This is a genomic window from Yoonia tamlensis (assembly GCF_900115105.1).
GTDB classification, from domain to species: domain Bacteria; phylum Pseudomonadota; class Alphaproteobacteria; order Rhodobacterales; family Rhodobacteraceae; genus Yoonia; species Yoonia tamlensis.
Genome location: NZ_FOYP01000002.1, coordinates 458,414 through 515,292 on the forward strand (window position 1 = coordinate 458,414; position 56,879 = coordinate 515,292).

Annotated in this window: 54 protein-coding genes (2 of these 54 running past the window's edge); 19 read left to right on the top strand and 35 right to left on the bottom strand. The window is 57.1% G+C overall.

Annotation, left to right across the window (positions count from 1 at the left end):
• The 3 genes from leuS to BM320_RS14110 form a co-directional block, all read right to left on the bottom strand.
• On the bottom strand, nt 1-1,238 hold the start of the coding sequence (gene leuS / locus BM320_RS14100) for a leucine--tRNA ligase (protein WP_090201326.1). The gene continues 1,291 nt to the left of window position 1, outside the view; the window shows 1,238 of its 2,529 coding nt (coding positions 1-1,238); it begins with the start codon at nt 1,236-1,238; its stop codon lies beyond the left edge, outside the window.
• A gap of 78 nt (nt 1,239-1,316) precedes the next feature.
• Nucleotides 1,317-1,712: a DUF3576 domain-containing protein gene (locus tag BM320_RS14105; RefSeq protein WP_090201328.1), complete on the bottom strand. Its 396-nt coding sequence runs from the start codon at nt 1,710-1,712 to the stop codon at nt 1,317-1,319.
• A gap of 163 nt (nt 1,713-1,875) precedes the next feature.
• Nucleotides 1,876-2,958 (bottom strand): porin, encoded by a 1,083-nt coding sequence (locus BM320_RS14110; protein WP_090201330.1) that lies wholly within the window; start codon nt 2,956-2,958, stop codon nt 1,876-1,878.
• 228 nt (nt 2,959-3,186) lie between these two features.
• Between BM320_RS14110 and BM320_RS14115 the strand changes: the two genes are divergently transcribed.
• The 4 genes from BM320_RS14115 (at nt 3,187) to BM320_RS14130 (ending at nt 5,644) form a co-directional block, all read left to right on the top strand.
• The gene (locus tag BM320_RS14115; RefSeq protein ID WP_090201332.1) at nt 3,187-3,840 is read left to right on the top strand and encodes a YggS family pyridoxal phosphate-dependent enzyme; all 654 of its coding nucleotides are present in this window, start codon (nt 3,187-3,189) and stop codon (nt 3,838-3,840) included.
• On the top strand, nt 3,840-4,484 hold the full coding sequence (locus BM320_RS14120; protein ID WP_090201334.1) for an RluA family pseudouridine synthase: 645 nt from the start codon (nt 3,840-3,842) through the stop codon (nt 4,482-4,484). The genes BM320_RS14115 and BM320_RS14120 overlap by 1 nt, the downstream gene beginning before the upstream one ends.
• Nucleotides 4,485-4,556: 72 nt before the next feature.
• A complete protein-coding gene (locus BM320_RS14125) occupies nt 4,557-5,204 on the top strand; it encodes a peroxiredoxin (protein WP_090201336.1) in 648 nt (215 codons plus the stop codon).
• A 158-nt stretch (nt 5,205-5,362) separates the two neighbouring features.
• Complete coding sequence (locus tag BM320_RS14130) at nt 5,363-5,644, top strand: SH3 domain-containing protein (protein WP_090201579.1); 282 nt, start codon at nt 5,363-5,365, stop codon at nt 5,642-5,644.
• A gap of 30 nt (nt 5,645-5,674) precedes the next feature.
• On the opposite strand, the gene BM320_RS14135 is transcribed toward BM320_RS14130, so the two are convergent.
• From BM320_RS14135 to BM320_RS14185, 11 genes are all read right to left on the bottom strand, one after another.
• Entirely contained in the window at nt 5,675-6,181 is a 507-nt protein-coding gene (locus BM320_RS14135; RefSeq protein WP_090201339.1) for a hypothetical protein, read from the bottom strand.
• Nucleotides 6,182-6,374: 193 nt separating this feature from the next.
• Nucleotides 6,375-8,501 carry a polyribonucleotide nucleotidyltransferase gene (gene pnp / locus BM320_RS14140; RefSeq protein WP_090201580.1) on the bottom strand — a complete coding sequence of 709 codons (2,127 nt, stop codon included), beginning with the start codon at nt 8,499-8,501 and terminating at the stop codon, nt 6,375-6,377.
• Between the two features lie 356 nt (nt 8,502-8,857).
• On the bottom strand, nt 8,858-9,127 hold the full coding sequence (gene rpsO / locus BM320_RS14145; protein ID WP_090201341.1) for a 30S ribosomal protein S15: 270 nt from the start codon (nt 9,125-9,127) through the stop codon (nt 8,858-8,860).
• A gap of 134 nt (nt 9,128-9,261) precedes the next feature.
• Nucleotides 9,262-10,110: a calcium-binding protein gene (locus tag BM320_RS16570; RefSeq protein ID WP_278246435.1), complete on the bottom strand. Its 849-nt coding sequence runs from the start codon at nt 10,108-10,110 to the stop codon at nt 9,262-9,264.
• 96 nt (nt 10,111-10,206) lie between these two features.
• Entirely contained in the window at nt 10,207-10,716 is a 510-nt protein-coding gene (locus tag BM320_RS14155) for a DUF1643 domain-containing protein (RefSeq protein ID WP_090201345.1), read from the bottom strand.
• Between the two features lie 33 nt (nt 10,717-10,749).
• Nucleotides 10,750-11,655, bottom strand: a complete 906-nt coding sequence (truB, locus tag BM320_RS14160; RefSeq protein ID WP_090201347.1) for a tRNA pseudouridine(55) synthase TruB — start codon at nt 11,653-11,655, stop codon at nt 10,750-10,752.
• A gap of 52 nt (nt 11,656-11,707) precedes the next feature.
• On the bottom strand, nt 11,708-12,103 hold the full coding sequence (locus tag BM320_RS14165) for a VOC family protein (protein ID WP_090201349.1): 396 nt from the start codon (nt 12,101-12,103) through the stop codon (nt 11,708-11,710).
• Between the two features lie 129 nt (nt 12,104-12,232).
• A complete protein-coding gene (locus tag BM320_RS14170) occupies nt 12,233-13,240 on the bottom strand; it encodes a type IV pili methyl-accepting chemotaxis transducer N-terminal domain-containing protein (RefSeq protein ID WP_165615065.1) in 1,008 nt (335 codons plus the stop codon).
• Nucleotides 13,237-14,784: a phosphate ABC transporter substrate-binding/OmpA family protein gene (locus BM320_RS14175; protein ID WP_165615066.1), complete on the bottom strand. Its 1,548-nt coding sequence runs from the start codon at nt 14,782-14,784 to the stop codon at nt 13,237-13,239. Before BM320_RS14175 ends, BM320_RS14170 begins: the two co-directional genes overlap by 4 nt.
• Nucleotides 14,785-15,153: 369 nt before the next feature.
• A complete protein-coding gene (gene recQ / locus BM320_RS14180) occupies nt 15,154-17,199 on the bottom strand; it encodes a DNA helicase RecQ (protein ID WP_090201354.1) in 2,046 nt (681 codons plus the stop codon).
• 146 nt (nt 17,200-17,345) lie between these two features.
• On the bottom strand, nt 17,346-17,678 hold the full coding sequence (locus BM320_RS14185) for a hypothetical protein (RefSeq protein WP_090201355.1): 333 nt from the start codon (nt 17,676-17,678) through the stop codon (nt 17,346-17,348).
• A 406-nt stretch (nt 17,679-18,084) separates the two neighbouring features.
• On the opposite strand from BM320_RS14185, the gene BM320_RS14190 reads away from it, so the two are divergent.
• The 3 genes from BM320_RS14190 to BM320_RS14200 are packed head-to-tail and all read left to right on the top strand — an operon-like array spanning nt 18,085 to nt 20,382.
• Nucleotides 18,085-18,729: a histidine phosphatase family protein gene (locus tag BM320_RS14190; protein ID WP_090201356.1), complete on the top strand. Its 645-nt coding sequence runs from the start codon at nt 18,085-18,087 to the stop codon at nt 18,727-18,729.
• Between the two features lie 10 nt (nt 18,730-18,739).
• Entirely contained in the window at nt 18,740-19,342 is a 603-nt protein-coding gene (locus BM320_RS14195; protein WP_090201357.1) for a glutathione S-transferase family protein, read from the top strand.
• A complete protein-coding gene (locus tag BM320_RS14200) occupies nt 19,342-20,382 on the top strand; it encodes a saccharopine dehydrogenase (protein WP_207496946.1) in 1,041 nt (346 codons plus the stop codon). The genes BM320_RS14195 and BM320_RS14200 overlap by 1 nt, the downstream gene beginning before the upstream one ends.
• A 13-nt stretch (nt 20,383-20,395) precedes the next feature.
• Here BM320_RS14200 and BM320_RS14205 read toward each other — a convergent pair whose 3' ends face one another.
• From BM320_RS14205 to BM320_RS14245, 9 genes are all read right to left on the bottom strand, one after another.
• Nucleotides 20,396-20,713 (bottom strand): DUF3775 domain-containing protein, encoded by a 318-nt coding sequence (locus tag BM320_RS14205; RefSeq protein ID WP_090201360.1) that lies wholly within the window; start codon nt 20,711-20,713, stop codon nt 20,396-20,398.
• Nucleotides 20,714-20,775: 62 nt separating this feature from the next.
• Nucleotides 20,776-21,930, bottom strand: coding sequence for a DNA recombination protein RmuC (locus BM320_RS14210; protein WP_090201361.1), 1,155 nt, complete (start codon nt 21,928-21,930; stop codon nt 20,776-20,778).
• Complete coding sequence (mutL, locus tag BM320_RS14215) at nt 21,927-23,738, bottom strand: DNA mismatch repair endonuclease MutL (protein WP_207496931.1); 1,812 nt, start codon at nt 23,736-23,738, stop codon at nt 21,927-21,929. Before mutL ends, BM320_RS14210 begins: the two co-directional genes overlap by 4 nt.
• A gap of 49 nt (nt 23,739-23,787) precedes the next feature.
• Nucleotides 23,788-25,101: a M16 family metallopeptidase gene (locus BM320_RS14220; RefSeq protein ID WP_090201364.1), complete on the bottom strand. Its 1,314-nt coding sequence runs from the start codon at nt 25,099-25,101 to the stop codon at nt 23,788-23,790.
• A complete protein-coding gene (locus BM320_RS14225) occupies nt 25,101-26,426 on the bottom strand; it encodes a M16 family metallopeptidase (RefSeq protein ID WP_090201367.1) in 1,326 nt (441 codons plus the stop codon). Before BM320_RS14225 ends, BM320_RS14220 begins: the two co-directional genes overlap by 1 nt.
• An 85-nt stretch (nt 26,427-26,511) precedes the next feature.
• Complete coding sequence (locus BM320_RS14230; protein ID WP_242651065.1) at nt 26,512-27,021, bottom strand: DUF3035 domain-containing protein; 510 nt, start codon at nt 27,019-27,021, stop codon at nt 26,512-26,514.
• A gap of 52 nt (nt 27,022-27,073) precedes the next feature.
• Nucleotides 27,074-27,562 (bottom strand): signal peptidase II, encoded by a 489-nt coding sequence (gene lspA, locus BM320_RS14235; RefSeq protein ID WP_090201368.1) that lies wholly within the window; start codon nt 27,560-27,562, stop codon nt 27,074-27,076.
• A 10-nt stretch (nt 27,563-27,572) separates the two neighbouring features.
• Nucleotides 27,573-29,162 carry a bifunctional phosphoribosylaminoimidazolecarboxamide formyltransferase/IMP cyclohydrolase gene (gene purH, locus BM320_RS14240; RefSeq protein WP_090201370.1) on the bottom strand — a complete coding sequence of 530 codons (1,590 nt, stop codon included), beginning with the start codon at nt 29,160-29,162 and terminating at the stop codon, nt 27,573-27,575.
• Nucleotides 29,159-30,895, bottom strand: coding sequence for a heparinase II/III family protein (locus BM320_RS14245; RefSeq protein ID WP_311135504.1), 1,737 nt, complete (start codon nt 30,893-30,895; stop codon nt 29,159-29,161). Before BM320_RS14245 ends, purH begins: the two co-directional genes overlap by 4 nt.
• 285 nt (nt 30,896-31,180) lie before the next feature.
• Between BM320_RS14245 and BM320_RS14250 the strand changes: the two genes are divergently transcribed.
• A complete protein-coding gene (locus tag BM320_RS14250; protein WP_090201371.1) occupies nt 31,181-32,626 on the top strand; it encodes an autotransporter outer membrane beta-barrel domain-containing protein in 1,446 nt (481 codons plus the stop codon).
• Between the two features lie 82 nt (nt 32,627-32,708).
• Here the strand turns inward: BM320_RS14250 and BM320_RS14255 are convergent, their stop codons facing one another.
• Both BM320_RS14255 and BM320_RS14260 read right to left on the bottom strand, forming a co-directional pair.
• Nucleotides 32,709-33,269, bottom strand: coding sequence for an NADPH-dependent FMN reductase (locus BM320_RS14255; protein ID WP_090201372.1), 561 nt, complete (start codon nt 33,267-33,269; stop codon nt 32,709-32,711).
• Nucleotides 33,266-34,534: an RsmB/NOP family class I SAM-dependent RNA methyltransferase gene (locus BM320_RS14260; protein WP_090201374.1), complete on the bottom strand. Its 1,269-nt coding sequence runs from the start codon at nt 34,532-34,534 to the stop codon at nt 33,266-33,268. Before BM320_RS14260 ends, BM320_RS14255 begins: the two co-directional genes overlap by 4 nt.
• Nucleotides 34,535-34,602: 68 nt before the next feature.
• Here BM320_RS14260 and BM320_RS14265 point away from each other — a divergent pair, with 68 nt between their 5' ends.
• Complete coding sequence (locus BM320_RS14265) at nt 34,603-34,779, top strand: DUF1674 domain-containing protein (RefSeq protein WP_090201376.1); 177 nt, start codon at nt 34,603-34,605, stop codon at nt 34,777-34,779.
• A gap of 162 nt (nt 34,780-34,941) precedes the next feature.
• On the top strand, nt 34,942-36,060 hold the full coding sequence (locus tag BM320_RS14270; RefSeq protein ID WP_090201378.1) for a polysaccharide biosynthesis/export family protein: 1,119 nt from the start codon (nt 34,942-34,944) through the stop codon (nt 36,058-36,060).
• A gap of 4 nt (nt 36,061-36,064) precedes the next feature.
• Here BM320_RS14270 and BM320_RS14275 read toward each other — a convergent pair whose 3' ends face one another.
• Entirely contained in the window at nt 36,065-38,296 is a 2,232-nt protein-coding gene (locus BM320_RS14275) for a calcium-binding protein (RefSeq protein ID WP_090201379.1), read from the bottom strand.
• A 202-nt stretch (nt 38,297-38,498) separates the two neighbouring features.
• Here BM320_RS14275 and BM320_RS14280 point away from each other — a divergent pair, with 202 nt between their 5' ends.
• Complete coding sequence (locus BM320_RS14280; protein ID WP_090201381.1) at nt 38,499-39,866, top strand: phosphomannomutase; 1,368 nt, start codon at nt 38,499-38,501, stop codon at nt 39,864-39,866.
• 159 nt (nt 39,867-40,025) lie between these two features.
• On the opposite strand, the gene galE is transcribed toward BM320_RS14280, so the two are convergent.
• The 5 genes from galE to gmd form a co-directional block, all read right to left on the bottom strand.
• Entirely contained in the window at nt 40,026-41,039 is a 1,014-nt protein-coding gene (gene galE / locus BM320_RS14285) for a UDP-glucose 4-epimerase GalE (RefSeq protein ID WP_090201383.1), read from the bottom strand.
• Nucleotides 41,039-42,562, bottom strand: coding sequence for a M10 family metallopeptidase C-terminal domain-containing protein (locus BM320_RS16575; RefSeq protein ID WP_165615067.1), 1,524 nt, complete (start codon nt 42,560-42,562; stop codon nt 41,039-41,041). The genes galE and BM320_RS16575 overlap by 1 nt, the downstream gene beginning before the upstream one ends.
• A 113-nt stretch (nt 42,563-42,675) precedes the next feature.
• Nucleotides 42,676-44,088 carry a mannose-1-phosphate guanylyltransferase/mannose-6-phosphate isomerase gene (locus BM320_RS14295; RefSeq protein WP_090201387.1) on the bottom strand — a complete coding sequence of 471 codons (1,413 nt, stop codon included), beginning with the start codon at nt 44,086-44,088 and terminating at the stop codon, nt 42,676-42,678.
• A gap of 8 nt (nt 44,089-44,096) precedes the next feature.
• A complete protein-coding gene (locus BM320_RS14300; RefSeq protein ID WP_090201388.1) occupies nt 44,097-45,062 on the bottom strand; it encodes a GDP-L-fucose synthase family protein in 966 nt (321 codons plus the stop codon).
• A gap of 2 nt (nt 45,063-45,064) precedes the next feature.
• Complete coding sequence (gmd, locus tag BM320_RS14305) at nt 45,065-46,183, bottom strand: GDP-mannose 4,6-dehydratase (protein WP_090201583.1); 1,119 nt, start codon at nt 46,181-46,183, stop codon at nt 45,065-45,067.
• Between the two features lie 159 nt (nt 46,184-46,342).
• Here gmd and BM320_RS14310 point away from each other — a divergent pair, with 159 nt between their 5' ends.
• The 7 genes from BM320_RS14310 (at nt 46,343) to BM320_RS14340 (ending at nt 52,765) form a co-directional block, all read left to right on the top strand.
• The gene (locus BM320_RS14310; RefSeq protein ID WP_090201391.1) at nt 46,343-47,107 is read left to right on the top strand and encodes a DUF2793 domain-containing protein; all 765 of its coding nucleotides are present in this window, start codon (nt 46,343-46,345) and stop codon (nt 47,105-47,107) included.
• Nucleotides 47,108-47,396: 289 nt separating this feature from the next.
• A complete protein-coding gene (locus tag BM320_RS14315) occupies nt 47,397-47,963 on the top strand; it encodes a F0F1 ATP synthase subunit delta (RefSeq protein ID WP_090201393.1) in 567 nt (188 codons plus the stop codon).
• A complete protein-coding gene (gene atpA / locus BM320_RS14320; RefSeq protein ID WP_090201395.1) occupies nt 47,964-49,499 on the top strand; it encodes a F0F1 ATP synthase subunit alpha in 1,536 nt (511 codons plus the stop codon). It begins immediately after the preceding gene.
• A gap of 24 nt (nt 49,500-49,523) precedes the next feature.
• Nucleotides 49,524-50,396 carry a F0F1 ATP synthase subunit gamma gene (locus BM320_RS14325; protein WP_090201397.1) on the top strand — a complete coding sequence of 291 codons (873 nt, stop codon included), beginning with the start codon at nt 49,524-49,526 and terminating at the stop codon, nt 50,394-50,396.
• 18 nt (nt 50,397-50,414) lie between these two features.
• Nucleotides 50,415-51,839: a F0F1 ATP synthase subunit beta gene (gene atpD, locus BM320_RS14330; RefSeq protein WP_090201399.1), complete on the top strand. Its 1,425-nt coding sequence runs from the start codon at nt 50,415-50,417 to the stop codon at nt 51,837-51,839.
• 20 nt (nt 51,840-51,859) lie between these two features.
• On the top strand, nt 51,860-52,297 hold the full coding sequence (locus BM320_RS14335; protein WP_090201402.1) for a F0F1 ATP synthase subunit epsilon: 438 nt from the start codon (nt 51,860-51,862) through the stop codon (nt 52,295-52,297).
• 168 nt (nt 52,298-52,465) lie between these two features.
• A complete protein-coding gene (locus tag BM320_RS14340; RefSeq protein WP_375342076.1) occupies nt 52,466-52,765 on the top strand; it encodes an H-type lectin domain-containing protein in 300 nt (99 codons plus the stop codon).
• Nucleotides 52,766-52,801: 36 nt separating this feature from the next.
• On the opposite strand, the gene BM320_RS14345 is transcribed toward BM320_RS14340, so the two are convergent.
• On the bottom strand, nt 52,802-53,821 hold the full coding sequence (locus tag BM320_RS14345) for a ribose-phosphate pyrophosphokinase (RefSeq protein ID WP_090201403.1): 1,020 nt from the start codon (nt 53,819-53,821) through the stop codon (nt 52,802-52,804).
• 117 nt (nt 53,822-53,938) lie between these two features.
• Here BM320_RS14345 and BM320_RS14350 point away from each other — a divergent pair, with 117 nt between their 5' ends.
• The gene (locus tag BM320_RS14350) at nt 53,939-54,529 is read left to right on the top strand and encodes a 2-hydroxychromene-2-carboxylate isomerase (RefSeq protein ID WP_090201405.1); all 591 of its coding nucleotides are present in this window, start codon (nt 53,939-53,941) and stop codon (nt 54,527-54,529) included.
• A 1-nt stretch (nt 54,530) separates the two neighbouring features.
• Here the strand turns inward: BM320_RS14350 and BM320_RS14355 are convergent, their stop codons facing one another.
• The 3 genes in view from BM320_RS14355 to BM320_RS14365 are tightly spaced (each overlapping or abutting the next) and all read right to left on the bottom strand, a layout consistent with a single transcriptional unit that may run on beyond the window.
• Nucleotides 54,531-55,577 (bottom strand): threonine aldolase family protein, encoded by a 1,047-nt coding sequence (locus BM320_RS14355; RefSeq protein WP_090201407.1) that lies wholly within the window; start codon nt 55,575-55,577, stop codon nt 54,531-54,533.
• Nucleotides 55,578-56,048 (bottom strand): YcgN family cysteine cluster protein, encoded by a 471-nt coding sequence (locus tag BM320_RS14360; RefSeq protein WP_090201409.1) that lies wholly within the window; start codon nt 56,046-56,048, stop codon nt 55,578-55,580. It lies immediately after the preceding gene.
• Nucleotides 56,038-56,879 carry the 3' portion of a bifunctional riboflavin kinase/FAD synthetase gene (locus BM320_RS14365; protein WP_090201410.1) on the bottom strand. It continues 100 nt past the right edge of the window, so the window shows 842 of its 942 coding nt (coding positions 101-942); its start codon lies off the right edge, out of view; its stop codon occupies nt 56,038-56,040. Before BM320_RS14365 ends, BM320_RS14360 begins: the two co-directional genes overlap by 11 nt.

Below are 56,879 nucleotides of genomic sequence, written 5' to 3' on the forward strand. Positions count from 1 at the left end.
CCTTGGCCAATCCCGTTCGCCTCGCAATGGGCAATCGCGGCGTCGACGGCGGCGTCGCCTGTCTGGACGGTGTCGCCAGCGAAACCTTTGACATAGGTGACTGTTTCTGATTTCGCGGGCGTGTAGGCCTCTGTCAGTGCTGTGTCTGCATCCGCATCGGGCAGGAATGTTGCGGTGATCGGCAGCCCGTATTTACTTGCAAAGTCAAAGTCGCGTTGATCATGCGCGGGGCAGCCGAAAATCGCGCCGGTCCCGTAATCCATCAGAACGAAATTCGCGATATAGACAGGCAGTTCGGACCCATCAAGTGGATGTTTCACGGTCAATCCGGTGTCATAGCCCAGCTTTTCAGCCTTTTCGATGGCTTCGGCGGTGGTGCCGCCTTTGCGGCATTCGGTGCAGAAGGCTGCGACCTTATCGTCCTTGGCTTCCAGTTCTTTGGCCAACGGGTGGTCCGGTGAAATGCCGACAAATGACGCGCCCAGCAATGTGTCGGGGCGGGTGGTATATACTTCGATTTCGCCGCCGTCGGTGCGCTCAAACGCGAACTGTAGCCCGCGCGATTTGCCGATCCAGTTGGCTTGCATCAATTTGACCTTGGCCGGCCAGTCATCAAGGCTATCAATGGCGGTGAGCAGTTCTTCGGAATGGTCGCTGATCTTGAAAAACCATTGCACCAACTCGCGGCGCTCGACCTCGGCGCCCGAACGCCAGCCTTTGCCGTCGATGACCTGTTCGTTCGCCAGAACGGTCATGTCGACCGGATCCCAGTTCACCACGGCCTTTTTGCGATAGATCAGCCCTTTGGACAGGAAATCAATGAACAGGGCCTGTTGCTGGCCATAATATTCAGGGTCGCAGGTCGCAAATTCGCGGGTCCAGTCGATGGACAGGCCCAGCGGTTTCATCTGCGCTTTCATGTCGGCGATATTGTTGTAGGTCCAATCCTTGGGATGGCCGCCCGATGCCATCGCGGCGTTTTCCGCAGGCATCCCGAATGCGTCCCAGCCCATCGGGTGCAGCACGTTGTGGCCTGTGGCCAGTTTATAGCGCGCGATCACATCGCCCATCGTATAGTTGCGCACATGGCCCATGTGGATGCGGCCCGACGGGTAGGGGAACATCTCTAGCACGTAATACTTTGGCTTGTCGTCGCTGCGCACAGCCAGAAATGTCTGGGCGTCGGCCCATGCGGATTGCCATTTCGCTTCGATATCGGCGGGCGTGTAGGAAGTCATGGGATCGGGTCTTTCAAGAATGAAAACGCCGGGCGAAACGGCCCGGCGGATTTGATAATCGGGCGATATGCCGCGGCGCTAAAGCGCGCCGTCAGCAATACGAAGCTGCCGGGCGCGCGAGAGAATCGCATCTTCGACGGCTGTTTGGGTTTCAATGGAAACGGGGCCATTCCGTGTTTGCAGCACAAGCTGCAATGAGCGCGCATCAAGTGCGGGATCAATCACGCGGATCGTCGCGCGGTAGGCGGTGCCGCCGCCCGGCGGTGTGCCAAAGCCGGTTGAAATCACGCCGGTAAACGGGTCAGCCGATTCGACAGGCAGGAAATCAAGCACATCAAGCGCGGCCGCCCAGATATAGCGGTTCACCGCAACGTTTTCGGCGCCTCGTGGCGTTGGGGTGGCCACAGCACCGCCGCAAGATGCCAGCGTTCCGATCAATAGGGCCGTCAGACCCGCGCGCATAATTGTAATCATCGACGTCAAACCATTTCCCCTTTGCCGGGATACTTTGTCATTGACGAAATATGTAGCGAAGCACGGGGCGGGTCACAAGCAATTATGCGCAAAACCGCAGGCTTCAAAAGCAAAGAGCGGCCCCAAAGGACCGCTCTCGCTTAACCTAGATGGTTCGTTTCACTTAGAATGTGAAAGAAACTTCTACAGTTGTACCTTCTTGGTAGTCGCCTGAGCCGATTTCGTCAGCTTGGTCGCCATCTTCGTCAGCAGCGTAAGTAACGAGCAAGGAAGCGCCGTTACCGAGGTCGTATGTACCGCCGACGTGGTAGTCAAAGTCGTCGCCTTCGTTTTGGTTTTCAACACCACCGAACAGAGCGATACCGTTGCCCAGGTCGTAGCCAGCGTTGATCGCCCACTTTGATGTGCCTTGGTCGTCTTGGTAGTCAACAGAACCAGAGATCGCGCCTTCAGCGTAAGCAACGTTGACGCCGTAGTTTGGCTCGTCGCCGCCTGTGCCTTCTTCAGCAACATAGTAAGCAGTCGCTGTTACTGGGCCGAATGGGTAAGCAACTTTAACACCTGTAGATGTCGCGCTGTCTGTTTCGTTAGAAGCATATGCAACAGTTACAGTTGCACCACCGAATGTGCCGCCAGCAGAGATACCGAACACTTCGTCAGCGTTGAAGTCGCCGTTGCCGTCAGCGTATGCTGTTTCTTCTTGGTAAGCAGCTGCAAATGTGAATGCGCCGAATGAACCGGAAACACCAACAGCAAGTTGCTCAACAGTGTCATTAGCATCGTCGATCAGGTAAGAGATAGAAGCGTCTACATCACCGAATGAAACGTCGCCGCGCAGTGCAGCAGAGTCATGGTCAGTTGTGAAAGCGTCAGCTTCCATGTCGCCAGCAGAAGCCCAGTGCTTTGTCGCAACGCCAGTGTCACCGAAGTACAGGCCAGCTGTGTCAGATGTCAAAGACAGAACGAAATCAGAAGAAGCGAGGTCTTGACCGAAGTCGTCAGCGGATGTTGAGTTGTCGCCATCGATGGTGATTTCGAAGTATGCGCCAGCTGTCAGACCGTTGTCGAGTTCCTGAGTCGCAGTAACTTGAAGGTTACCTTCCCAATAGAAGCCGTATTCGTTGTCGCTAGTAGAAGCAACTGTATCGTTGTAGCCCAATGTGCCGGACAGAGCGTGTGTCACTTCAGCAGAAGCCGCGCCAGCAAGGACGACGAGTGCTGTAGTTGTAAGAAGGGTGCTTTTCATGGATTTATTCCCTCGTGTGTTTTGCATTCCCAAGAATGCCAGTTTCCCTAGCATTGAGGTGTAAGTGCGCCGATTGGCTGTGACACTCAAGTAATTTTGGACCCTATTTTGCGAGTTGGCGCAAAATGATGCATCAAGGACACACAGTGTTTTGTCCGGTGACATCACCTGCATTCCCCTTTATTTCGGCCCGAAACGTGACGTGACCCTTATTTACAGGAGCCTTACATGCCCCTTGCCGATATTCAGGACAAAATCCGCGCATCTTGTGATCGCGCGGGCCGCCAATATGCAGATGTGACCCTGATTGCAGTGTCAAAGGTGCAGCCGGATGCGCGGGTAGCCGCCGTTCTGGACGAAGGGCAGCGAATCTTTGGCGAAAACAAGGTGCAAGAGGCCGCCGGCAAGTGGCCCGCGTTCCGGTTGCAATATGATGACATCAAACTGCACATGATCGGCCCGTTGCAAACCAACAAGGCGCGTCAGGCGATGGAACTGGCCCAAGCAATCCATACGGTTGACCGCCCGAAACTTGCCACGACCATAGCGCGTCTGGCGCAAGAAACGGGTGCCTGTCCCGACCTGTTTATTCAGGTGAACACCGGAGAAGAGCCGCAAAAAGCGGGTGTCTTGCCTGCCGAAGCTGACGCATTTGTGGCGCAGGTGCGCGCGCTTGACCTGCCGCTGCGCGGATTGATGTGTATTCCGCCCGTGGATGAAGAACCCGCGCTGCATTTTGCGCTGCTGGCCAAAATCGCCGCGCGCAACGGGCTTGCGGGTCTATCCATGGGGATGAGCAGCGATTTTGAACGCGCGATTGCATTGGGCGCGACCCACATTCGCGTGGGTTCGGCCATTTTCGGCGACCGCGTGCCAGCGTGATGACAGACTATAACCCACCGCAAGACCCGCTTGTCATTCTGCACGACGATCACGAGGTCGTTCTGGTCGATAAGCCCAGCGGGCTGCTATCTGTGCCAGGCAAGGGTGAACATCTGGCCGATTGTCTGATGGCGCGGGTCAAGGCGGTGTTCCCGCAAGCGCTGCTTATCCACCGGCTGGATCGGGACACATCGGGCGTGATGATCTTTGCACTGACGCCGCATGCGCAGCGGCATCTCGGGCTTCAGTTCGAAAAACGCCAGACCAAGAAAACCTATGTCGCGCGGGTCTGGGGCGAAATGGCGGAAAAGACGGGCACCGTTGATCTGCCGCTGATTGTGGATTGGCCAAACCGCCCGAAACAGATGGTTGACCATGAAAACGGCAAGCAAGCAGTAACCGACTGGCGCGTGCTGCGCGCTGGTAACGGCGAAACGCGCGTGCGCTTGATGCCAAAAACCGGACGGTCACACCAATTGCGCGTGCATATGCTGGCGCTCGGGCATCCGATATTGGGCGATCCGTTTTATGCCGAAGGTCCGGCAGGCGATTTCCCGCGCCTGATGTTGCATTCCGAAACCCTGCAATTCCGGCATCCTGATGGCGGGCAGGGCATGCGGATCACCGCGAAGTGTCCATTTTAGTCGCACCCCATAGCGCATTTGCAATTGCAGGCCTATATACAGGGCAACGCAGTTCAAAACAGGAGCGAACACATGGGCCTACGTATTAATGACACCATCCCTGATCTGACAGTTGAAACGGATCACGGCACCATTTCCCTGCACGACTTTGTTGGTGATAGCTGGGCCGTGCTGTTTTCGCACCCCAAGGACTTTACCCCCGTCTGCACCACCGAATTTGGCGCTGTTGCGCAATTGGCGGACGAATGGGCAAAACGCGGCACCAAAGTGCTGGGCATCAGCATCGACGGTGTTGAGGACCACAAGAAATGGAAAGGCGATATCGAAGCCGTCGCAGGTACCAAGGCAGGTTTCCCGATTGTCGCGGATGAAGGTCTGGAAATGGCCAAAGCTTTCGACATGCTGCCAGCCGAAGCCTATATGCCCGATGGCCGCACCCCAGCCGATAGCGCGACTGTGCGCTCTGTTTTCATCATCGGGCCGGATAAAAAGCTGAAACTGTCGATGACCTATCCGATGACCGTGGGCCGCAACTTTGCCGAAGTCCTGCGCGCGCTCGACGGGTTGCAAACTTCCGTGGGCCAAGGCGTGGCCACACCCGCAAACTGGAACGTTGGCGATGACGTGATCATCCCGACATCGGTCAGCGATGCGGACGCCAAAGCAAAATACGGTGAATTCACAACCGTGCTGCCATACCTGCGTATGACCAAGCTGTAAGTGACCTATCAAATCAATTGAAATGCCCGCCAATCCGGCGGGCATTTTGCGTTGTGGCGGGCGAATTTCCGCGTGTCTTGGGTTTGAGGCTGACCAAGATGAGCCTAGGATTTGATCGCAGCGCAGGCTATTGGTTGGAAAACAAAAGAGGTAAGCAGATGTTCCGCAGTGCAATTTCAATGACTTTTGCTTTGGTGTTTGTCGCAAGCTGCGGCTTGTCCGGTGGGCGCACGGTGGTGCAGGGCACAGGAGATGAGCTGCTGAAACTGCGCGCGGGGCCGGGGCTTGGGTTTAACATCATCGTCGGCCTGCCGGACGGCACCCCATTGAACCTGCATGAATGCGTGACCGAAGTCGGACAACGCTGGTGCCGGGTCTCACTATCGGACGCGCCGCAAACTACGGGCTATGTGTCAGCGGATTATCTGTCGCGGAGTTGAAACAGCCTTAAGCTCTGTCCCGCGCTGATGTCAGGTAGCTGACCGTGGTCGCATTTCGCGTCCGGTCGGGTCAGTATCCAAAACAGATTCATGCAGACCGCCAATAACTTCATCGGTCGGCGCGAATTCGTCGTTGGTTACAACAAGTGCCCACCCCAATGCGCCAACGCGTTCTTCGTCCTCTGGTGTCAGAGAAGGATCGTCGAGCAAATAGCAAAGACCTGTGATCATTTCAGCTTGCGCATTGCGGACCACGTCGACGATATCCGAACGCGCGACACCCAATTCCAACATCCGCCCAATCGCGTGACCTTTTCCCGAAAAAGGGGCGTCTGGATGACGGCGCGCTGCCTCTACCTCACGGTCGATCCAGCTATCATCCTGCTCATCGACAGTTTGGGCCCAAGCCTGCTTAAGAAATAGATACCTATGAAGCTGGGGGATTCCCTCGCTGACCTGTGAGACGGCCAATTGCTCGGGCGCGCGCGCGCCGAGTGCGCTAAAGATCTCGGTCAGCGCTTCTTGACTATTATCCATGAACAGAATCCCCAAGAGTTTATCAAATTGTTATGGATCAAGAGCTGCGCAATCAATAGCCAAAGCGTTCTTGTGCGCGCATAGCGCTGTGCCTGTCCGTTGGTGGTCTGATCTCCCTTGGGCATGCTCCCCCAAAACCACAAAAGGCCCCGGTGTTTCCACCGGGGCCTTTGTTATTTCAAAGCAGCGAAGATTACTCTTCTGCGGGTGCTTCTTCTTTGCCAGTCTCTTGGTTCACCATTTTCATGGCCAAGCGTACTTTGCCGCGGTCGTCAAAGCCGAGCAGCTTGACCCAGACTTCTTGACCTTCTTTGAGAACGTCAGACGGGTGGTTCAAGCGGCGGTTTTCGATTTGGGACACGTGGACAAGACCGTCGCGTTTGCCAAAGAAGTTCACGAACGCGCCAAAATCGACAAGTTTCACAACTTTGCCTTTGTAGATCACGCCTTCTTCTGGCTCTGCCACGATGGAATGGATCATGTCGTAGGCGCGTTTGATCGCTTCGGCGTCGTTAGATGCCAGTTTGATCACACCGTCGTCGTTGATGTCGACTTTTGCGCCGGATGTTTCAACGATCTCACGGATAACCTTACCGCCGGAACCGATGACTTCACGGATCTTGTCGGTCGGGATCTGCATTGTCTCGATCTTTGGCGCGTGCACAGAGAATTCCTGCGCGCCGGTCAGGGCTTTGCCCATCTCACCAAGGATATGCAAACGGCCGGCTTTCGCCTGATCCAATGCTTTGGACATGATTTCAGGTGTAATACCCGCAATCTTGATGTCCATTTGCAGCGATGTGATGCCGTTTTCGGTACCCGCAACTTTAAAGTCCATATCGCCAAGGTGGTCTTCGTCACCCAAGATGTCGGACAGAATGGCGTATTCGCCGTTTTCTTCCATGACCAGACCCATGGCAACGCCAGCGACTGGTGCCTTGAGCGGAACGCCCGCGTCCATCATGGACAAGGAGCCACCACAAACGGATGCCATTGAAGACGAGCCGTTGGATTCAGTGATCTCGGACACCAGACGGATGGTGTATGGGAAATCGGTTGCCGCAGGCAGAACCGCCTGAAGCGCACGCCATGCCAGTTTGCCGTGACCGATTTCACGACGACCCGGGCCAGACACACGACCAACTTCACCAACGGAATACGGCGGGAAGTTATAGTGCAGCATGAAGTTAGATTTATACATGCCAGTCAGCGAGTCGATCATTTGCTCGTCGTCGCCGGTGCCCAATGTGGTCACAACCAGACCTTGAGTTTCGCCGCGCGTAAACAGGGCAGAACCGTGGGTCCGTGGCAGGATACCGGTTTCAGAAACGATCGGACGGATCGTGTCGAGAGCACGGCCATCGATCCGCTTGCCGTTTTTCACAACGTCGCCGCGCAGAACGTTTGATTCCAGTTTCTTGAGCGCAGCGCCCAAGTTGCCGTCTTCTTTTTGCTCGTCGGTCAGCGCGTCAACGATGGATGCTTTGGCAGCAGCAACAGCGGCGGTGCGCTCTTGCTTGTCGGTGATCGCGTAGGCGGCGCGCATTGCGTCCTCACCAGCCGCTTTCACAGCAGCAGACAGATCGGAATAATCTTCTGGCTGGAATTCGAACGGTTCTTTTGCGCAATCTTCGGCCAGATCAATGATCAGGTCGATCACGGGCTGGATTTGTTCGTGGGCAAAGTTCACCGCGCCCAGCATCTCAGCTTCTGACAGTTCGTATGCTTCGGATTCAACCATCATCACGGCGTCTTTGGTGCCGGCAACAACAAGGTCCAAACGCTGCTCTGGGTTCATACGCAGGTTGTGCATGTCGTCGATTTCAGGGTTCAGGATGTATTCACCATCCACAAAACCAACGCGACAAGCACCAATCGGGCCACGGAATGGCGCGCCGGAAATTGTCAGCGCAGCAGAGGCAGCGATCATTGCAACCATGTCAGGGTCGTTGACCATGTCATGTGACAACACTGTGCACATCACCAGCACTTCGTTCTTGAAGCCAGGGACAAACAGGGGGCGAATTGGGCGGTCGATCAGGCGGGATGTCAGCGTCTCTTTTTCGGTTGGACGCGCTTCGCGCTTGAAAAAGCCGCCTGGCACTTTACCGGCGGCGTAGTATTTTTCTTGGTAGTGAACGGTCAGCGGAAAGAAATCCTGACCCGGTTTTTGGGCGCGTGCGAATGTCACGTTTGCCATAACGCTGGTTTCACCCAACGTGGCAATGACAGAGCCGTCAGCCTGACGGGCAACTTTACCCGTTTCGAGTGTGAGCGTATCCTGCCCCCACTGCATCGATTTTTTTACTTCGTTAAACATCATGTTTTCCTAGTCGGGCCGCAGCCCATTTTGCGTAGGGGGCGTATTCCCCCTCATTCCGGTATCTTCTTTGTCAGGCGCTGGAATGCGGGCGCCGGTCTCTCAAGATTGTGGGGCCATAGCGGAAATTTGTTGTTTTGGGAAGGGGGGCGATGATCTGCATTTACCACAGGATCAGGCGTAGCTGCCCTATCCCACGCAACACAAGAATCGCAAAACTGCGGGCGCATTAACAAGAATGGACTGAATTTGTGGTTTGAGCCCTAGTCGGAGTTCCGCAAGTACCAGGTTTGAAATCAAAAACGCCCACCAAATGGCGGGCGTTTGAAAGCTTTGTCTGAACGATCCTGGCCGGATTAGCGGCGCAGGCCCAGACGTTCGATCAGCGCTTGGTAGCGGGCTTCGTCTTTGCCTTTGGTGTAGTCCAAAAGCTTGCGACGCAGCGCAACCATTTTCAGCAGACCACGGCGACCGTGGTTGTCTTTTTTGTGGGTCTTGAAGTGTTCTGTCAGTGTCGCGATGCGTGATGACAGGATAGCAATCTGTACTTCGGGCGAACCTGTGTCGCCTTCTTTGATTGCGAATTCTTTCATGATCCGTGCTTTGTCTTCTGCAGTAATCGACATCGGGGTCTCCTTATATAAAAGGGTGAATGGCGCGATCCGGGATGTCGTCCAGAAAGGCCCGTGGAGGTATCCGCCAAGCGATTCCTTGCGCGGATGGCTGCGTTTAAGAGGATTCCGACAAAAAGAAAAGCAATTTATAGCGCGACAAGCGTCACGGCAGTAAGATCAAGGCTTGTGACATTTACCAGCGTCGCGACCGCAACACCGTCTGCCAGAACGATCAGCCCACCATCTGACAAAACGGTGCTGAGCGCTGGCGGCGCGCCGGAATAGCTGATTTCAAGCTGGTCTTCGCCTGCGCTAAAGTCTTCGATAATGACGTCCCGATCAACATGCAGCACGAACCGGTCAGCGCCGGTGCCGCCATTCAAAATGTCGCCCGTGCCGCCCGACAACACGTCATCACCGGCCCCGCCATTCAGAAAGTCGCGGGATTGATCGTCTGTATCGCTCAGAATGTCATTGCCTGCGCCGCCGTGCAGCGTGTCCGCGCCGTCGCCGCCGACCAACAGGTCATCACCAAGCGACCCAAGCAGCATGTCATCGCCAGCGCCCCCATAAAGCACGTCATTGCCGCCGCCGCCATTCAGGCTGTCATTCCCGGCCTGACCAAGCATGACATCATCGCCGATATGCCCGAATATATTGTCGTCCCCGTCGCCGCCATCCAGATAATCATCGCCAGCGCCACCGTGCAGTTCATCATTGCCCGCATTGCCAAAGATGGTGTCGTTTCCATCCTGTCCGTCAAGATGGTCATCACCGCTGCCGCCGCTGATGTTGTCGTCAGTTTCACCGGAAACCACGATCATATTTTCGTCCATCTGGTCGATCAAATCGTTGATGGGGATAATTTCTTCTTCTTCCGCTTGCGGGTCATCTTCGGGGGCGCTGTTGCCGGCGTCCGCCGCTTCATCGTCATCATAGTCGATCAGCATGATTGCCGACATCGTGACGCCCAAAAGTCCCAAAATAGCTAGCATAACCTACCCGCATTGACCCGAGTCGGATTGACCCAAATTGCAGTGGCCACTTTAACATGAACAAAGGAAGAACGTGCGGGAATTCTGTAGAAATGGTTAACGCGTCCAGGGTTCGGGGCGTTGCGCATAGCGGATATAAAGCGGATGCTTGGGGTGGCCGTGTTTGGTCAGGCCGAGGTGGAAAACCGGTTTGCCCGTCTGCCAAAGCAGGTCGGCCGTTTGAGGCCCGCGGTTCAGATAGGCGCCATGCGTGCCCCAAGCCGCAATGATCTGATCCGCCCAAACGGCAGCGTCGCGCAAGATACGGTCGTTGTCTGGACCAACCGGTTCGGCTGCCTTGCGCATCTGTTGCGGGTCGGTGTCGCGCCAGGCAAAGATATTGACGACCCGAAACGCTCCAAACCCCAATGTGCGGGCGCGGCGTTCGCAGCGTTCGACGGTCGGGTCGTTGTGGATCTCGGTCGCTTTTGACGGGTTGAGCATCACGAACAGCACGCGTTTTCCCGCAGCGTCCCAGCAGCGCGTCAGTGCATAGCGGTAGCTGTCACAATCCGAATAGACCGCGGATGATTGCGCCTGCGGGGTGTTATGTGTGCGTGTGATCATCCGGCATTTGTGTAAGGTGGATCTTGATCCACCCTACGCCACAAAAACGCGGCTTGGCTGGATTTCGCCGCCGCGGTAGGTGCCGACAGCGATGGCTTTCCCCTCGAAGGATGCCCAGACCTCTTCGCCATATTCAACGCCCGAAGCGATCACAGAGGCGGGGTTTCCATTGCGCAATTTGGCCACGCTTTCGGCAAGGCAGCGCACCTCTGGCAGGTCTTCAAGCCCGACCTCGAGCGGCTGCAAAAAGGCGTCCAGTTCCGGTGTTCTGGCCAGCGCATCTACCTGATCAAGCGTGATCCCGTCCGAGGCTTGAAACGGGCCCGACCAAATCCGGCGCAGCGATTTCACATGCGCCTTGCAGCCCAGCGCATCCCCCAGATCACGCGCAATCGCGCGCACGTAGCCGCCTTTGCCACAGGTCATTTCCAGCACAACATGATCCGCGTCGGGGCGATCAACCAGCAACAGCTCTTCGACCCACAAAGGGCGCGCGGCAAGCGCCATTTCTTCGCCGTCACGGGCCTTTTTATAGGCGCGTTCACCATCGACCTTAACGGCAGAAAACTGTGGCGGGACTTGCATGATATCCCCGATAAATGCGCCAAGCGCCGCTTTGATCGTCTCGTCATCCGGGCGGTCATCGCTAGAGGCGATCACTTCGCCTTCGGCATCATCGGTGTTTGTCGCCTGACCAAGCCGCACGATGAATGTATAGGCCTTTAGCGCGTCGGTGATATAGGGCACGGTTTTTGTGGCCTCGCCCAATGCAACGGCCAGAACCCCTGTCGCCTCGGGGTCAAGCGTGCCCGCGTGGCCCGCCTTTTTGGCGTCAAGCGCCCAGCGGACCTTGTTCACCACCGCGGTCGAGGTCAGCCCAGCCGGTTTATCCACGACCAACCAGCCTGAAATATCGCGTCCCTTGCGTTTGCGCGCCATCGTCAATTCCTTTGTCAGATTGCGCGCTAGCTAGTGCGCGCAGGCACGCGGGTCAAGCACCGGGCCAGACCAATTCAATGCGGATGCCGCCAGGTTCGTGCAGCATCATATGCTTGCGCGGCCCCGCACCCATGGGTTCGGGCATAAAGGCGATGCGCACCCCCGGTGTCGCGCTCAATTTTTGCGCGATGGCCATCAGCGCGGCCTCGGACGGGACTGTCAGCGCAAGATGATGCAACCCGATATTGGCGCGCCGGTCGAAGGCTGCGGCGCCAGCGTCGGTTTGCCAAAGCGTCAGCCGGACCGTGCCATCGGTCACCGTTGTGCGCGGATAGGTTTCATCGCGGCCAATTTCATCAAAGCCAAGCGCATCGGTAAAAAACGCGGTGGTCTGCGCCAGATCGCGGACCGCAAGGCCAAGGTGGTTCAATCCGGTGGTTTCTGCCATGTGCGTTTTCCTATGCCTGCCTGCCCCTTTCTAGAGGGCGATGCGGCCAAGTTGCAACCGTTTGCCCGCGCATAAAAAAGGGCCGCGCGGCGTAAAAGCTGCGCGGCCCTTTGGCATCTTGTTATGCGATCAGATGCCGGCTTTGCTGGCTGTGACATAGGCGGGGATCAAGGCTGCGAATTTGGCGTTGATTGCCGCAAACTGGCGATCGATATCAAGCGCAAGCGCCACATCATTTGATCCCGCAACCTGATCAAGGCGGGTCTTGAGAACGGCCCAGTCGGCCGCAATATCTTCAAGCGCTGCGCGGACTTCGGCGGTTGGGGGGGCGGAAACACCCAGCCCCGCAAAACCGTTGATCAAAGCCCCCATAGAAGCATCAAACCGGTCAACCGATTTCACATAGCGCGACGTGCTGCCCATGACGGTGTTGCCGGTGATCAGACCGCAGGCCTCTTTGCTGATTTGATTGGCAAGCGCAGGCTGACGGGTCAGGATATCAAGCGTGAACGCATCGCTTTGCAACAGCGCAGGCGGGATTGCATATTCTGCGATAATTTCACGCAGCAGATACTTTGAGGTATGCATCATATTGAGATTGTGACGCGAGACATAGTCGGTCCCGTCTGTCGGGCCTTCACCGTTCAGGCGGCCAAGTGCGGCTTCTTTGAACCGATCCCACTGCGAAGTGACGCTATAGATGGTGGATACCAGCTTGCGGGTCTCTTCGGCTGTGTCGATCCCGTATGCGGCATCACCTTCGGTCAGCGCGACAAGGTAGCTGTCATAATCCGCAATGCCTTGGGTGATCTGACCGGCATAGACAGCCGTTTCGATCCCCGCGTCGTGAAAGCATGATGCAACAGCAATGCGCTGTGCCGTTTCACGCATCAACCCGCCAACATGGACACGTTCCGCGCCCGCCATATAGACCGCATCAGCGGCGGCAGTCGTTTGCGCCAGCGCAGGGCTTGCAAGGCCGATAAGCCCCGCAAAAATTGCCGCCACGATCTGTTTGGGGGACGTTGTTCGTGACTTTCCTGGCATGGCAACCTCGTGATCTGGCAGCGGAGAAGGGCGTGCATTGCGGCGCGCATGTGAATTCAGTGCGTTTGCAGCTTTGTAAAATCCGCTCATTGTGTGCTGATCCATGTTTCTACACGACGGTTGATTTGTCGACCCGCATCTGTCGTGTTGCACGCAGCCGGAGAGATTTCGCCAAAGCCGGTTGCCGCAAAGCTTACATGCCCAAGACGATCCCCCGCAACAGCCTCAAGCGCGGCGCGCACCTGTTCTGCACGGCCTTGTGCAAGCACCAGATTGGGGCCAAAGGCGCCAACGGAATCTGCAAACCCGACAAAGGTGATCTTTGTGCCTTGCGGCTGGTCGGCAAGGTAGTTTGCCAAACGGTCAAGATCTGCACGCCCGCGTGGATCAAGGATCGCAGATCCGGTCCGGAAACGGAATGTGGATGACAGGCGGTCGCTGTTTGCCATAAGCCCAAGCATATCATTGGCGACCCGCTGTTCACCTGCATCGGTGCCGGATTCAAGAACCAGACGTGCCCGCGGTGTCGCAAGGCCCATTGCAACGCGTTCCACGCCAAGGTTGATAAACCCAGACTGGCTGATCACAGGGTTCGCGGCATCCGTATTGGCATAGGCAATGAAATCGCGCGCCAGCGGATCGGCAAGATCGCCGCGGTTATAAAGGAAAAGGCGGCGGAACAGAGTATATTCCTCGGTTTTTACCGAGAACGCGTCCGGCGTTGTCCCGATTCCGCATTCGCTGATCAAGGTCAGCGGCTTTTGCCCGCGTTTGAAGGCAAAACCGACATAGGCGATTGCGTTGGTGTTGGTGCTCACGAAATTGGAGGCTTCGATGTTATCTGTCGCGGTAAACGCGCTTGGGCCGTTTGCTGGCGCATTCCCTTCAAAGATGCCTGCGTTAAAGACTGTCGCTGTGTCTGCATCGCTTGTGACGACGGCGATTTCCATGTTGGGTCCGCCGACTTGGGCCCAGTTGGTGACTTCGCCACGGTAAATCCGCGCGACATCAGCGACCGAAAGCTGTGACACCGGATTGGCGGGGTTCACGACAAGAACAAGCCCGTCGAGCGCCAGAATATGTTCTTGAGCAGGCGCGGTCATATCGCCCGCACCCGCGGCCGCAAGAATGGCCGCCTCATCCGTGGAGATTTCGCGCGCCGACAACGCGATCTGCGCGCTATTGTCCATCAGGCTTGCAAAAGCTTGCGTGGCGCTGCTTGAGCTGACCAGATATGTGCCAAGATTGTCGCCAAAACCTTGCTGGCCAACCAGCGTCGCGGCGAATTCGCCCGCGTTCGCTGTTGTGGTTACTGTTGCTTCAGCGTCTTGCACTGTCGCGTAGCCGCCCATGAGCAAAGGCATCAGGCCCTCGGCGATTGTGTCTGACCCCGTCAGGATAGTGTCTGCTTCAACCGTTTTGGTCGTAGGGCAGCTTGCGCCCTCACAGCGGACACGGTTTGTCGCGACGCGCAAATCGCCCAGCGGGGTTTGCAGCAGGTAATAATCATCAACAACGGCAATCAGGTCGCCTTGCAAGTTGATCGTGCCATCCGTGGATCGCAATGTGACGATATCCGCAAAAGCGCCCGTGCAGGCGACGGTGGTTCCCGCAAGAACAAGGGTTCTCAGCAAAGAACGCTGAATTGTGCAACTGATGTATTTCACCGAAGACTCCATAACTCTGTGAACGCACTACCCTACAGCGTGCGCGTGTATTAAGGCGCCAAAGCCGCGAGGCTCGGACCGCGATTAGTGAAGTTTTCGTAAACGATTGTGTTTGCATTATGGCATAGTGTCCCCACATTCGCATGATTGTCGCGCGGATAACTGTGGCGCCGCTATCCGACCGCCAGCACCAGCGAAATTCAAATGACCAAAAATGCCTTAAGATTAAGGGAATATTAACTGGCTTGGCTTCGTAAACGATTTCATTGGACGGTCGTCAAAATATTTTTAAGAATGTTACGCGAATTCCGCGCATTTTAGAAATTTATTACCAAATCACGAGGCGTGGGCGTTAGCGATAACGTCCAAAAAGGCAGGACCGAATCGCTCGACGTGGCGCGCACCTATGATCCGTTCAAGCTGTTGCGCATCGGTGCTGCGCATTTTCGCAACCTTAGCGAGAGTTGCCGCTGTGCAGCTCATGGGTTTGTCCAGCCCGTCCGGACCCCGCGCAAGCCCCGCCTGAACCTCTAGCAGCCGGTCGTAGATGGCACCTTCGCTTTGCCCGGCAAGCTTGCGTCTTGCCGGATGCACAGGCTCGGCTGCGCCTGCAATCACCTCAAGAAAGGCGCGACCGTAGCTTTCCAGCTTCTTTGCGCCAACGCCGCCGATATGCGCCATATCATCAAGCGTCATTGGCCGCTTTTCTGCCATTTCGATCAATGTGCGGTCGTTAAAGATAATATAGGCCGGCGCGCCCGCCTGTTCCGCCAGAAACCGCCGTTTCGCCTTGAGCGCAGAAAGCAGCGGCGCATCTTCTTCGCTGACCAGCATTTTGACCTTGGGGCCGCTGCCGCGTGCCGCGCGAATGGAATCGCGGCGCAGTTCTATTGTTGCTTCGCCGCGCAAAATGGGGCGCGCGGCCTCTGTCATGCGCAGCGCGCCATGGCGCTCGCGGTCTGGGCGCAGCAGGTCATGCCCCATCATCTGCCGAAAAATCGCCTGCCATTGCCGTTTGTCATATTCCTTGCCAACGCCGAATGTCGGCAGGCTGTCATGGCCGCGTTGCTGCACCTTATCGGTCAGATCGCCGCGCAGGATGTCGATCAGATGGCCCGCGCCAAACCATTCTTCTGTTCTAAGGGCTGCGGATAGGGCCATGCGCACAGCGGTGGTGCCGTCAAAAATCTCGGCGGGCTTGTCGCAAAGATCGCAATTGCCGCAGGGTTCAGGGCTTTCGCCAAAATATTCGAGCAGATTCTTCCGCCGGCAATGCAGCGCCTCGGCCAGTCCCAGCAATGCATTGAGCCGCCCGTGATCTGCCGCGCGCCGGTCAGCGGGCGCAAGCCCTTCGTCAATCTGCTGGCGGCGATAGCGGATATCGTCAGGGCCAAACAGCGTCAGTGTCTCGGCAGGCGCGCCATCGCGCCCTGCACGCCCGATTTCCTGATAATAGCCTTCGATGGATTTGGGCAGATCGGCGTGGGCGACCCAGCGGATATCGGGTTTGTCGATCCCCATGCCAAAGGCGACGGTGGCACAAACGATCAACCCGTCCTCTTGCTGAAAACGGCGTTCGACAATCCGGCGGTCCTCGGCCTCCATGCCGCCATGATAATGGCAGGTCTGATGTCCGGCCTCGTTCAGGGCGCGTGCCAGCGTTTCGGTTTTGGCGCGTGTGCCACAATAGACGATACCGGATTGCCCCTTGCGCGCGGCGGCAAAGTTCAGGATTTGTGCCCGCGGCCCGTCTTTGGCGGCAAAGGCAAGATGGATATTGGGCCGGTCAAACCCGCGCAGGAATGTGGCGGGCTGTACCCCGTCAAAGAGCTTTTGCACGATTTCAACTTGGGTTTCGGCGTCAGCCGTGGCGGTAAACGCCGCAAGCGGCACATCAAGCGTGCGGCGCAGGTCGCCGATCCGCAAATAATCGGGCCGGAAATCATGGCCCCATTGGCTGACGCAATGTGCTTCGTCCACTGCGATCAGGCTGACACCCGCGCGGCGCAGCATGTTGATCGTGCCACCCGATGCCAGCCGTTCCGGTGCCATATAAAGCAGTTTGAGCGTGCCCGCCTCGAGCGCTGCAAAAACCTCGTCAGTCTCATCTTGGGTATTGCCAGAGGTCAGCGCACCCGCGCTCACGCCCGCCTCGCGCAACCCGCGGACCTGATCGCGCATCAGGGCAATCAGCGGCGAAATCACCACCGTGACCCCGTCACGCACAAGTGCAGGCAATTGAAAACACAGCGATTTTCCGCCACCCGTGGGCATGATCGCCAATGTATTTTGCCCAGAGACAACAGCCGCAACGATATCTTTTTGGCCGGGCCGAAACGCATCAAAGCCAAAAACATCAGCAAGCAGCTTGTCTGCGGGCATAAACGGGCACCTGTGTTTTGTTATTTGCGTTCGGGGCACAGTCCCACACTCGGAATCGGGCAGCAAGTGGGAGGAAACGAAAAAGGCCGTCTTCCATATGAAAGACGACCTTTTGGTGCAGGGAGGATAAATTGATCGTGCCGCGTTTAGCGGACGATGTTGTAATCATGTTCGGCGACGATTTGACCGTTCACTTTCAGCACAGCGACCACATCTTGTTGCAGAACGGAATTCACATCCACTGTGACGTTGCCGTTGGCGCCCGCAAGAACGTCTTTGGAGCCGATCAAGGAACCTTTATCGCTGCCAACTTTTGAATAGATTTCAACGGTTCCGTTGGCGTCTGCATGCACCAGCCCGAGTTCAAGCTCTGGTCCGGCTTGCAGTTGTGAACCCGCTTCAAAGTAGTTGCCAGCCGAAGCTGTTGAACCCAGTGCAGCGATTGTTGCGGCGGCAAGTGCGATAGATTTGATAGACATAAGTATATTCCTTTTTGTGTTTAGGGTGCGACGTGCTGTCGCTTTGGTTTGTCTCTGCGGCTTTGTTTGCCGTGTTGATAAACGGGAATTGGGGTGCATTCCGTCGCAAGAAAAGGGCGGTGGCGATCACGAAATTGGTGATCAATGTGAACGGAAATATGTCTTGAAATCAGAGACCTGCCTGCCATGGGACGCGTTTTGTGCGTGGGCGCACCCGAACCGAGCAATCACTGTGCGCGCGTGCGAAGGTCGGGCCGGTTTGGTCCTCACGAGAATGCTGCATGCGCAACATCGTGAACAAAATTATTTCTGCAGTTGCACGGGCGCGTGATCTGTTTGCGCACCCGATGTGCGTTGCCAAGCCGGATGTGACGCCGTAGGTCTTTGGTAAATAGTAGGAGAGTTCATGGGCGAAATCATATTTGTGCGCCACGGGCAGGCCAATTCGGGCGCGACCGACGAAGAAAGTTATGACAAACTATCGGATATGGGGCACCAGCAGGCCCGCTGGTTGGGGGATTATCTGCGCGACCGCGAAGCACCCTTTGACAAAATCATCGCAGGAAGCCTGCGCCGTCACCGCGAAACGGCGGCGGGCATGGGTTACAGCGATCCGGTGATCGATCCGCGCCTGAACGAGATGGACTATTTCAGCCTTGGCAAGGCGCTTGATGATGTGCACGGCGTGCCGATGCCCGGGCCCGATGAATTTGCCGCCCATATCCCACAGGTTATGGAAGCGTGGCACCGCGCCGAGATCAAGGGCGTTGAAACCTTTGCATCGTTCGAGGAACGGGTGACAGGTGTCTTGCAAGAGGCCGCGCAGCCGGGCGTGCGGGTGTTGTGCATTACTTCGGGCGGGGTGATCGGCATGATCTTGCGGCATCTCTTGCTGCTTGACCCGACCCGTCTTGCGCATGTGCTGCTGCCAATCATGAATACGTCATTGCACCGCGTGCATGTGATCCCGCAGGGGCCGATTTTGGCCAGCTTCAACGCCGTGCCGCATCTGGATCATCCCGACCGCGCCACCGCCATAACGCATTATTGAGGTACGTCTGATGCTCAAGCTGCATTACGCCCCACGTACCATATCGGTTGCTGTCGCGATTGTGTTGGAAGAAACGGGCACCGACTATATCGCGGTGCCGATTGATTTTACGGCGGGGGAACAGGCGGGGGCGGCTTACCTTGCGATCAACTCCAAAGGCCGCGTGCCTGCGCTGGAAACCGCGCGTGGCATTTTGACCGAAACGGGTGCCATCCTTGAATATGTCGCGCCGCAACTGGTGCCCGATGATCCACTGGCCGCCGCGCAGATGCGCGAACTGATGTATTATCTTGCAAGCACGATGCACGTGAACCACGCGCATAAATTGCGTGGCGCGCGCTGGGCGGACGAAGAAAGCTCGTTTGCCGATATGACCCGCAAAGTGCCGCAGACAATGGCCGCCAGTTGCGAATACCTTGAAGAGCTGTTGCCGCGCCTGCCGTTTGGCGGCGGTGACGAAATGGTGTTATCTGAAGCCTATCTTTATGTGGTGCTGACATGGTTGCCCGGTGACGGGGTTGATGTATCCCGCTATCCGCACATATCGGCCTTCATGCGCAAAATGCGCGCGCGGCCTTCGGTGCAGCGGATCTATGAAAAAGGAATGTTATGATGGTACACCTATGGGTTCGCTCGGAAAGCCGCGCCAACGAAGACCGCGTTGGGTTAACGCCCGCAGGTGCGGCGCAGTTATTGGCGCAAGGGTTTCGGGTCACTGTTGAAGAAAGCAGCCAGCGGATTATCCCGATTGCGCAATATGCGGATGCGGGCTGTGAAATCGCGCCGGAGTTTTCGTGGGTCGATGCGCCTGATGATGCGTTAATTTTCGGGCTTAAGGAGCTGCCTGCCGATGGCACCCCATTACGCCACCGCCATATCATGTTTGGCCATGCCTATAAGGGGCAGCCGGACGGGCGGGTTTTGTTGGACCGGTTCCGCGCGGGCGGTGGTGCGCTCTATGATCTCGAATATCTGACCCATGCCGATGGGCGGCGCGTTGCGGCTTTTGGCTATTGGGCGGGATATGCGGGGGCGGCGGTGTCATTGATGTGCTGGGCCGCGCAACAGCGTGGCGAAATGGCTGTACCTGTGCATAGCTATGCGGATGCGGCGGTGATGCGATCCGATTTGCTGTCGCGGTTGGGTGATACCCGCCCCAACGCGCTGATCATCGGGGCCTTGGGAAGGGTTGGCACAGGGGCCGCTGACCTATGCAATGCAATGGGGATGCAAGTGACGAAATGGGACATGGCGGAAACGGCGTCAGGGGGACCATTCCCAGAAATCTTGGACCACAACATATTCCTGAACTGTATTCTGGCACGGCCCGGAACGCCTGTTTTTGTACCCGCGACCGCGAAAACCGCAGAGCGGCGCTTGTCTGTTATCGGCGATATCGCTTGTGATCCCGATAGCGATTTTTCACCGGTTAAGGTCTATGACCGCACGACAACATGGGATGCGCCTGCGCTGCGTGTGCATGACGATCCCGTGCTGGATGTCACGGCAATTGATAACCTGCCGTCGATGTTGCCAGCGGAAAGCAGTGATGATTTTGCGGGGCAGTTGTTGCCACATCTGATGACGCTTGATGCGCTGGACCACGATGTCTGGGGGCGCGCGCGCGATTGTTTTGACGGGGCGGTGGGTTAAAACCCACCCTACATTACAAAAGGTCTTCTTCAGCGTCTGTCGGGTCTAGTCCCAATGCCTCCATGCCGGATTCAAGATGGTCGGCCAGATGCGGCGAGCCCTTGAGGTAATCGGCGGTGGGGGTTGTTGCCTCTTCGTTTGCGGTGCGCAGGGCTTCTTGCAATTCGCTGGCGTCAAAACTGCCGCGCCCGATCCAGAATACGGCCACAAGGGCAATCTGTTCATCCAATGCGAGCCGGTTAACAAAACCGTCAAATTCGTTCTCGGCGCGGTGCAGTTCACGTGCGAGGATGATCACCTCGGCGATTTTATCTGATGAAATGGCAAGCATGTTACGTTCTCCTTGCGAAGGGTGTCACCCAGATCATAGCGCACCGCTTTGATCTGGCGCAATCAATCGTTCAAGGGCGCGATTTTGAGCGGGGCATCGACGGGCAGTTCCTCAAAATCAAAGTTATCCAACCGATCCGCGCGTTTGCCTGCGCGGGTGGCGGCAGTCAGCACGCCGGACACGTCTTCGCCCGCTTGGCGCAGGTGGGTTTCGAGCTTGCCGGCTTTTTCCGTGATAATCCCGACATCGCGGTGCAGCAGCCGCAGCGCTTTGCGGATTTCGCCGGCTTGTTCCCGCATCCGCGCATCTTTGAGAATCGCGCGCATTGTGTTGAGCGTGGCCATGCAGGTGGTTGGCGACACGATCCACACCCGCGCATCAAAACCGGCGCGCACGACCTCGGGAAGCCGCGCGTGCAGTTCGGCATAGACGGCCTCGGATGGCAGGAACATCAGCGCGCCGTCGGCGGTTTCCCCTTCAATCAGGTATTTTTCGGAAATGGCTTTGATATGGACCCGCACCGCAGCCCCGAGCGCGCGCAGCGCATAGGCTTGGTCGTCTTTGGTTTCGGCGGCGGCGTAGGCTTCGTAGGCTTCAAAGGGAAACTTGGCGTCGATCACAATCGGGCCGGGGGGATTGGGTAGATGGATCAGACAATCTGCACGTTTCCCGTTCGAAAGCGTCGCTTGCAGCGTGTAGCTATCGGCGGGAAGGGCCTTGGAGACGATATCGGTCAGTTGGATTTCGCCAAACATGCCGCGCCGTTGTTTGTTGGATAGAATGTCTTGTAACGACAGCACATCGCCCGACAGTTTCTCGATATTCGTCTGCGCCTTGTCAATTGCAGCCAGCCGTTCTTGCAATTGCGTCAGGCTTTTGGTGGTTTTTTCGGATGATCCGGTCAGCGTGTCTTTCATCTTTTCCTGCACTTCGGCAAGCCGTGCTTCCATGGTCTGGATCACGTGCATCTGTGCAATGGCTTGGGCGTCGCTGACGGTCTGGATATTGCCCGCCAACTGGCTTTGGCCTTGGCCAAGGGCGATGACATTTTGCGAAAGCTGCCCGACCTGTTGTGCGATTTGTGTGACCGCATCGGCTGATCGGCCCGCGCGCCGTGTGGATGCCACCAAAAGCAGCAGAATCGCCAAAAAGGCGGCGCCTGCAGCGATCAAAAGCAGATCGTTTGACGATAGAACCTGTTCACCAATCTGGATCATGTGCGCCCGAATAACCGTTCGATATCGGATAGTTTCAATTCAACATATGTGGGCCGCCCATGGTTGCATTGGCCCGCCATTGGCGTTGCTTCCATTTCGCGTAGCAATGCATTCATTTCCGGCCCTTGCATGCGCCGGCCGGACCGGATGGAACCGTGACAGGCGACCCGGCTCAGGATTGCGTCGATTTTGGCTTTGACGCTGGCGCTGTCGCCCTGATCGGCCAGTTCGTCCACAATATCGCGGATCATTGCGCTTGCGTTAATTTCACCCAAGATAGCGGGGGTTTCACGGACGGCAATTGCGCCACCGCCAAAGGGTTCGATGGTCAAGCCAAGCCGCGACAGATCATCTGCAATCGACAGGATCATTGTAGCGTCATTGTCGTTGAGTTCGACAATTTCGGGGATCAACAGCGCCTGCGCCGCAACCCCGTTTTCGGCCATCTGGGTTTTTAGTTTCTCATAGACGAGCCGTTCGTGCGCGGCGTGCTGGTCAACGATCACAATGCCGTTTTCCGTTTGCGCGATGATATAGTTTTCATGCACTTGCGCACGCGCCGCCCCTAGCGGCAGATGCGCGGGTTCGTCATCTATTACGGGTTCAATGCGGGCGGATGGAGCCTCTTGAAAACCGGGGGCTTGGGCCTGAAATGTCATGGACCGCGCGCTAAAGCTGGGACGATCCATTTGGTAAACGCGCGGGCCGGTCGGTTGCGGTTGCATCGCGCCTAGCGTCGCGGTCGAAACTGTCGTTGACGCGCGGTGTCCTGCATCGGCAAGCGCATGGCGCAACCCCGATACGATCAATCCGCGCACAACGCCCGGTTCGCGAAACCGGACTTCGGACTTGGCGGGGTGCACGTTGACGTCGACAAGTGTTGGATCGCAATCGACAAACAGCGCCGCCACCGGATGCCGGTCGCGTGACAGCACATCCATATAGGCGGCACGCAGCGCGCCGAGCAGCATTTTATCGCGCACAGGTCGTCCGTTTACGAACAGGAACTGCGCAATCGCAGCCCCACGCGAATAGGTGGGCAATGCGGCGTATCCGGTCAGGTGGAACCCCTCGCGTTCCATATCTATCGCCAGCGCGTTTTCTGCAAATTCGCGGCCAAGAATCGTTTGCAGCCGCCCGTGAAGGGCGTCGAACATATCGCCGCTTTGGGCGTCGGCGCGGAATGTGGTGCGGCTGTCGCCGTTGGACGCATCGCGCAAGATAAAGGTGATGAACGGTTCCGCCATCGCCAGCCGTTTGACGACATCGCTGACGGCTTGGGCTTCGGCGCGGTCGGTGCGCAGGAATTTCAGGCGCGCTGGCGTGGCAAAGAACATATCGCGCAGTTCAACCACGGTGCCCGATGTCAGCGCAGCGGGGCGCACATCGCCCGTTTTGCCGCCCGCCACATTGATCGTCGCCGCATCTGCACCGTTGACCCGCGATGTGATCGACAGGCGGCCAACGGCGCCCAACGATGGCAGGGCCTCGCCCCGAAATCCGAAGGAATGGATGTTCAACAGGTCGGAACCGTCGATTTTTGACGTTGCGTGGCGCGATAGTGCAAGCGGCAGATCATCCGCCGCAATCCCGCAACCGTCGTCCGTGACCCTGATCAGGGTCTTGCCGCCATCGGCGATCACCACCTCAATCCGCGTGGCTCCAGCATCAATGGCGTTTTCGACCAGTTCCTTGACCGCCGAGGCGGGGCGTTCAAGCACCTCGCCCGCTGCAATCCGGTTGATCGCGGCGTCGTCAAGCTGCCGGATCACCGGACGGGGCTTTATCTGGGGGTCTGAAATGGCCATGCCACAAATTATAGCAGCCTGGCGCGATTCTGCGAGCGTAGAATTACATTCACTCTGACGTGGTTAACAGGCCCTCTGGCTGGCCCACGACAACAAAATGCAAGTCATCCGGTGCGAGCAATTCACCCGCGACGCGGTTCACATCGTCAAGCGTCACCGCATTGATAAAATCATTGCGGTTGGTCACATATTCGGGCGACAGATCAATCATCTGCATGCCGACCATAATCGCCGCGATCTCGCTGTTGCCATCAAACCGCAGCGGGTATTCCCCCGTCAGATAGGTTTTCGCCGCCGTCAATTCGGCATCCGTGATCCCGTTCGCGGCGGTATCCGCCCAGACATCGCGGGTGACGCTGATTGCCTCTGCAATGGTGTCATTGGACGATGCGACTGAACCAAGCATCAGTTCGGCGTGAAACTTGGGCACCAGATAGGTGCCGATCCCATAGGTCAGCCCGCGCTTTTCGCGCACCTCGTTCATCAGCCGTGATTCAAAGCCGCCCGCACCCAACACGTGGTTCAGGATATAGGCGGCAAAGAAATCGGGGTCATCGCGTTTCATGCCGGCATGGCCGAAAATCGCAACGGCTTGGGGGGTGGCGTAGTCGATCACGGTGACGCCGCCCGCAAGGCCAAATGCAATGTCATCCGGCAACGCGGGGCCCTGCGCGGGTAGATCGCCCAACAAGGCATCAAGCATCGGACCCACCTGCGCCACGGTCACATCACCTACAACAGATACATAAAGCCGGTCTCGGGTCAGCGCGTTTTGATGTGCGGTGAACATATCCGCGCGGGTCAACGCATTGACGCTATCTACCGTGCCATCGGCATTGGTGCCGTAAGGGTGGTCGCCAAAGGCGGCTGCGTTCAGCGCGGCGCTTGCAATCCGGTTGGGGCGTTTTTCATCGCTGGCGATATTGGCAAGCACTTGCGCGCGCACGCGGTCTACGGCGTCCTGATCGAACGTCGGATTGATCAGCGCCTGCCGCAACAGCGCCAGCGCGTCATCCTGATTCTCGGTCAAGAATTGCGCGGAAATGCCAACAGAATCGTCATAGGCCGAAAAACTGTAACTGGCGGCTAGACCTTCGCGGGCGGTCTGGAATTCCTGCGCGGTCATATCGGCCGACCCTTCTTCAAGCAGGGCCATCATCAGATTGGTCGCGCCGCGTTTGTCAGGCAGGTCCAGCGACGTGCCGCCGCGAAAACGGATTTCGAGCGCGACAAAGGGAATGCTGGGTTCTTCAACGACCCAAGCGTTAATCCCGCCGGGGGATGTGACTTCGATGATGTCGATTTCGGCGCTGGCAGTGGTCGCAAGCAGGCCAAGGGTCAGGGCGATGATACTGCGCAGCATTAGCGGGCATCCTCCGGCGTTGCGACAACCCAGCCTGTGACGGCCTGATCGCGATTGAAAACTTTGGCGGCGGCGGCTTTGATGTCGGTCTCGGTCACGGATTGCAAAATCGCGGGCCACGCTTGTATGTCCGCCACCGTCAGGCTTTGGCTCAGTGCTGCCCCATAGCGGCGCGCGAGCCCTTGCATATCGTCCAGCGCGTAGATTTCAGAGGCGCGCAATTGCGTGCGGATGCTTTCGATCCGTGCGGGGTCAATGTCGTTTGCCATGAAATCCGAAATGACCTGATCCATTGCCGCTTCGGCTTCGGACAATGTCACATCGGCGGCAGGGGCCACGGCAACCTGAAACGTGCCCGAATCCAGCGTGTTCCCGTCATAAGACGCAGAGGTATAAAGCGCGATTTGCGAATCGAATTGCAGCGCGGTCCCAAGGTCGGACGTGAACGGCGAGCCGCCCAACAGCTCGGCCAGATAGACCAGTGCCGCGGCTTCTTCTTGGGCACCGCTGTTGCGTTCGGGGGCCAGATAGCTGCGGGTCAGATAGGGTTGGCTGACGCGCGGGTCGGTATAGGTGATCCGGCGTTCGGCGCGCTGCGGCGGCTCTTGGGGGCGGATACGTTCGGGCAGGTTCGGCTCTGCGGGGATCACACCATAATAGGTTTCGGCCAATGCGCGCACCGCGTCCGGCTCTACATCGCCGGCGACAACCAGAATGGCGTTGTTGGGCGCATAATACAGATCATAGAACGCGATGGCGTCCTCCAGCTCCAACTGCTCCATTTCATGTTTCCAGCCGATGACGGGGACGCCGTAGCGGTGGTTTTGAAACAGGGCGGCATTGAACTGTTCGCGGGCCAATGCGCCGGGATTGTTTTCGGTACGCTGGTTGCGTTCTTCTAGCACGACATTGCGTTCGGTTTCGATATTATCCGCCGTCACCGCCAGATTGGTCATCCGGTTGCTTTCCATCTGCATCATCAGATCAAGCCGGTCCGCCGCAATCCGTTGGAAATAGGCGGTGTAATCGTAGCTAGTAAAAGCGTTGTCGCTGCCGCCATTGGCCGCGACAGTCGCCGAAAATTCGCCCGCGGCCAGTACGTCGGTTTGCTTGAACATCAGATGTTCAAAGAAATGCGCAACGCCGGACGCGCCAACAGGTTCATCGGCCGATCCGACCTTGTACCAGACCATATGCACGACAACGGGGGCGCGGTGATCTTCGATCACGACGACTTCCATACCGTTATCAAGGTCAAACGTTGTCACCTCTTGCGCCTGTGCGGCGGTGGTGATCATGGCAATGGCGGCAAGAAAATGTTTCATCGGCACCCTTTTGGTTCGCGTAAGGGTAACCTGACGCCCCGCTGGGTGATGTTCAAGCCGCCATACGCGGTTGTGAATGAATGTTTTATTCGGCTGGCGGCGCGGTGGGGACCAGAATGCCCAATGCGGCAAGCCGCGCCAGTTCCGCATCCGCATCCAGCGCCTGCCGCGCATAAAGCACGAAATACCGGTCGCGGCGCAGCGGGTTAAACACGTTCGACAGCTTTTTGCGTTCGCGCAGTGCAGCGTCGCGTTCGGCCAGTTCGGCGCGGATATCGGGGTCAACGCCGAAGCGGGCGACCTGCGCGACCAAAATCGAATCATTTGCGGGTATACCCCCCGCAAATTGTGCCGCGCGGTTGCCACCAAGCGCTGCGATCGCGTCTGCCTTTGGCGTTGGATCGGCAAGGTTTGTGCCGCCAGGTGTCGGGGTCACAAGTGCCAATGTTTCTGGCAATGCAAGCGGTGCCGCAGGGTTCACCATAAATTCGTCAGGGCCGCCGTCCGTTGTCCGCATGTCGCGCAAAGGCCGGTCGGTATTGCCGCAAGCGGCAAGTAGAACCATCGCCAGAACTGGAAAAATCATTGCACGCATCAAAGCACCTATCGGTAGTGTCGGGGTCTTGTACCCCATGCCCGCGACAAGGTCACGCGCTGTTCTTGTTTGGTGTAGATTTGCCATCATCGCCAAAAAACGCAAGCCCAACAGCGCCGATAAAGATCGCAATATCAGCGATGTTGAACGAATAGGGGTTATTGATCCCGCAGCAGGACATATTCAAGAAATCCGCGACTGCCCCATAGAAAATACGGTCAATCACATTGCCCATGGCCCCGCCAATCAGCAGACCAGCTGACAGGTACACCCATTTTGACCCGCCGTGCTTGCGCAGCCACCAAAGAACAGCAGCTGAAATCACAAAGGCCAGCCCGATCAAAACCCAGCGCATATCTAACCCTGAAAACAGGCCGAAATTCACGCCGCGATTCCACGCCATATGGAATTCAAGGTAGGGCGGGAAGACTTCAATCTTGCCCCGCCCCGGATTGCCCAGACCTAGCCAATGCACGACATAGTATTTGCTGGCTTGATCCAGCAATATCACCCAAAGGCCGGCCCAGATTGTCAAACGCATGAGCGGTCCCTTAGTGTTTAAAGTGGCGCATGCCGGTAAAGACCATCGCGATTCCGGCCTCATCGGCTGCGGCAATGACTTCGTCGTCACGCATGGACCCGCCCGGCTGGATCACGCAGGTCGCACCAGCAGCTGCGGCCTCTAGCAGACCGTCGGCAAATGGGAAAAACGCGTCAGACGCGACAGCCGACCCGATGGTCAGCGGTTGCGGCAGGCCCATTGCATCGGCCATGCGTTCGGCCTTTTTCGCGGCGATCAGGGCGGAATCGAGCCGCGACATCTGGCCCGCGCCCACACCAACGGTTGCCTTGTCTTTGACGTAGACAATCGCGTTGGATTTGACGTGTTTGGCGACTTTCCACGCGAACAACAAGTCAGACATTTGTTCATCTGTCGGCGCAACTTTGGTCACGACCTTCAGATCATCCATGCCGACAAATCCGGTGTCCTTGTCCTGCACCAGCATCCCGCCCGCAACCTGACGGTAGGTTGTGATCGGGGTGGTCACGTCGGGCAGCGCGTCGGTTGTCAAAAGGCGCAGGTTTTTCTTGGCTGCGAATACGGCCTTGGCGGCGTCCGATGCACCTGGCGCGATCACGACTTCGGTGAAGATCTCGACAATGGCTTTGGCGGTTTCTTCGTCCAATGGCTGGTTCAGCGCCACGATCCCGCCAAAGGCAGACGTGCGGTCGCAGTTGAACGCGTTTTGATAGGCCTCAAGCAAGGTCGCGCCGCGGGCCACGCCGCAAGGGTTGGCGTGTTTGATAATTGCCACGGCAGGGCCGTCGGCAGGGTCAAATTCTGCAACCAGTTCAAACGCGGCGTCGGTGTCGTTGATATTGTTGTACGACAGCTCCTTGCCCTGATGCACCACGGCAGTCGCCACACCGGGGCGGCCTGTGCCATCGGTATAGAACGCTGCAGACTGGTGGCTGTTTTCGCCATAGCGCATGGTTTGTTTGAATGTGCCTGTGAACGATCGGCGGCGCGGTGCATCTTGGCCAATTGCGCCTGCCATCCACGTGCTGACTGCCGTGTCATAGGCCGCAGTGCGCGCATAGGCAGTTTGGGCCAGTTTCTGACGCAGTGCCAATGTCGTCTGGCCGTTGTTGGCATCAAGTTCGGCCAGTACAGCGGCGTAATCTTCGACGTCGGTCACTACGGTGACAAAGGCATGATTTTTCGCAGCAGACCGGATCATCGCTGGGCCACCGATATCGATGTTTTCGATGCAGGCGGCGTAATCGCCGCCTTTGGCAACGGTTTCTTCGAACGGGTACAGGTTCACAACCAACAGGTCGATCGGCCCGATGTTATGTTCGACCATCGCATCGCGGTGCCCTTCAAGATCGCGGCGGGCCAGCAATCCACCGTGCACGACGGGGTGCAAGGTTTTGACGCGCCCGTCCATCATTTCAGGAAAACCGGTCACATCGGCCACATCGCGCACCTCAAGCCCTGCGTCTCGCAGCGCAGCGGCGGACCCGCCGGTCGACAGCAATTCGACCCCGCGATCAGCAAGCGCGCGGGCCAGATCCACAAGCCCCGTTTTGTCAGATACAGAAAGCAGCGCGCGGCGCAGTGGTGCAAGGTCGGTCATTCAAAGTCCCCAGGTGTATATTCCACATCATCCGCTTCGTCACTTTGGACAAGGTCACGCACGGCTGTGGGCGTGTCTTGGGCCTTGGCCAGTGACCAGCGGACGCGTGTCGCATAGGACATTGCGCGCCCAGATAAAACCACCTGATGCGTGCCAATTGGCCTTAAACGGCCATTTTGCAGATAAACTGATGGCGCAACCGACAATTTCGCCGCGCCATCATGGCTAAAGACCCATGTTTCCCCCGATTTCAGCACCAGATAGACAGATTCACCGTCGCGCGTGGCAGCGACATCGGGGTGCAGATGGAACCGGATGTTAAAGGCGATCCCCTTGTCGCCGCGCGCCATGTCAAACTTGCCATTGTCATCATCATCCAACGTGGCAAGCAGGTCTTCGCAGGTCAATTGGCGCCCATCAACCGCGAGATTGAGAATCCGCGCATGGGTCAGCCCAAAGCTGCGCTGATAACCGTTGTGCGACATCTCAAGCTGACGGATGCCATCGGTGACAGGGGTGTGAAAGCGCACGACATCCGGGGTCTTGAGTAGCCAGACACCTTTGGGATTCAGTTGCGATGATGACACCCCTTCGATGCCCAGCGTGGAATGGCTGGCGGTGGCGCGGCTTGCCCGCCGCCATTCGCGGCCGAACCGCGCGCCTGATCCGCTGTTGACGATGATCGGGCGCCGCCCCGAAACCAGTTCAAACCCCAATGTACTTGCGTGACCTTTGGCTGATGCCGCACCCGTTGGCGGCACGGCTGCATCAACGATCAGCGATGTGCGCCCGCCGGTTTGCTTGGCAAAACCCATGTGCAGCCCTGCCGTTGGTGCGGTCCTGATCGCTGCTTCGGCAAAGGCCTGATCCAGCCGCCCTTCAAGCCCGGAGCCGCCGCCGTGAAACCGTGTGAGGCTGCCATCGGCATGGCGCAGCGCACGCAGGGTCGGCACGATCCGTTCAATCGCTCGGGTGATTTCACGCGGAACTTTTTGCCCTGCGGCCGTCAGCGATTGCACCGCCAGATTTAACAGCGTCAGGACTTCCAGCAATTCTTCGGGGTTGCGGGTGATAATTGCGCCGTCGGGGCTGATTTCATTGGCGCAGGTGGCCGCCAATGCCGTCACCGCTGGCGTTGCGTGGGCTTGCATTTCTGCGAGTGTCGATCCGGCATAGATCACACCGGCAAGCGCCTCGAAGCGGGCCAGCCCTTGGGGCATTGTGTGCCAGCGTGCAGCAAGAAACAGGGTCTGCTGCGCCAAAGTCCGCAAGAATAGTTCGGTTGCAGGCGTGTCTTGGCCGCGCAGGATGAATTCACCGTGGTTGATCCAATGGATCAAACGTCGCCCAACAACGTCAGGCGTCCAGCCAGCGTTGCGGCCATTGCCATATCGGGTGATCCATTCAAAAACCCAATCCTGCGCGCGGCTTCGCGCCTTTTCATCGCCCACCGCAACCAGATCATCCATCCAGTCACCGCCATGGATTTCATTGGCAATCTCGGGGTGTTTTTCTGCAATATCCCAAAGCGAAAGCCGCGGTCCTTCGACAAATACGCCAGAGAAAAGAAAATTTCCGGTGATCAACTGCCGCCCGCGCCCGACTACCCCGATCGAGCGGGGTTCGGGTGGCGTGACAAAACCGGTTGCCACATTACGCCGCGCCGCGCGCCGCGCATGTACCGCGTGCATAAATCTGGTGCGGCGATCCCGCCATGTGGTCGCTTTTGCCAATGCAGCGCCGCCTTGGTTACTCGTAATTGCCTGCACGATAGAAAATCATCACCGCTAAGTCACGCAAACTTATGGGCGTGCGCGTGGTTTTGCCAAAGCGTTAATTGCACGACGTTACGCGGAAACTGACGCTCACAGCTACCTTGGGTTGTGTTTGGGCAAAAGCTACACTGTTGCCGCGTTGCCATTATTGCTACCAGAAACGTAGTAACTTGTTTTCTAAGTATTATATTTGCATGGAGATTGGTAACTTTCCGCGTGGATTTAGTTAATGATGTGAGAAAAATGAAAAATAGTAACAAAGATTTGGGCCGTAAATTGACACGCGGCGTTCAGGCAATCCGGAATAGCAAAAAACTGGGTATATTAGCGACACCACTGTTTTTGGTCGCAACTGCTGCACACGCGCAATCAACGGCTATTCCGCAGGTTTACAGCACCGTCACCGGAGGCTCTGCTAGCACGACGATCACCGGTTTGCCGACAGAAACCAATGGCGATGCCACGCTTGATCTGAGCCTTTTTGGCGATCTCGATTATGCTGGCGGAGGCGGATTTGATGCAGAAACGTTGACCGTGTTTTTGGATGGTGTGAACGTGGGTGTGGTCGGCCCTACAGGAACGCAATGTGCATCTGCGGTGAACCAAAGCCTGATTGTTGATCAGGCTACACTTGCGCCACTTATTGCGGATGGCCAGCTAGACATTACCTACCAAGCCTCAGGCGAAGTAAACAATTTATGTGAAGCGTACAACGGCAGCCCTAGTGGCGTAAGCTTCGTTGTCAGCGGCACCATCACTTATGATGGCGTGACGGGCCCTGCTGCGCAGGAGCAGATCGCAAGTTTCATGGAAAACCGCGCGCGTGCGCTTGTGCAAAACCAGCCCGACGTGTTGCGTTTTGTCGATGGTCGCGCTGGTGGACGGTTTAATGCAGACGTAACCCAAGGTGCTGGCAGCATTGATTTTGCCTCTGCCGGACGCGGGCCTGTCTGGGCAACCCTGACCGGCAGCGCCACGGAATTTGAAGAAGGCAATGACCAAAGCTATTTCCTTGGGGCCGCTGGTGCGCATCTGTCTTTTGGCGACAACACCGTGGTTGGTGCCATGTTGCAGATGGATTGGGCAGAGCAGGATTTTGCTAACGGCGATAAGGCCGAGGGCAAAGGTTGGCTGGTCGGTCCGTATTTTGCCTCGCAAATTTCTGAACACCCGCTGTTTTTGGATGGGCGTCTGCTTTACGGTAAAACCGATAACGAATTCACGCCAGACGGCGATGCAACCGACAGTTTTGACGGTGAGCGTTTGTTAGCCATGCTGAATTTGGAAGGCCGCGTTGAAATGGAACAGTTCACCATGTTCCCGAATATCTCGGCCAGCTACGTCCGCGATACGCAGAATGCCTATACGGACAGCAATGCTGTTGACATCGACGCACAGGAAATCGAACAAACCGAGGTTGCCCTTGGTATGGACTTTGAAAAGCCGATCTCCTCGCATGACCTTGTACTGGTTGGCGGGCTATCTGGCATCTGGTCGGAAACCGTTGGTGACGCCGCCGCGTCATCCGTCATTGGCAATCACAATGGCTGGCGTGGCCGGATCGATGCAGGCGTGAATTACTCCAATGGCGCAGGGCTGAATGCCGGGCTGAATGCCTTTGTCGATGGTCTGGGCGAAGATGATTTGAAAACCGTCGGTCTAAGTTTGGCCGTTAACTATCAGTTCTGAACGAGCTGACTGCGAAGCAATTCAATCACCCGGGCGTCAGCAGACGTTCGGGTGGTTTTCTTTTGGGCTTTGAAACGCATATTTACCGGTGCGACGATCCGGCAAAGCTATTGTTTGTGCGCGGATTTGCCAAGGCGATGAACCGGCTTAGAAACGCGCGCAATTGTACCGCGTTTTCAGGTGCGGCCAGCGTCTCGGAGACCTGTGCGGGTGTTTTCCCGATCAATGGGAAGCGTGTAAAAAGATCAGGGCTAAAGCCACTACTGACAGTCGCAAGCACCATCCGCAAAGCATCCAGCATGTCATCGCCCCGATGCGATCCGTGCAAGATCGCCATCGGTTTTGCGATCACGGCATCGCCAGAGACCAGCCAGTCAATCGCGTTCTTGAGCCCGCCGGGCAGGCTGCGCACGTATTCGGGGCTGGAAAAAACGATCCCGTCCGTAGCTGCAACCCTTTGTTTGAAGTCCATAACGGCCTGCGGCGGTGCGGCATCAAGATCGGCTGAAAACACCGGCAAACTGGCCAGCTGGTCATACACCGCGACCGTCACACCCGTCGGCGCAATCGCGGCAAGCGCGTGCAACAAGGCTGTATTCGTTGACGCGGCGCGCGTGCTTCCTGAAATTGCGAGGATATTCATGCCGGTTTGCGCAAAACCGCCATATAGAACCCGTCCATGCCACCAAGGTCGGACCAATAATCAGGGCGCAGACGCAACCCGCCTTCGTCGGTTATCCATGCAGGGTCTATGCCAGCTGCGACAGGGGGTTCGACCGTCAGGCCCGCGTGCCGCGACAGCGCTTCTTCGATTTGAACCTCGCCTTCGTCGGGCAGTAGCGAACAGGTGCAAAACACCAGCCGTCCGCCGGGTTTGAGCAGGCTAAGCGCGTGGTCGATCATGGATTCCTGTTGATCAATCAACGCCCCGAATTCGGAACCGTCTTTGGCGTAGGGTAGGTCGGGGTGACGCCGGATTGTGCCTGTGGCCGAACAGGGCGCATCCAGCAGAATGGCGTCAAATCCGCCTTCGGTAAACGCAAAGGCATCGCTGACCACGGTGCGAGCCTTAAGGCCGGTGCGCGCAAGATTTTCTGCGACCCGTTCCATGCGCCGCGATGACAGATCAACGGCGGTGACATCCGCGCCAGCGGCCGCCAATTGCATGGCTTTCCCGCCGGGTGCTGCGCAAAGATCCAGCACCTTGAGCCCCGAAACATCGCCCAACAGCTTTACGGGGATCGCGGCGGCAGCATCCTGCACCCACCAATCGCCCGTCGCATAGCCCGCCAATGTCGATACTTGGCCCGCGTTCATGATCCGCACGGATCCGCTGGCAAGCACTTGCCCGCCCGTGGCATCGGCGACGGCTTGGGCATCGGTTTTTGCGCTCAGGTCCAGTGGCGCGCCGCCGAAATGCACGGCTTCCATCGCGGTAACCGCGTCGCGGCCCCAGGCGGCAACAAGCGGCTGGCGCAGCCAGCCGGGTGTCAGAGGCACCGCGCGTTTGTGCCAGCCTTCCGGCCCTTCTGCGGCGATCTTGCGCAGCACTGCGTTGGTTAGCCCCTTCATGGATTGGGTGCGTTTGTTGCGCGCGACAATTTCGACATAGGCGTTAACCACACCATGCGCGGCCTCACCGCCGCACAGTTCGATCACGCCAAGGCGCAGCGCGTTCAGCACGTGATCCGTCGGCGTTTTTTTCAGATAGGGTTTCAGCATCCGGTCGGCCCGATCCAAACCACGCAGCGCATCCGTTGCCAACCGTTGTGCGCGGGCGCGGTCATCATTTGCCAGCTGCGCAAGCGCGCCGCCTGCGATCAATTCCGCCATCAGGCGACCTTCGGTCGTGATTTGCATCAGCAAATGATGCGCGGTACGGCGGGCAGGCAGACCTGTTTGATTCATGGGGTATCTCTTGATGCTGGGTGCAAGCGGGGTATATCAAAGCCATGCTGCCGACAAGGAGAGTTCATATGGCTGACCAGCCGACCGACCAGACGACCCCCGCCCAACGCGCCCTTGCAGAGGCCGAAGCCCGCCGCAAACAGGCCGGCAAAGAGGGGCTCCCGACAGAGCTGGGCGGGCGCGACGGACCGGAACCTGTGCGCTTTGGCGATTGGGAACGCAAAGGGATTGCCGTCGATTTCTAGGCGGCGCAGCGCGCCTTGCCACGGCGATGCAGGTTTGACATTGGCGCGATTGCATCACTTGAAAAATTATACACATTTTCTGCTCTGCTTTTGTTGGGGATTGCGGTATTCCTCGTGCAAATGATGTCGCGCATAAATGCACGACCGACCGAGGGAGAGAGCATGCAACTCACATTGCAACGGATTGCCGTGCTAGGGCTTTGTTTGTTAACGGCGGGCTGTAGCCTGCCGCGCGGTGCCGGTTTCCAATCCGAAGTATTGGCCGCGTCCAACGCCAGCAGCCGTGCCGAAGGCGAAGAAGCGGTCTATGATTTCGAAGTGATCGCCGTTACCCGCGAAACGCTGCCGATGATCAACGCTTGGCCGAACCCCGATATTCAAGAATTCCCCTGGATCAGCAGTCAAGAACAGCCTGCATCACTGATTATCGCACCGGGCGATACGGTGCAGCTGACAATCTGGGACGCCGAAGAAAACTCGCTTCTGGCGGGGGCGGGGCAACGGGTTACCCCGTTGCAAGATACGCAAGTTTCTTCGGCAGGGCGCATTTTTGTGCCCTATATCGGGGAAATGCAGATCGCGGGCATGGCGGAAACCACCGCGCGCGCGCGCATCGAAGAAGAACTAAGCCGCACCATCCCGTCTGCACAGGTGCAATTGATCGTCGTGCCGGGGCGGGCCAATATGGCGAACCTGATGACCGGATTCGGCGCGCCCGGGCTTTATGAATTGCCGGACCGGAATTTCAAGATTCTGGAACTTTTGTCGCTCGCTGGCGGCGCAAATTCGACATTGGTAAACCCGCAGATCCGCTTGATCCGCAACGGACGTACCTATGGGGTCGCGCTCAAGCGGCTTATGGAAGAACCCGCGTTAAACACAACGATGCGCGGCGGCGACCGGTTGATGATCGTCGGCGACGAACGCAATTTCCTTTCGTTGGGGGCGACCGGATCAGAGGCGGTGCATCCGATCACCGAACAGAACATGACCGCGCTAGAGGCTTTGTCAACAATCGGCGGCGTCAACGCCGGCACGGCCAATCCCAAGGGCATTTTGATCATGCGCGAATATGACACCAGTGCGGTGCGTGATGATATGACCGGCCCCGCGCAGCAGCGTGTCGTGTTCACAATGGATCTGACATCGGCGGACGGGCTGTTTTCAGCGGGCAAATTCGTCATTCAGGACGATGATCTGATCTATGGCACCGAAAGTGTTCTTGGTTCTGCCTTGACCGTGTTCAGCTTGGGGCAAACGCTGGCTTCGCTGGTGAATTGATCCGCTAGAAAAGGCTGATGTCATCCGCTAGCGCGCTGGCATCAGTCACATTTTCGATAATCAGCACATCACCATTGCCAAAGTCGATGGTCATTTGCGTCCCGTTAAGCGTCCCGTAAACAAACAAAAGATCAGCCGCCGATGTCAGGCCCGTCCACAGCGCCGGATCAAGCGTGATGTGATCTTCGCCCTGGCTGAAATCGGCGATGGTATCGGTGCCGCCATCAAAGATAAATTCATCCGCGCCCGCATCGCCATAAAGAATATCATCGCCCGCACCGCCGCTGATCGTGTCATTTCCTTCGCCGCCGCGCAGCAGGTCCTGACCGCTTCCGCCATAGATTTCATCGTTGCCCGCACCGCCAAGCAGCATGTCCGCGCCTGTGCCGCCGTGCAAAACATCGTTGCCCGCGCGGCCCATCAGCGTGTCGTCACCCGCGCCGCCCGACAGGGTATCATCGCCTGCGCCCGCCATGATCACATCGCGCCCGTCGCCGCCTGTAATGACATCATTGCCATCCGTGCCCATGATAATGTCATCGGCCGCCGTGCCATCTGTTGGTGCGGGGACGGGATTACCGTCCAGTAGGCCGCGCAGCACATCGATATTGCCGCCCGCGATCTGGCCTGCGCCCGTCAGAATATTCAACGGGTCGGTGTCCGTGGCGGGCGGGTTCTGCGGGTTTGGATCCGGCGGCGGGGTTGCCGGGCCGGGGTAACCGGGGCTGCTGCTTTGGGGGATGCGCGTTAGCCCGATCAGATCGCCATTTGTAAAACTGCGATAGTCGATCGGGTTGCCATCGGCGCTATAGATTGTCAGCACCTCGTTGCCATAGCGGACTTCGACCCCATTGGTCAGGATCGTCATGATCAGTTGGCTGATGTCACGCAGCATGGACCAGTTTGACAGGTCAATAATGTCTTCGCCCAGCGTAAAATCGGTTATCGTATCCGCCACCCCATCGGATGAGAGAATAAACACATCCGCGCCCGCCCCGCCTGTCATCAGGTCACTGCCGGCGCCATCGCGCAGAATATCGTCGCCCGCGCCTGCTTGCAGGACATCGGCACCGTCGTGGCCTTGCAAGATATCGGCCCCCGCAGTCCCGGCAAGCACCCCGCCCGCAAGCGTGGCGGTCGTCGTGATCCCCGCGGTGCCCGTGTCAAAACGCAATTTGGTCAAGCCGATTTCACTGCTGCTGGCGACATAGATATCAAGCCCGTCACCGTTTCCAGTCAGGGCAATTGCACTGACATTATCAAGCCCCATCGCCGTGGTGTCGGCAATATGCGCGCGCGTGATCAGCTGCCCGCCTTCGAGCAGGGTAAAAACGGTTATCCCGTCGTCACCCCCGCCTGCGACAACATAGGTTTGCCCCTGATGCGTGATGATCTCAAGCGCGGTGATTTCGTCAAACCGCGTGTCCAATGTATCAAGCACATGGTCGCGGATAATTATCTGCCCGCTGGCGTCGATCTCCATCACGGTGATGCTGCCACTGCCTGCCGCGCCAAGCAGCACATATTGTGTGCCGCCCACCGTGGCGCTGGCCATCACGCTGGGCGCGGATACCCAGAGATTTTCTGCCGCGCCAAGGTTCTGGCCCAATGTTAGCGCACCTGCCGCATCGACCAGCCAGCTGCTGATTCCGTTGTCGATCCCGCTTGCCGTGATCAGGATTGTCTGCCCGCCAACAACCACCGATGCGGTGGCTGAAATCTGGTTGATAAAACTGCCCGCAGGTCCGGTCAGCGTGGTGCTGCCCGTCAGACTGCCTGTGGCGTCAAATGTGATCTGTCCGATCCCTTGCCCGCCCGCAAGCCCGCCGTAAACAACTTGCGCACCGGATCCCAATGTAACCGTGCAATAATTCTGGAACCCCGCAAGTGCGACCCCGAGCGGCGTAGCGCTGCCAAATGTGCCGTCCGACCCGATGGCCACCGTTTGCAACGCACCGCTATCGCCGCCACCGCTCAGGATGGTGACACCGGTGCTGGTTTGGATTGTGGTCAATGTGGCTGTGCTGCCGGCAATGGTGCCGCCGTTCAGCAGCAGACTATCAATTTGCTGCGGGGTTGCCGCCGAAATATCCCACCCGTTCAGCACCCCGTCATATTGGGTCGTGCTGTACAGCATCTGCACGCCATCCACCGTCATCAATGACAGATCGGTAATATGAGAATACGCGAGCTCTGCCCCGTTGCTGAGGTAGGTCACCAAGGTGATTTGTGACATGTGTGGTCCCCCCCAGGACCAAGAAACAGTCGTCTTGTTTGACGGTCGTGTTCCGAGCGGGCGGGCGCATGGTCAAATTGCGGCAGGATCAAGGAGCTTGCAAAGCAATTACTTAAAAGGATTGGCGAATTTTATGATCACCCAGCGGGTGTACCTGTGGCGGGCGGCGCATTAGAACAGCAAGAAGCAAAGGGGAAACAAGATGACCACACCCAAATTCGGCACCAGCGGGTTGCGCGGGCTTGTGACCGCGCTGACGCCCGCGCTTGTCGGGCAGCATGTGACCGCCTTTATCGCCGCGTGCCCGATCGGGACCGGAGTATTTATCGGCCATGACCTGCGGTCATCATCGCCCGATATCGCCGCGATGGTTGCACGGGCCACGCTTGGTGCGGGGGTGAACGTCACCCTTTGCGGTGCGGTGCCGACACCTGCGCTGGCGCTGGGCGCGATGCGGGCGGGGGCCGCGGCGGTGATGATCACGGGCAGCCATATTCCCGCCGACCGCAACGGTCTGAAATTCTATACCCCGCAGGGTGAAATCACCAAGCCGCAAGAACAGGCAATTCTTGCCGCATTGGGTCAGACCCTGCAGGCCACCCCCGGCGATCCGGCCAAAAACACCGATATTTGCGCGCAGTATAATGCACGGTTCAAAGCGGCTTATGGCGGCGCGCTTGGGGGGATGCGTATCGGGCTTTACGCGCATAGCGCTGTCGGGCGTGACCAGCTGGAGGATTTGCTAGCAATGCTTGGGGCGGAAGTGGTGGTGCTTGGCCGGTCTGACATGTTTATTCCTGTGGATACCGAGGCTGTCGCACCCGCGCTGCGCGCGCAGTTGCGCGATTGGGCGGCAGCACATGATGTTGCGGCAATTGTTTCAACCGATGCCGATGGCGACCGCCCCTTGGTCACGGATGCGGCGGGAAATGTAGTGCCTGGTGATATCCTGGGGCAGATCACAGCGCAGGCATTGGGTGCGCAAACGGTCGTGACGCCGGTTTCGTCGAATACAGGCGTGGATCAGTTGCTTACCGTACACCGCACGCAAATCGGATCACCATTTGTGATTGCGGGCATGGAATCCGCCGCGGGCAAGACTGTCGGCTATGAAGCAAACGGCGGCTTTCTTTTGGGCTTTCAGGCACAGGGGCCGCAAGGGCCGTTGCCGCCATTGATGACCCGCGACGCCGTGCTGCCGATACTGGCGGTGCTTTGTGCCGCGCGGGCAAGCAGTGTTGCGCAACTGGTGGCAAGCCAACCCCCGCGCTTTACCGCCGCTGACCGGTTGCAGAACATACCGACCAGCGACAGCCGGAATCTGGTGCGCGGGCTTGCCGGTGACGCTGCTGCGCGGGCTGCGTTCTTGAACGGGCTTGGCGGGCAAGAAGCAGCGATCGACCAAACCGACGGTTTGCGGATAACCCTGCAAGACAGCCGGATTGTGCATTTGCGCCCCTCGGGCAACGCGCCCGAACTGCGATTCTATGCCGAAGCAGATAGCGCCGACGCGGCACAAACTACGCTAATGACGGGATTGGCTGTTGTCAGGCGCATGCTTGGGTTGTAATCTGCGGGGATACCCGTAAAATTTCCAGCAATTTGTGACAAAAAGCACAGACTTTGTCCGCTAATGGACGGAGAACAGCCAAAGGGCAAGGTTGTGTGATCTGGGTAGCGATGTGTCTAGGGGCTTCTCGTGTGAATTTCACCGGGAAGCCTTTGTTTTTCAGGCGCCATACCCGTCGGGATTGCCGGATTGCCATGCCCAGACGCTTGATGCCATATCATTCAGATCATGTTCGGCCTTCCAGCCCAGCTCTTTTGCGGCGCGCGATGCGTCTGCTTGCATCTTGGCGATATCGCCTGACCGCCTTGTAGCTTGGACCGTTTTGATTTTTCGACCGCTTGCCGTTTCAAACGCGGCGACCATGTCGCGCACGCTATAGCTTTGGCCGGTGCCGATATTGAACGGGCGTGCGCCAGCGTTTTTCACCGCATAATCCAGCGCGGCAACGTGCGCGCGCGCCAGATCAACCACATGGATATAATCGCGCAAGCCTGTGCCGTCGGGGGTGTCGTAATCATCACCGAACACGGTTAACGCGTCGCGCTTACCGACTGCGACCTGTGCAATATAGGGCATCAGGTTGTTGGGGATATCTTTGGGATCCTCGCCTATTTTTGCCGAATTATGCGCGCCGACAGGGTTGAAATAGCGCAGCAACACGGCGGCCTTGTCCGGTGCGGTCGCGGCCCAGCTCGTCAGGATCTGTTCGGCCATCAGTTTGGACCGGCCATAGACCGAAAGCGGCGCTGTCGGGTGGGCTTCGTCATAGGGTAGATAGACGGGTTCACCGTAAACCGTGGCCGAAGATGAAAAAATGATCGTCTTGCAGCCCGCACGGTCCATCGCGCGCAATAGCGCGAGCGTGCCACCAACGTTCACATCGTAGTAAAGCAGCGGCTTTTCCTGACTTTCACCAACCGCCTTGAGGCCCGCAAAATGGATTACCGCGTCGGGCCTGAATTCCTGCATCACGTGGTCTAGCATCACCGGATCGCGCACATCGCCCGTGAAATCCGCAACCGCGCCGTTCGACAGACTACGGACGCGGTTCAGAACCTCGGGCGTGGCATTGGAATAATCGTCAAGCACGCAAACCGCATGGGCCTGCGCAGTCAGTTCCAACAATGTGTGGCTGCCGATATAACCGGCGCCGCCGGTAACAAGTACGCGCATTAGACGAAGATAAAGTCGTTCGTATTTGCCAGCTCAACGCCTGTGATAAGGATTGCCATGTCGTCAATGCCGTCATCGTTGCTGTCGATATGCACGGTGGTATTGCCACCCGAAGCATCAAGCGTCACTTCCGCGCTGGTGATACCAAAGGCAGACAAGTCGATTTCATCAACGCCGGCCGTGAAATCCGTGATTTCATCGCGCGTCGCGGCAAAACTGTCGGACATGGCGTTAAACACAAAGGTATCCGCACCGGCACCGCCAGTCAGCGTATCCGCACCCATGCCGCCGATGATCGTATCATCATCAGCACCGCCGTTGATTATGTCATTGCCGCGTCCGCCATAGAGGTTGTCATTGCCGTCATGACCATAAATTGAATCATTGCCGCTGCCGCCAAAGATAGTGTCTACCCCGTCGCCGCCGTCAAGATTATCAAACCCGCTGCCGCCGTAAATCGTGTTGGCGCCTTCGCCCGAGCTCACAATGTCTCCACCCGAATTGCCGTAAAGCGTATCATTGCCAGCACCGCCGTCAATTGTGTCTGTGCCTCCGTTACCGGTGAGTGTGTTGTTCACATCGTTCCCGATCAGCGTGTCATCGCCAGACCCCCCGGTTGCGTTTTCAATCACCGCACCGTTGGCGATGGTATAACCGCCCGCCACGCCATCTGCAGCAGAGATAAATCCACCACCGCCGGCTTCATATTGCAATGTTGCCTCGCGCAGGTCGATGGTTACATCTTTTGACCCCGAATAGCGGATTGTATCTGTTCCGCCAGTGTCCCAGATCGAGACCCACGCATCATCGTTGTCGGGAATGTCGTAGTAGTTGTTTCCACTGTTATATGTTGTGTTGGCGCCGTAGATTTCTTGCAGCATGGCAATGTCCAAGGCCATAGGAGAGGCTGCGCCGCCATTGTTTATGCCATTTGCGGCAGGTGCCCCATTATACCCAGCATTATAGGACATGATGGTGTACACTTCTTGGTTTAGGCCGTAGTCGCCATAAAATCCGAAGGGATAGCTTGGATCGCCGGTATGACCTTCCAGACCTTGTAGTACTCCATTTCCGTCGTGCGGGTGATCTAGGCCCAGCCCGTGCAGTGCCTCGTGGATGATGGTCGAGTATGCAAGGCCACCAGCCTCAAGCCCGCCAGTGGTGTTCCAGCCGGCGTTGTTGTTGCTGTTAAAATAGCCGGCTGTAGACCCTGTATAGTTTTGTGTTTGGTGCATGTAGAAGTAGCCCAAAGTGTTCGAAGAATTTCCAAAATCGTCCAAAACCAGTTGAAAATCAGCGTTCACATTTGTGGTTTCTACAAACGTCAGGTTTACGTAATTTGAAATTGTTGCCAACGCTGCCATGAACTGCTGCTTTTCATAGTTGCTCCAGCCTTCGGATGTCCGTTCCCCGCCGATTGCGTTTGCGGTGTTGCCTGAAGTTACAAAACTCACGGTGATGACGGCATCGCCGCGGCTATTGCCGCTATCAAGTGTTGAAACAGGAGAAGTTGACTGGGCCATAGGTGCGTCCAATATTTTATCTAATGCGAGCAATCTTCCGCACAACGTGATCCGCAAAGGTGACCACATTAAGACGGACTTGCAATTATTCGTTGAGTGCCAGCTTAGGGTGGTTAGTCGCGCGCGTAAATATCTTCATAGCGGATAATGTCGTCTTCGCCCAAATAGGCGCCGGTTTGCACTTCGATCAGCACCATCGGCAGTTTGCCAGGGTTTTCAAGCCGATGAACCGCGCCCAGCGGGATATAGACCGACTGGTTTTCGCTGAGCAACTGGACGGTGTCGCCAAGGGTGACCTTGGCGGTGCCTTGCACAACGATCCAATGCTCGGACCGATGATGGTGCGATTGCAGCGACAGCGTGCCGCCTGCCTTGACCACAATCCGTTTGACCTGAAACCGGTCGGCGATGGCAAGGCTTTCGAACCAGCCCCATGGGCGGTGATCCTTGGGAAAACGGGTTGCCTGCGGTGCGGCTTTTTCGGTCAGGATTGCGACGGCTTTCTTAACGTCTTGCGCGCGGTCTTTGTGCGTGACCAGCACCGCGTCGGGCATGGCGATGGCAATGATATCGTGCAGCCCGATACCGACAATCGCCTGCGTGCCGACCTCGGATCGCAGCATGCTGTTGGTGCAGTCAATGGCGGTCGCAGGACCCGCAAGCGCCAGACCGTCGGTTTGGGTTTCGCGCCAGACAGCAGCCCAATCCCCCAAATCCGACCAACTGCCGTCAAAGGGAACGACAGCCAGATTGTCTGCCTTTTCCATCACCGCGTAATCAATCGAAATTGCAGGTGCTTCGGCCCAGGGTTCGGGTGCGAGCCGCAAGAACCCCAAGTCTGTTTCTGACTGTGCGACGGCCTTTTGCACGGCCTGATACATATCAGGGCAGCGGGTTTGGTAACCGGCAAGAATTGTCTCGACGGCAAACAGGAATATGCCCGCGTTCCACAAATACCGCCCGTCCGCCAACATCTGCGCGGCATGGTCTGCATCGGGTTTTTCAACAAAACCCTTCAGTGCGAGCGGGGTGGATTCTGTTGGTGGTATCGCATCAAGCGCGAGATAGCCGTACCCTGTTTCCGGCCTGTCCGGCTTGATCCCGAAAGTCACCAGCTTGCCCGATCGGGCGGCAGGGATCGCCGCAGCAACGGCGGCATCAAACGCTGCCTTGTCAGGGATCACATGATCCGAAGGGGCAACAAGCATCAGCGTCTGCGGGTCGGATTGCGCCAGATGCAATGCAGCGGCCAGAATTGCAGGGCCTGTGTCGCGCCCTTCGGGTTCGATAAGAACAGCGCCGGGGTCTATCCCCGTTTCCTGCAGTTGTTGAACCGCCGTAAACCGGAAATCATTTGCCGTAACAACGACCGGCGCATCATATTGCGCACCCGAAAGCCGCGCCGCGCTTGCCTGAAACAGGCTTTGGTCGCCAATAAACGGCGCAAACTGCTTGGGGTAGCTTTTGCGTGACAGCGGCCACAGCCGCGTTCCCGACCCTCCACATAATATGACAGGCGTGATCATGTTTTTCTTTACCTTGAATTAAGCGGCTGACCGGATTGCAGCTGTGCGGTGTACCAGTCATAGGTTTGCGCGATACCGTCGTGCAAACTGATCTGCGCGCGCCAGCCAAGATCGGCCATGGTTTGCACGTCCAGCAATTTGCGCGGGGTTCCATTTGGTTTGCTTGGATCAAAGGCGATGCGCCCTTTGAACCCCGTGGTGCGGGCAATCAAAGCGGCCAGTTCTGCAATCGTGATATCGGTGCCGGTGCCTATGTTGATGTGGATTTGCGTAGGGGTGGTGGCCGCGTCATAGCGTGCCTTGTCCAGCGCCATGACAAACAGGGCCGCACGCGCAAGGTCATCGACGTGCAGGAATTCACGGCGCGGTGTGCCGTCGCCCCAGATCGTTACTGTGTCATCCCCTGCGGCTGCTGCGGCATGAAACCGGTGCATCAACGCTGGCAGAACATGCGCGTTCTGGGGGTGAAAGTTGTCACCTGGACCGTAAAGATTGGTTGGCATGATTGCGCGGTAATCCGTGCCGTATTGCCGGTTATAGCTTTCGCATAGTTTGATCCCCGCGATTTTGGCAAGCGCATAAGGTTCATTCGTCGGTTCGAGAGGACCGGTCAGCAGTGCCGTTTCGGCCATGGGTTGCGCCGCATTGCGCGGGTAAATGCACGATGACCCCAAAAACAACAGTTTTTCGATGCCGGCGGCGTGGGACTGATGGGTCACATTGGCCGCGATCATCAGGTTTTCATAGATGAACTGCGCCGGATATGTCGCATTCGCCATGATCCCGCCGACACGCGCGGCCGCTAGGATCACCATATCGGGGCGTTCACGGCGCAAAAAATCGCGCACGGCTGTTTGGTCAGTCAGGTCAAGCTGCCCGCGCGATGCGGTGACAAGATCATGTTCGCCTATGGCCAACTGCCGCTGCACAGCGCTGCCGACCATGCCTTGATGCCCTGCGATGAAAATGCGCATGATCAGGCCTCTTTTGTCATGGGCAAGCTGAGCCCGTGTTCCTTTAAGAAGGCATGGCGCCGTGCGGCTTGCAGGTCTTCGTGGATCATTTCGGCACACATCTGTTGCGCCGTGATCTGTGGCGACCAGCCCAGCTTTGTCTGCGCCTTGGCGGGATCGCCCAGCAATGTGTCGACTTCGGCCGGCCGGAAATAGCGGGGGTCGATCCGCATAACCACATCGCCCGGCTTGACCGATGCAGCGCGGTCGCTTGTGACGGCGGTCACAGTGGCCGTTTCGTGAATACCTTGCCCCTGAAACGCCAGTTCCAGCCCCAGTTCTGCCGCGGCCCAGCGAATGAAATCGCGGACCGAATGCTGAATGCCGGTGGCGATTACAAAATCCTCTGGTGTGTCCTGTTGCAGCATAAGCCACTGCATACGGACATAGTCGCGCGCATGGCCCCAGTCGCGCAGCGCGTCGATATTGCCCATATAAACGCAATCTTGCAGGCCCGTCGCAACATTGGCCAGCCCGCGTGTGATCTTGCGGGTGACAAAGGTTTCGCCGCGCCGCGGGCTTTCATGGTTAAACAGGATGCCGTTGCAGGCGTACATCCCGTAAGCTTCGCGGTAGTTCACGCAGGTCCAATAGGCGAACAGCTTGGCCACGCCGTAAGGGCTGCGCGGATGGAACGGGGTTTGTTCGGTCTGCGGGCTTTCGCGCACCTGCCCGTAAAGTTCGGAGGTCGAGGCCTGATAGAACCGCGTTTTCTTTTCCAGCCCCAGAAACCTGATCGCTTCAAGCAGGCGCAGCGTGCCCATTGCATCCACGTCTGCCGTGTATTCAGGGGCTTCAAAGCTGACGGCGACATGCGATTGCGCGCCAAGGTTATAGACCTCGTCGGGCTGTACCTGTGCGATAATGCGGGTCAGGTTGGAACTGTCGGTCAGGTCGCCGTAATGCAGGATAAACCGTGCATTATCGGTTTGCGGATCTTGGTAGATGTGATCGATGCGGGCGGTGTTGAATTGCGACGCGCGGCGTTTGATCCCATGGACCTCATAACCTTTTTCAAGAAGGAGTTCAGCAAGATAAGATCCGTCCTGGCCGGTTACGCCGGTGATCAATGCGCGTTTCACGTTCAAAACCATCCTTCTTTGATTACGATTCGTTAACCACTTTGGTGCCTGAGAGGTCTTAACGGGACGTTAACCGCCGTCCGCAGGGTGAGGGGAACATTTACACAGTTCCCCAATACTGTCGAGAAATTCACATTCCCCAAAAGGCGCGATGATCCCATGTCTGATTTTACCCCGAAACTGTCCATGCCGCTTATCCTGCCTGCGCAGGCGCAAAAACACGTCACCCATAACGAAGCGATCGAACGGCTTGATCTGCTGGTGCAGCTTACGCTGGAACAAAGCGACGCCGTAGCCCCCCCCGCAACCCCGAACGAGGGCGAATCTTGGGCTGTTGGCGTTGGCGCGACGGGTGATTGGGCAGGGCAAGACGGGCAAATTGCGTCGTGGCGGGGCGGGGGGTGGCTATTTGTCGCGCCCGTTGATGGCTGGACGGCATGGGTGCGCGACATTTCGGAATTGCAGGTGCTGGACGGCGGGGTTTGGGTTACCAAAGGGGCCGAATTTGTGCCGCAGAATGTAGCGATGGTCGGCATAAATGCGACTGCTGACGCAACCAACCGCCTGTCGGTTTCCAGCGATGCCACGCTGCTGAACAACGTTGGTGCCGGTCACCAGCTCAAGATCAACAAAGCGGGGGTCGGTGATACCGGATCACTGCTGTACCAAAGCGGCTGGTCAGGGCGCGCCGAAATGGGCCTGTCGGGCAATGATGACTTTAGTATTAAGGTCAGTGCAGACGGGGCAAATTGGGTCGCCGCGATCGGGATCGACGGTGCAGACGGGCGGGTGCGGATTAACCAGTTGCTGCATATTGCCCCCGGCGCCGCGCCCGGATCGGCGCAAGCGGGCGATGTTTACTTTGATTCGACGGCAAACAAACTGCGCTGCCATGACGGGACGGTCTGGCAGGATCTTTTCTAGACAAAACTGCAACAGCAACAGATTCGTGAAAACGGGCGTCGTCATAACTGGCTGCGCCCGTTTTGCTGTCATTTGACCCTACGATAGCGGTTTGGCTTCATAAAATGAGACAGCAAACCCCATTCCTGTCAGATATGGTGTGGATTAACCGCGCAGGGAGCTTGCGACACAATAGTTGCTCTGCTACATCGCACAGGATTTTGACGCTTTCGTGATCCACGGGGGCCAAACAAGTTGCTCTGTAGCTTCCCGATGTTGGGGGGTGATCTGGGCCTAAGACATCGGAAGGGTGGACGTGTCCGAAACTGCTGGTATCTCCACAAGCATTGCGTCGCGTTATGCGACCGCCGTGTTTGAACTTGCCAAAGAAGGCAAGGCCATCAAAGCGCTCGAAACTGACGTAGCGGCTTTGGAATCTGCAATCGCCGACAGCGCTGACATGCGTACATTGTTGTCTTCACCGCTTTATAGCCGTGAACAGCAAGGTACCGCGATCAGCGCGATTGCGGAAAAAATGAAATTGTCTGCATCGACAAGCAACGTATTGGCGCTTCTTGCAAGCAAGCGCCGTTTGTTTGTGTTGCCGCAGTTGCTGACTGTATTGCAAGCAATGTTGGCCGAAGAGCGTGGCGAAGTGACTGCTGAAGTCACCGCTGCCAAGAAGCTGACCAAAGCGCAAGCTGACAAGCTGGCAAAAACACTTACCGCCCAAGTGGGCAAATCTGTCACCATCAAAGAAACCGTCGATGAACGCATCATTGGCGGTCTTATTGTAAAAGTGGGCTCTAAGATGATCGACACGTCGATTGCCTCAAAGCTCAACGCACTCCAGAACACTATGAAAGAGGTCGGATAAATGGCGATCCAAGCGTCTGAAATCTCTGCGATCCTTAAGGACCAGATCAAAAACTTTGGCCAAGAAGCCGAAGTGGCCGAAGTAGGCCGGGTACTAAGCGTTGGTGATGGTATCGCCCGCGTTTATGGCCTTGATAACGTGCAAGCCGGTGAAATGGTTGAATTCCCCGGTGGTATCCGCGGGATGGCCCTGAACCTCGAAGCCGACAACGTTGGTGTTGTTATCTTCGGTTCTGACCGTGACATTAAAGAAGGCGACACTGTTAAGCGCACAAAATCCATCGTGGACGTTCCTGTCGGGGACGAACTGCTTGGCCGCGTTGTTGACGGTCTGGGTAACCCGCTTGACGGCAAGGGCCCGATCAAAACAAAGAAACGTGCGATCGCCGATTCAAAGGCGCCTGGCATTATTCCACGTAAATCGGTTCACGAACCAATGGCGACAGGCCTGAAATCTGTTGACTCGATGATCCCGGTTGGCCGTGGCCAGCGCGAATTGATCATTGGTGACCGCCAAACCGGTAAAACAGCGATCGCGCTTGATACGATCCTGAACCAAAAATCATACAACGATAACGCGGCAAGCGATTCTGACAAACTGTACTGCGTTTACGTGGCCATCGGTCAAAAGCGTTCAACAGTTGCACAGCTGGTGAAAAAGCTCGAAGAATCCGGCGCGATTGAATATTCAATCGTTGTTGCGGCGACTGCTTCTGACCCTGCGCCAATGCAGTTCCTTGCACCATATGCGGCGACAGCGATGGCTGAACACTTCCGCGATGCGGGCCGCCACGCGCTGATCATCTATGATGACCTTTCCAAGCAAGCGGTATCTTACCGTCAAATGTCACTTCTTCTGCGCCGTCCACCAGGGCGTGAAGCTTACCCAGGTGACGTTTTCTATCTTCACTCCCGTCTGCTCGAGCGTTCATGTAAACTGAACGAAGACAACGGTTCCGGTTCTTTGACGGCGCTGCCGATCATTGAAACCCAAGGTGGCGACGTGTCTGCGTTTATTCCAACCAACGTGATTTCGATCACCGACGGTCAGATCTTCCTTGAAACCGAACTGTTCTACCAAGGGATCCGCCCAGCGGTGAACACCGGTCTGTCCGTTTCACGTGTTGGTTCTGCTGCGCAAACAAACGCGATGAAATCTGTTGCCGGTCCGGTTAAGCTCGAGCTTGCGCAATACCGCGAAATGGCTGCCTTTGCGCAGTTCGGTTCCGACCTTGACGCCGCGACACAGCAATTGCTGAACCGTGGTGCACGTCTGACCGAGTTGATGAAGCAACCACAGTATTCACCACTGACAAACGCAGAAATCGTTTGCGTGATCTATGCGGGTACACACGGCTATTTGGACAAAGTCGGCGTCAAAGACGTTGGCCGTTTCGAGGCTGGTTTGCTCAAGCACCTGCGCACAAACGCAAAAGACGTGCTTGCGTTCATCACCAAAGAAGATCCAAAGATCAAAGGCGACGCTGAAGCCAAGATCAAAGCTGCTTTGGACGCTTTCGCTGCTGATTTCGCATAAACCTGAAGATAAGGAGACGAACACGTGCCTAATCTTAAGGACCTGAAAAATCGGATCGCGTCGGTTAAATCGACCCGCAAGATCACGAAGGCCATGCAAATGGTCGCGGCTGCAAAATTGCGCCGCGCCCAGGAAGCAGCCGAAGCATCACGCCCCTATACAGAGCGTTTTAACGCTGTGATGGGTCAGCTTGCTGCATCGGTTGGCGGTTCAGATTCTGCACCAAAATTGCTGTCCGGAACGGGCAGCGATCAGGTGCAGCTTTTGATCGTCATGACGGCTGAACGTGGTTTGTGTGGTGGCTTTAACGGCAACATCGCGAAGCTTGCGAAAACCCATGCGCAAAAATTGATCGCAGCCGGCAAGACAGTGAAAATCATCACTGTCGGCAAAAAAGGCCGCGACGCAATCAAGCGTGAACTGGGTGCCCATTTTGTCGATCACATCGACATGAGCGGCGTTAAGCGGCTTGGCTACCTGAATGCGCAAGACATCGCAAAAAATGTGTTGGCCCGCTTTGACGAAAACGAATTCGATGTCGCGACGATCTTTTTCGCGCGCTTCGAAAACGTTGTGACGCAGCACCCGACCGCACAGCAAATCATCCCTGCCCGCTTTGACGTGGCCGAGGATGCTGAAACAACGCTTTACGACTACGAGCCAAGCGAAGAAGAAATTCTTGCTGACTTGTTGCCGCGCGGTGTTGCGACAGCCCTCTTCAGCGCACTGCTGGAAAACGCAGCCTCTGAACAGGGTGCACGGATGTCTGCGATGGACAACGCAACACGCAACGCTGGTGATATGATCGACCAACTGACAATCGAATTTAACCGTTCGCGTCAGGCCGTGATCACCAACGAGCTGATTGAAATTATTTCGGGCGCGGAAGCGCTCTAGACCCCGGAGAAAACCATTATGGCAAACGCTAAAGGTAAGATCACGCAGATCATCGGCGCCGTCGTTGACGTGCAGTTCGGCGACCACCTACCTGAGATTCTGAACGCCCTTATCACAGACAACAACGGCAAGCCGCTGACGCTCGAAGTTGCGCAGCACCTTGGTGAAAACACTGTGCGCACAATTGCGATGGACGCGACCGAAGGTCTCGTTCGTGGTCAAGAAGTGACCGACCAAGGCACAACAATCACAGTTCCAGTGGGCGACGCCACACTGGGCCGGATCATGAACGTGATTGGTGAACCAATCGACGAACGTGGCCCGATCGGTGAAAAAGACCGCCGTTCCATCCACGCCGAAGCACCCGAATTCGAAGCGCAGTCAACTGCGTCCGAAGTTCTGGTCACAGGCATCAAAGTTATCGACCTTCTCGCGCCTTACGCGAAAGGTGGTAAAATTGGTCTGTTTGGTGGTGCGGGTGTTGGTAAGACAGTTCTTATTCAAGAATTGATCAACAACATCGCCAAAGTACACTCTGGCTACTCTGTATTTGCGGGTGTGGGCGAGCGTACACGTGAAGGGAACGACCTTTACTACGAATTCATCGAATCCGGCGTTATCAACATGGATGACCTGACCAAGTCCAAAGTGGCGCTGGTTTACGGTCAAATGAACGAGCCTCCAGGTGCGCGTATGCGTGTTGCGCTGTCCGGTCTGACAATGGCCGAAGCGTTCCGCGACCAGTCCGGTACAGACGTTCTGTTCTTCGTCGACAACATCTTCCGCTTTACACAAGCTGGTTCCGAGGTGTCAGCGCTTTTGGGTCGTATCCCTTCCGCGGTTGGCTACCAGCCAACATTGGCGACAGATATGGGCCAGATGCAGGAACGCATTACATCAACAAAGAACGGGTCGATTACATCGGTTCAGGCGATCTACGTGCCTGCGGATGACCTTACCGACCCTGCGCCAGCGACATCGTTTGCGCACCTTGATGCGACAACCGTTTTGAACCGTGCGATTTCCGAAAAGGGTATCTACCCTGCGGTTGACCCGCTCGATTCAACATCACGTCTGCTGGATCCAGCAATCGTTGGTGAAGAGCACTACGCCGTGGCTGCCGACGTTCAGCAAATGCTGCAGCGCTACAAGTCGCTTCAGGATATCATTGCGATTTTGGGCATGGACGAATTGTCAGAAGAAGACAAACTGACAGTTTCCCGCGCACGTAAAATCGAACGTTTCCTGTCACAGCCGTTTGACGTTGCTGAAATCTTTACCGGCTCACCTGGTGTTCAGGTGCCTTTGGAAGACACAATCGCGTCGTTCAAGGCCGTTGTTGCCGGTGAATACGATCACTTCCCCGAAGGTGCATTCTACATGGTAGGCGGCATTGAAGAAGTGAAAGCAAAAGCCGAAAAAATGGCTGCAGCCGCAGCTTAATGAACCTGTAAGGAGCCAACATGGCAAACCTACAATTCGATCTCGTTTCGCCCGAGCGCCGCTTGGCCTCAGTCGAAACAACCGAGGTAATGATCCCCGGTGCTGACGGTGACATGACCGTGATGGCTGGCCACGCGCCAACCATCACAACATTGCGCCCAGGCATCATGCGCGTGTCGCATGGCGGGACCACCGAGGAATACGTTGTTCTGGGCGGTTTCGCTGAAATCAGCGCGACTGGCGTTTCGGTACTGGCTGAACAAGCCTTGCACCGCGATGAGATGACGCAAGAAGTTTACGAAAAACTGATTGCCGAAGCCAAAGAGCTGTACAAGAAGAAAGAGGAAGAGTTCGTCAATGAGCCGGGTCCCGTCGATGACGCGGCCAAGCTGATTGCTGATATGGTTGCGATGGGCTCGCATATCGGGTTGGACTCGGAACGCTCTAACTTCGGGTAAGTCCAGTTTATAGATTGCTTGGGCCTCGCATTGCGGGGCCCTTTGCTATTGTAGGGTTGCTGGTTTTGGTGAATGGTGCAGTGCAACCTTAGGTTACAGATGGGGCCGCGACCGGCAATGCATAGATTAAATAGTGGAACAGTTGGTATCGATCACGGCGATGTGGTCATGTTTTCAGATTTTGAAGACGGCGGCGCGATGTGGCGCGGCGAAGGCCCTCGCCAAAGCCGCGAAACAGTGGCCTTTCAGACCGCATATGTAAAACCGCCACATGTGCAGGTTTCGATTTCAATGTGGGATATCTCGAACTCGACCAACATCCGTGCGGATGTGCAGGCCGAAAACATCACAACAGATGGGTTCGAAATCGTGTTCCGTACATGGGCGGATACACAGGTCGCGCGTGTGCGCGTTGCATGGACATCATTTGGCGAATTGCCCAATGATGACGGCTGGGATCTGTATTAAGGCAGGGCGCATCCAACTGCGCCACCGCCCTGATACTTATTCGGCGGCGTAAAGCCCCTCGTAGATCGGGCCAAGTGTCTTGTGATCAAACAAGGACGACACAGATGTGCCGTTCCACGTGTTCAGGATCGCTTGGGCAAACATCGGCGCGGTTGGCACGATGCGTATATTTGGCGCGGCCAGCACAGGTTTGGTCGCGGCGATCGTGTCAGTGATGACCAGACTTTTCATTGCCGAGTTGGTAATCCGTTCCACAGCAGGGCCGGACAATACACCATGGGTGATGTAGGAATGCACCTCTTTGGCGCCGTTATCCATCAGCACTTCGGCGGCTTTGCAAAGGGTGCCAGCCGTATCAACGATATCGTCAACGATGATACAAACGCGGTCTTTGACGTCGCCGATCACGGTCATCTCGGCAACTTCGCCCGGATTGCCGCGGCGTTTGTCAACGATGGACAAGGGGGCGCCAATACGTTGCGCCAGATCACGCGCACGGGCTACGCCACCAACATCGGGGGACACGACCATCACGTCGCTCATGCAGTCGCGGAAATGGTGCCGCGCATCCAGCGCATAAATCGGTGACGCATAAAGGTTATCCACCGGAATATCGAAAAAACCCTGAATTTGCGTGGCGTGCAAATCCAGGGTCAGGATACGTTCAACACCGGCTTCGACCAGCATATTGGCAACCAGTTTGGCCGTGATCGGGGTGCGGGCCTTGGACCGGCGGTCTTGGCGCGCGTAACCGAAATAGGGGATCACGGCCGTGATACGATCAGCCGAGGACCGGCGCAGCGCGTCAGCGATGATCAGCAGTTCCATCAGGTTGTCATTGGCAGGGTTCGATGTCGGCTGGATAATAAACATATCTTCGCCGCGCACGTTTTCGAACACTTCGACAAAGATTTCCCCATCGTTAAAGCGTTCTACACGCGCATCAACAAGCCCGACATCCATGCCGCGGTGCATCGACATGCGGCGCGCAATTGCGGCGGCAAGCGGCTGGTTGGAATTTCCGGAAATGAGCTTGGGTGCAGTCATCGTTGGCATCGGTTGGGTCCCTTTGGCAGAAGGCAGTAACATGTACATGACAGATTCGAAGCGTTGACACCGACTAACACAGCGTTACCGTCACGCAAACATTCTGCGGACATCAGGAGGCTAAAAATGGCCCATATCGACTACTTCTTTGCAACGATTTCACCATTTAGCTACCTATGCGGGACAAGGCCCGCCGAAATTGCCGCAAAACATGGCGCAACGCTTACTTATCGCCCGCTTGATATCATGGGGCTGTTTGCCCGCACCGGCGGCACCGCCCCCAAAGACAGGCACCCCAGCCGCGCTGAATACAGGCTGCAGGAACTGCGGCGTCAGGCTGCGCAGGTTGGCATGCCGCTAAATCCCAAGCCCGCGTTCTGGCCGACCAACCCTGCGCCGTCGTCCTATGCGATTATCGCCGCGCAAAACGAAGGTGGTGATGTTGCGGGGCTTGTCCATGCGATTGGCGCGGCCTGCTGGGCCGAAGAGCGCGACATCGCCCAAGACGATGTGATCCGTGATTGTCTGACCAAGGCGGGGTTCGCACCTGATTTGGCCGATAAACACATGCTGACCAGCGCCGAAACCTATGCTGCTAACCTCGAAGATGCGGTAGCCAAAGGGGCCTTTGGCGCGCCGTTCTTTATCACAGACACAGACGAACGGTTCTGGGGGCAGGACCGTCTTGCCGGTCTGGATGCCTATCTGGCGGGGTAAATTAGCCGTGCAGCAGGTCGATAAACTGCTGCACGTCCGCGGCGGTTATTGACCAATCGGTAACCAGCCGTCCGGTCAGCATTTCCGCCGGATCGCCATCATCGGGGTCGCCGTTCACCACATAGTAAGCTGCGCCGCCGTCCAGCGCGCGTTTATGTGCGCGGCGGGGCATTGCAAAGAAAATGATATTGGCCTGCACAGCGAACTGCACCGTCAAATCGGGCACATCATACAGACCCGCAGCAAGCTGCGCACAGCGCGCATTCGCGGCGCGCGCCGTTTCCAGCCAAAGATCATCTGCCAAATACCCCAGCATTTGGGCCGACAGATAGCGGTGTTTGGACAAAAGGTGCCCGCCACGCTTGCGGCGCAGCTCAAACTCCCAAGCAAGATCAGGGTCAAAGATTACACAGGCCTCGACGCCCATTGCACCGTTCTTGGTGCCGCCAAAGCTGACAGTATCAACCCCTGCCTTCCACGACATTTCCGCCGCAGAGCAACCTAGCGCCACAAGCCCGTTGGCAAAGCGCGCGCCGTCAAGATGGGTCTTGATGCCGAATTCACGGGCCACATCGGTCAGCGCGCGGATTTCGTCCAGCGAATATATCGTGCCTTTTTCGGTCACTTGGGTGATCGACAACGGGCCGCGTTGCGGGCCATGCACACCGCGGTTTTGTTCTGCCAGTATCTTGGTGCGCAGGGCCTCGGGTGTCATTTTGCCGTTTACCGTCGGCACCAGCGACAGTTTTGCCTGCGTGTAGAATTCGGGCGCGTTGCATTCGTCCTTGTGGATATGGGCGACATCGGCGCAGAAAATCGTTTCCCACGGCTGTGTCATTGTGGCCAATAGCAGTGCGTTGGCGCTGGTGCCGTTGACCACAAATTCGACAGCGGCATCCGGCGCTTCGAATACATCACGCACCAGATTGCGGGCGGTTTCGGTCAATGGATCGTCACCATATCCGGGGGCATAACCGGCGTTGGCCTGCACGATGGCGTCGATGACATTGGGGTGCACCGGACCTGCATTATCGGACAAAAAATACATCTATGTCGGCTCCTCTATGACGTGGTCTTCCCAGTCGTCTTCGTCGATTTCGAATTCAGGGATGGTCATGCCGCGCACCGACACGCCCGCGCGGTGCACTGATTCGGGGTCGCCTGAAACCAGCGGGTGCCAGTCGAACAGCGGGCGGCCTTCGTAAACCAGCCGATAGGCACAGGTCTGCGGCAGCCAGTACATGGTTTGCTTGATCGTCTTGGGCGTCAGCACGATACATTCGGGCACAAAATTATGCCGGATCGGATAGTTACTGCACAGGCAGCTTTGATCATCCAGCAAACGGCAGGCAACGCGGGTCATGACCACGACGCCTGTGTCCTCGTCCTCTAGCTTGTTCAGGCAGCATTTCCCGCAGCCATCGCAGAGCGCTTCCCATTCGGGTTTGGACAGTTTTTCCATCGGCTTGGTTTCCCAAAACCGATCTTTAAGCCCCGCGCGGGTGATTTCACCCGACATCTTGCAAGATCCTTCGCGCGGTTGCGCAATCGGCATTCATCTGTTCAATCAACGCATCAAGCCCGTCGAATTTCAGCTCTGGGCGCAGATAGTCGACCAAGGCAACAGACAGGTGAGATCCGTAAAGATCGCCTTTGAAATCAAAAAGATAGCTTTCGCAATTGGGAATTTCGCCATTGAACATCGGGCGCACGCCAATAGATGCAGCCCCGTCATAGGTTCCGGCATGTGGTCCATCTAGCACATCAACCTTGACCGCATAGACGCCAAATTTCGGCGGGTGCAGCCCGTCAATCGACATGTTCGCAGTCGGAAAGCCAAGCTCGCGACCGCGTTGGTCACCGCGTACGACTGCACCTTCGATCCGGTGCCAATGGCCCAACATTTTGGCTGCATCGCGCGGTTTACCGTCGCTTAGCGCCTGCCGGATAGCGGTAGAGGACACATTTGCAGCTTTGACAGTCAAAAGCGGGGCGATAGTCACGCCAAATCCCATTTCGGCGCCAAAACGCTGTAAATCATCGACAGTGCCGGCGCGCCCCTGACCGAAACAGAAATCAGCCCCGACAACAACATGCTTCAACCCCAACCGGTCGACAATAACGCCTTGGGCAAACGCGCGCGGGGCAAGCCCAGCAAGGGCCGCGTTAAACGGCACCTCATATAGTTTTTCGACACCAAGTTTCGCCAGACGGTTTGCGCGGGCTTCGGCATTCATCAGGCGGAACGGGTTGGAATCGCGTGAAAAGTAGGCGCGTGGATGCGGCTCGAACGTCATCACCCCCAGTGGCGCGCCGATGGTTTGCGCGATGCCACGGGTCAGGTCGATCA

What these genes read in the sequence shown, in the direction of transcription:
- BM320_RS14105 (WP_090201328.1), bottom strand. Translation starts at nt 1,712, where the DNA reads ATGATTACAATTATGCGCGCGGGTCTGACGGCCCTATTGATCGGAACG.
- BM320_RS14110 (WP_090201330.1), bottom strand. Translation starts at nt 2,958, where the DNA reads ATGAAAAGCACCCTTCTTACAACTACAGCACTCGTCGTCCTTGCTGGC.
- BM320_RS14115 (WP_090201332.1), top strand. Translation starts at nt 3,187, where the DNA reads ATGCCCCTTGCCGATATTCAGGACAAAATCCGCGCATCTTGTGATCGC.
- BM320_RS14120 (WP_090201334.1), top strand. Translation starts at nt 3,840, where the DNA reads ATGACAGACTATAACCCACCGCAAGACCCGCTTGTCATTCTGCACGAC.
- BM320_RS14125 (WP_090201336.1), top strand. Translation starts at nt 4,557, where the DNA reads ATGGGCCTACGTATTAATGACACCATCCCTGATCTGACAGTTGAAACG.
- BM320_RS14130 (WP_090201579.1), top strand. Translation starts at nt 5,363, where the DNA reads ATGTTCCGCAGTGCAATTTCAATGACTTTTGCTTTGGTGTTTGTCGCA.
- BM320_RS14135 (WP_090201339.1), bottom strand. Translation starts at nt 6,181, where the DNA reads ATGGATAATAGTCAAGAAGCGCTGACCGAGATCTTTAGCGCACTCGGC.
- pnp (WP_090201580.1), bottom strand. Translation starts at nt 8,501, where the DNA reads ATGTTTAACGAAGTAAAAAAATCGATGCAGTGGGGGCAGGATACGCTC.
- rpsO (WP_090201341.1), bottom strand. Translation starts at nt 9,127, where the DNA reads ATGTCGATTACTGCAGAAGACAAAGCACGGATCATGAAAGAATTCGCA.
- BM320_RS16570 (WP_278246435.1), bottom strand. Translation starts at nt 10,110, where the DNA reads ATGCTAGCTATTTTGGGACTTTTGGGCGTCACGATGTCGGCAATCATG.
- BM320_RS14155 (WP_090201345.1), bottom strand. Translation starts at nt 10,716, where the DNA reads ATGATCACACGCACACATAACACCCCGCAGGCGCAATCATCCGCGGTC.
- truB (WP_090201347.1), bottom strand. Translation starts at nt 11,655, where the DNA reads ATGGCGCGCAAACGCAAGGGACGCGATATTTCAGGCTGGTTGGTCGTG.
- BM320_RS14165 (WP_090201349.1), bottom strand. Translation starts at nt 12,103, where the DNA reads ATGGCAGAAACCACCGGATTGAACCACCTTGGCCTTGCGGTCCGCGAT.
- BM320_RS14170 (WP_165615065.1), bottom strand. Translation starts at nt 13,240, where the DNA reads ATGAGCGGATTTTACAAAGCTGCAAACGCACTGAATTCACATGCGCGC.
- recQ (WP_090201354.1), bottom strand. Translation starts at nt 17,199, where the DNA reads ATGCCCGCAGACAAGCTGCTTGCTGATGTTTTTGGCTTTGATGCGTTT.
- BM320_RS14185 (WP_090201355.1), bottom strand. Translation starts at nt 17,678, where the DNA reads ATGTCTATCAAATCTATCGCACTTGCCGCCGCAACAATCGCTGCACTG.
- BM320_RS14190 (WP_090201356.1), top strand. Translation starts at nt 18,085, where the DNA reads ATGGGCGAAATCATATTTGTGCGCCACGGGCAGGCCAATTCGGGCGCG.
- BM320_RS14195 (WP_090201357.1), top strand. Translation starts at nt 18,740, where the DNA reads ATGCTCAAGCTGCATTACGCCCCACGTACCATATCGGTTGCTGTCGCG.
- BM320_RS14200 (WP_207496946.1), top strand. Translation starts at nt 19,342, where the DNA reads ATGGTACACCTATGGGTTCGCTCGGAAAGCCGCGCCAACGAAGACCGC.
- BM320_RS14205 (WP_090201360.1), bottom strand. Translation starts at nt 20,713, where the DNA reads ATGCTTGCCATTTCATCAGATAAAATCGCCGAGGTGATCATCCTCGCA.
- BM320_RS14210 (WP_090201361.1), bottom strand. Translation starts at nt 21,930, where the DNA reads ATGATCCAGATTGGTGAACAGGTTCTATCGTCAAACGATCTGCTTTTG.
- mutL (WP_207496931.1), bottom strand. Translation starts at nt 23,738, where the DNA reads ATGGCCATTTCAGACCCCCAGATAAAGCCCCGTCCGGTGATCCGGCAG.
- BM320_RS14220 (WP_090201364.1), bottom strand. Translation starts at nt 25,101, where the DNA reads ATGCTGCGCAGTATCATCGCCCTGACCCTTGGCCTGCTTGCGACCACT.
- BM320_RS14225 (WP_090201367.1), bottom strand. Translation starts at nt 26,426, where the DNA reads ATGAAACATTTTCTTGCCGCCATTGCCATGATCACCACCGCCGCACAG.
- BM320_RS14230 (WP_242651065.1), bottom strand. Translation starts at nt 27,021, where the DNA reads ATGCGTGCAATGATTTTTCCAGTTCTGGCGATGGTTCTACTTGCCGCT.
- lspA (WP_090201368.1), bottom strand. Translation starts at nt 27,562, where the DNA reads ATGCGTTTGACAATCTGGGCCGGCCTTTGGGTGATATTGCTGGATCAA.
- purH (WP_090201370.1), bottom strand. Translation starts at nt 29,162, where the DNA reads ATGACCGACCTTGCACCACTGCGCCGCGCGCTGCTTTCTGTATCTGAC.
- BM320_RS14250 (WP_090201371.1), top strand. Translation starts at nt 31,181, where the DNA reads ATGAAAAATAGTAACAAAGATTTGGGCCGTAAATTGACACGCGGCGTT.
- BM320_RS14255 (WP_090201372.1), bottom strand. Translation starts at nt 33,269, where the DNA reads ATGAATATCCTCGCAATTTCAGGAAGCACGCGCGCCGCGTCAACGAAT.
- BM320_RS14260 (WP_090201374.1), bottom strand. Translation starts at nt 34,534, where the DNA reads ATGAATCAAACAGGTCTGCCTGCCCGCCGTACCGCGCATCATTTGCTG.
- BM320_RS14265 (WP_090201376.1), top strand. Translation starts at nt 34,603, where the DNA reads ATGGCTGACCAGCCGACCGACCAGACGACCCCCGCCCAACGCGCCCTT.
- BM320_RS14270 (WP_090201378.1), top strand. Translation starts at nt 34,942, where the DNA reads ATGCAACTCACATTGCAACGGATTGCCGTGCTAGGGCTTTGTTTGTTA.
- BM320_RS14275 (WP_090201379.1), bottom strand. Translation starts at nt 38,296, where the DNA reads ATGTCACAAATCACCTTGGTGACCTACCTCAGCAACGGGGCAGAGCTC.
- BM320_RS14280 (WP_090201381.1), top strand. Translation starts at nt 38,499, where the DNA reads ATGACCACACCCAAATTCGGCACCAGCGGGTTGCGCGGGCTTGTGACC.
- galE (WP_090201383.1), bottom strand. Translation starts at nt 41,039, where the DNA reads ATGCGCGTACTTGTTACCGGCGGCGCCGGTTATATCGGCAGCCACACA.
- BM320_RS16575 (WP_165615067.1), bottom strand. Translation starts at nt 42,562, where the DNA reads ATGGCCCAGTCAACTTCTCCTGTTTCAACACTTGATAGCGGCAATAGC.
- BM320_RS14295 (WP_090201387.1), bottom strand. Translation starts at nt 44,088, where the DNA reads ATGATCACGCCTGTCATATTATGTGGAGGGTCGGGAACGCGGCTGTGG.
- BM320_RS14300 (WP_090201388.1), bottom strand. Translation starts at nt 45,062, where the DNA reads ATGCGCATTTTCATCGCAGGGCATCAAGGCATGGTCGGCAGCGCTGTG.
- BM320_RS14310 (WP_090201391.1), top strand. Translation starts at nt 46,343, where the DNA reads ATGTCTGATTTTACCCCGAAACTGTCCATGCCGCTTATCCTGCCTGCG.
- atpA (WP_090201395.1), top strand. Translation starts at nt 47,964, where the DNA reads ATGGCGATCCAAGCGTCTGAAATCTCTGCGATCCTTAAGGACCAGATC.
- atpD (WP_090201399.1), top strand. Translation starts at nt 50,415, where the DNA reads ATGGCAAACGCTAAAGGTAAGATCACGCAGATCATCGGCGCCGTCGTT.
- BM320_RS14335 (WP_090201402.1), top strand. Translation starts at nt 51,860, where the DNA reads ATGGCAAACCTACAATTCGATCTCGTTTCGCCCGAGCGCCGCTTGGCC.
- BM320_RS14340 (WP_375342076.1), top strand. Translation starts at nt 52,466, where the DNA reads ATGTTTTCAGATTTTGAAGACGGCGGCGCGATGTGGCGCGGCGAAGGC.
- BM320_RS14345 (WP_090201403.1), bottom strand. Translation starts at nt 53,821, where the DNA reads ATGCCAACGATGACTGCACCCAAGCTCATTTCCGGAAATTCCAACCAG.
- BM320_RS14350 (WP_090201405.1), top strand. Translation starts at nt 53,939, where the DNA reads ATGGCCCATATCGACTACTTCTTTGCAACGATTTCACCATTTAGCTAC.
- BM320_RS14355 (WP_090201407.1), bottom strand. Translation starts at nt 55,577, where the DNA reads ATGTATTTTTTGTCCGATAATGCAGGTCCGGTGCACCCCAATGTCATC.
- BM320_RS14360 (WP_090201409.1), bottom strand. Translation starts at nt 56,048, where the DNA reads ATGTCGGGTGAAATCACCCGCGCGGGGCTTAAAGATCGGTTTTGGGAA.